General features: G+C 73.2%; 49 protein-coding genes (1 of these 49 cut by a window edge). 20 read left to right on the forward strand and 29 right to left on the reverse strand.

Annotation, left to right across the window (positions count from 1 at the left end):
* Window position 1: 1 nt before the first annotated feature.
* Complete coding sequence (gene pbpC, locus MOX02_RS07720; RefSeq protein ID WP_147025231.1) at window positions 2–2,218, forward strand: penicillin-binding protein 1C; 2,217 nt, start codon at window positions 2–4, stop codon at window positions 2,216–2,218.
* Window positions 2,219–2,228: 10 nt separating this feature from the next.
* Here pbpC and MOX02_RS07725 read toward each other — a convergent pair whose 3' ends face one another.
* The 5 genes from MOX02_RS07725 to MOX02_RS07740 form a co-directional block, all read right to left on the reverse strand.
* The gene (locus MOX02_RS07725; protein ID WP_373866721.1) at window positions 2,229–2,801 is read right to left on the reverse strand and encodes an NAD(P)H-dependent oxidoreductase; all 573 of its coding nucleotides are present in this window, start codon (window positions 2,799–2,801) and stop codon (window positions 2,229–2,231) included.
* 216 nt (window positions 2,802–3,017) lie between these two features.
* A complete protein-coding gene (locus tag MOX02_RS07730; protein WP_147025232.1) occupies window positions 3,018–3,320 on the reverse strand; it encodes a hypothetical protein in 303 nt (100 codons plus the stop codon).
* A gap of 85 nt (window positions 3,321–3,405) precedes the next feature.
* Window positions 3,406–3,582 (reverse strand): ribosome modulation factor, encoded by a 177-nt coding sequence (locus MOX02_RS31070; protein ID WP_170267722.1) that lies wholly within the window; start codon window positions 3,580–3,582, stop codon window positions 3,406–3,408.
* A 163-nt stretch (window positions 3,583–3,745) separates the two neighbouring features.
* Window positions 3,746–4,414, reverse strand: coding sequence for a class I SAM-dependent methyltransferase (locus MOX02_RS07735; RefSeq protein ID WP_147025233.1), 669 nt, complete (start codon window positions 4,412–4,414; stop codon window positions 3,746–3,748).
* Entirely contained in the window at window positions 4,411–5,046 is a 636-nt protein-coding gene (locus MOX02_RS07740; protein WP_147025234.1) for a glycosyltransferase, read from the reverse strand. The genes MOX02_RS07735 and MOX02_RS07740 overlap by 4 nt, the downstream gene beginning before the upstream one ends.
* A gap of 110 nt (window positions 5,047–5,156) precedes the next feature.
* On the opposite strand from MOX02_RS07740, the gene MOX02_RS07745 reads away from it, so the two are divergent.
* Together MOX02_RS07745 and MOX02_RS07750 are read left to right on the forward strand one after the other, a co-directional pair.
* Complete coding sequence (locus MOX02_RS07745) at window positions 5,157–6,422, forward strand: DNA topoisomerase IB (protein WP_147025235.1); 1,266 nt, start codon at window positions 5,157–5,159, stop codon at window positions 6,420–6,422.
* Window positions 6,423–6,576: 154 nt separating this feature from the next.
* Window positions 6,577–7,992, forward strand: a complete 1,416-nt coding sequence (locus MOX02_RS07750) for a cytochrome ubiquinol oxidase subunit I (protein ID WP_147025236.1) — start codon at window positions 6,577–6,579, stop codon at window positions 7,990–7,992.
* 38 nt (window positions 7,993–8,030) lie between these two features.
* Here MOX02_RS07750 and MOX02_RS07755 read toward each other — a convergent pair whose 3' ends face one another.
* Entirely contained in the window at window positions 8,031–8,711 is a 681-nt protein-coding gene (locus MOX02_RS07755; RefSeq protein WP_147025237.1) for a LuxR C-terminal-related transcriptional regulator, read from the reverse strand.
* A 253-nt stretch (window positions 8,712–8,964) separates the two neighbouring features.
* Window positions 8,965–9,861, reverse strand: coding sequence for a GGDEF domain-containing response regulator (locus MOX02_RS07760; RefSeq protein WP_147025238.1), 897 nt, complete (start codon window positions 9,859–9,861; stop codon window positions 8,965–8,967).
* 107 nt (window positions 9,862–9,968) lie between these two features.
* On the opposite strand from MOX02_RS07760, the gene MOX02_RS07765 reads away from it, so the two are divergent.
* Window positions 9,969–10,355 carry a hypothetical protein gene (locus MOX02_RS07765; RefSeq protein ID WP_174804891.1) on the forward strand — a complete coding sequence of 129 codons (387 nt, stop codon included), beginning with the start codon at window positions 9,969–9,971 and terminating at the stop codon, window positions 10,353–10,355.
* Here the strand turns inward: MOX02_RS07765 and MOX02_RS07770 are convergent.
* Together MOX02_RS07770 and MOX02_RS07775 are read right to left on the reverse strand one after the other, a co-directional pair.
* Window positions 10,330–10,806, reverse strand: a complete 477-nt coding sequence (locus MOX02_RS07770; RefSeq protein ID WP_147025239.1) for a hypothetical protein — start codon at window positions 10,804–10,806, stop codon at window positions 10,330–10,332. The two genes, MOX02_RS07765 and MOX02_RS07770, sit on opposite strands and share 26 nt — an antisense overlap.
* Window positions 10,807–10,973: 167 nt before the next feature.
* Window positions 10,974–11,225 (reverse strand): hypothetical protein, encoded by a 252-nt coding sequence (locus MOX02_RS07775; protein WP_174804892.1) that lies wholly within the window; start codon window positions 11,223–11,225, stop codon window positions 10,974–10,976.
* Window positions 11,226–11,620: 395 nt separating this feature from the next.
* Here MOX02_RS07775 and MOX02_RS07780 point away from each other — a divergent pair, with 395 nt between their 5' ends.
* Window positions 11,621–12,445 (forward strand): FTR1 family iron permease, encoded by an 825-nt coding sequence (locus MOX02_RS07780; protein ID WP_147025240.1) that lies wholly within the window; start codon window positions 11,621–11,623, stop codon window positions 12,443–12,445.
* Between the two features lie 84 nt (window positions 12,446–12,529).
* On the opposite strand, the gene MOX02_RS07785 is transcribed toward MOX02_RS07780, so the two are convergent.
* From MOX02_RS07785 to MOX02_RS07825, 10 genes are all read right to left on the reverse strand, one after another.
* Entirely contained in the window at window positions 12,530–12,727 is a 198-nt protein-coding gene (locus tag MOX02_RS07785) for a hypothetical protein (RefSeq protein WP_147025241.1), read from the reverse strand.
* A gap of 88 nt (window positions 12,728–12,815) precedes the next feature.
* Window positions 12,816–13,070, reverse strand: coding sequence for a hypothetical protein (locus tag MOX02_RS07790; RefSeq protein WP_238179781.1), 255 nt, complete (start codon window positions 13,068–13,070; stop codon window positions 12,816–12,818).
* 74 nt (window positions 13,071–13,144) lie between these two features.
* Window positions 13,145–13,318: a hypothetical protein gene (locus tag MOX02_RS31075; RefSeq protein WP_170267724.1), complete on the reverse strand. Its 174-nt coding sequence runs from the start codon at window positions 13,316–13,318 to the stop codon at window positions 13,145–13,147.
* A gap of 228 nt (window positions 13,319–13,546) precedes the next feature.
* Window positions 13,547–13,984, reverse strand: a complete 438-nt coding sequence (locus MOX02_RS07795) for an EamA family transporter (protein ID WP_147025242.1) — start codon at window positions 13,982–13,984, stop codon at window positions 13,547–13,549.
* A gap of 9 nt (window positions 13,985–13,993) precedes the next feature.
* The gene (gene crcB / locus MOX02_RS07800) at window positions 13,994–14,362 is read right to left on the reverse strand and encodes a fluoride efflux transporter CrcB (protein WP_147025243.1); all 369 of its coding nucleotides are present in this window, start codon (window positions 14,360–14,362) and stop codon (window positions 13,994–13,996) included.
* An 85-nt stretch (window positions 14,363–14,447) separates the two neighbouring features.
* Window positions 14,448–15,167 carry a metallophosphoesterase family protein gene (locus tag MOX02_RS07805; protein ID WP_147025244.1) on the reverse strand — a complete coding sequence of 240 codons (720 nt, stop codon included), beginning with the start codon at window positions 15,165–15,167 and terminating at the stop codon, window positions 14,448–14,450.
* A 35-nt stretch (window positions 15,168–15,202) separates the two neighbouring features.
* Complete coding sequence (locus MOX02_RS07810; RefSeq protein WP_147025245.1) at window positions 15,203–16,000, reverse strand: nucleotidyltransferase family protein; 798 nt, start codon at window positions 15,998–16,000, stop codon at window positions 15,203–15,205.
* Window positions 16,001–16,065: 65 nt separating this feature from the next.
* A complete protein-coding gene (locus MOX02_RS07815; protein WP_147025246.1) occupies window positions 16,066–18,303 on the reverse strand; it encodes a xanthine dehydrogenase family protein molybdopterin-binding subunit in 2,238 nt (745 codons plus the stop codon).
* A gap of 41 nt (window positions 18,304–18,344) precedes the next feature.
* Complete coding sequence (locus MOX02_RS07820; RefSeq protein ID WP_147025247.1) at window positions 18,345–19,358, reverse strand: FAD binding domain-containing protein; 1,014 nt, start codon at window positions 19,356–19,358, stop codon at window positions 18,345–18,347.
* Entirely contained in the window at window positions 19,355–19,873 is a 519-nt protein-coding gene (locus MOX02_RS07825) for a (2Fe-2S)-binding protein (RefSeq protein WP_147025248.1), read from the reverse strand. Before MOX02_RS07825 ends, MOX02_RS07820 begins: the two co-directional genes overlap by 4 nt.
* A gap of 291 nt (window positions 19,874–20,164) precedes the next feature.
* On the opposite strand from MOX02_RS07825, the gene MOX02_RS07830 reads away from it, so the two are divergent.
* From MOX02_RS07830 to MOX02_RS07840, 3 genes are all read left to right on the forward strand, one after another.
* Window positions 20,165–21,562 (forward strand): M20/M25/M40 family metallo-hydrolase, encoded by a 1,398-nt coding sequence (locus MOX02_RS07830; protein ID WP_147025249.1) that lies wholly within the window; start codon window positions 20,165–20,167, stop codon window positions 21,560–21,562.
* A gap of 141 nt (window positions 21,563–21,703) precedes the next feature.
* A complete protein-coding gene (locus MOX02_RS07835) occupies window positions 21,704–23,968 on the forward strand; it encodes a glycosyltransferase family 2 protein (protein WP_147025250.1) in 2,265 nt (754 codons plus the stop codon).
* A 2-nt stretch (window positions 23,969–23,970) separates the two neighbouring features.
* Window positions 23,971–25,857: an HAD family hydrolase gene (locus tag MOX02_RS07840; RefSeq protein ID WP_147025251.1), complete on the forward strand. Its 1,887-nt coding sequence runs from the start codon at window positions 23,971–23,973 to the stop codon at window positions 25,855–25,857.
* A 5-nt stretch (window positions 25,858–25,862) separates the two neighbouring features.
* Here MOX02_RS07840 and MOX02_RS07845 read toward each other — a convergent pair whose 3' ends face one another.
* The 5 genes from MOX02_RS07845 to MOX02_RS07865 all read right to left on the reverse strand — a co-directional run bounded on the left by MOX02_RS07845 (window position 25,863) and on the right by MOX02_RS07865 (window position 30,181).
* A complete protein-coding gene (locus MOX02_RS07845; protein WP_147025252.1) occupies window positions 25,863–26,267 on the reverse strand; it encodes a DoxX family protein in 405 nt (134 codons plus the stop codon).
* A gap of 107 nt (window positions 26,268–26,374) precedes the next feature.
* The gene (cynS, locus tag MOX02_RS07850) at window positions 26,375–26,863 is read right to left on the reverse strand and encodes a cyanase (protein WP_147025253.1); all 489 of its coding nucleotides are present in this window, start codon (window positions 26,861–26,863) and stop codon (window positions 26,375–26,377) included.
* A gap of 120 nt (window positions 26,864–26,983) precedes the next feature.
* Window positions 26,984–27,961 (reverse strand): ABC transporter ATP-binding protein, encoded by a 978-nt coding sequence (locus MOX02_RS07855; RefSeq protein ID WP_170267726.1) that lies wholly within the window; start codon window positions 27,959–27,961, stop codon window positions 26,984–26,986.
* A gap of 14 nt (window positions 27,962–27,975) precedes the next feature.
* On the reverse strand, window positions 27,976–28,815 hold the full coding sequence (ntrB, locus tag MOX02_RS07860; RefSeq protein WP_147025254.1) for a nitrate ABC transporter permease: 840 nt from the start codon (window positions 28,813–28,815) through the stop codon (window positions 27,976–27,978).
* 4 nt (window positions 28,816–28,819) lie between these two features.
* The gene (locus MOX02_RS07865; RefSeq protein ID WP_147025255.1) at window positions 28,820–30,181 is read right to left on the reverse strand and encodes a CmpA/NrtA family ABC transporter substrate-binding protein; all 1,362 of its coding nucleotides are present in this window, start codon (window positions 30,179–30,181) and stop codon (window positions 28,820–28,822) included.
* 169 nt (window positions 30,182–30,350) lie between these two features.
* Between MOX02_RS07865 and MOX02_RS07870 the strand changes: the two genes are divergently transcribed.
* From MOX02_RS07870 to addA, 7 genes are all read left to right on the forward strand, one after another.
* Complete coding sequence (locus MOX02_RS07870) at window positions 30,351–32,219, forward strand: sigma 54-interacting transcriptional regulator (RefSeq protein ID WP_147025256.1); 1,869 nt, start codon at window positions 30,351–30,353, stop codon at window positions 32,217–32,219.
* A gap of 193 nt (window positions 32,220–32,412) precedes the next feature.
* The gene (locus MOX02_RS07875) at window positions 32,413–32,796 is read left to right on the forward strand and encodes a DUF3307 domain-containing protein (RefSeq protein WP_238179393.1); all 384 of its coding nucleotides are present in this window, start codon (window positions 32,413–32,415) and stop codon (window positions 32,794–32,796) included.
* A 230-nt stretch (window positions 32,797–33,026) separates the two neighbouring features.
* Window positions 33,027–34,280 carry an EAL domain-containing protein gene (locus MOX02_RS07880; protein ID WP_147025257.1) on the forward strand — a complete coding sequence of 418 codons (1,254 nt, stop codon included), beginning with the start codon at window positions 33,027–33,029 and terminating at the stop codon, window positions 34,278–34,280.
* A gap of 158 nt (window positions 34,281–34,438) precedes the next feature.
* The gene (gene tsaE, locus MOX02_RS07885; RefSeq protein WP_147025258.1) at window positions 34,439–36,046 is read left to right on the forward strand and encodes a tRNA (adenosine(37)-N6)-threonylcarbamoyltransferase complex ATPase subunit type 1 TsaE; all 1,608 of its coding nucleotides are present in this window, start codon (window positions 34,439–34,441) and stop codon (window positions 36,044–36,046) included.
* A gap of 43 nt (window positions 36,047–36,089) precedes the next feature.
* A complete protein-coding gene (locus tag MOX02_RS07890; RefSeq protein WP_147025259.1) occupies window positions 36,090–36,869 on the forward strand; it encodes a nucleotidyltransferase family protein in 780 nt (259 codons plus the stop codon).
* A gap of 270 nt (window positions 36,870–37,139) precedes the next feature.
* Window positions 37,140–40,271, forward strand: a complete 3,132-nt coding sequence (gene addB, locus MOX02_RS07895) for a double-strand break repair protein AddB (RefSeq protein WP_147025278.1) — start codon at window positions 37,140–37,142, stop codon at window positions 40,269–40,271.
* Entirely contained in the window at window positions 40,271–43,747 is a 3,477-nt protein-coding gene (addA, locus tag MOX02_RS07900; RefSeq protein ID WP_147025260.1) for a double-strand break repair helicase AddA, read from the forward strand. The genes addB and addA overlap by 1 nt, the downstream gene beginning before the upstream one ends.
* Window positions 43,748–43,769: 22 nt before the next feature.
* Here the strand turns inward: addA and MOX02_RS07905 are convergent, their stop codons facing one another.
* Window positions 43,770–45,059, reverse strand: a complete 1,290-nt coding sequence (locus MOX02_RS07905) for a PQQ-dependent sugar dehydrogenase (protein WP_147025261.1) — start codon at window positions 45,057–45,059, stop codon at window positions 43,770–43,772.
* Window positions 45,060–45,427: 368 nt separating this feature from the next.
* On the opposite strand from MOX02_RS07905, the gene trxA reads away from it, so the two are divergent.
* Window positions 45,428–45,751, forward strand: a complete 324-nt coding sequence (gene trxA, locus MOX02_RS07910) for a thioredoxin (protein ID WP_147025262.1) — start codon at window positions 45,428–45,430, stop codon at window positions 45,749–45,751.
* Between the two features lie 208 nt (window positions 45,752–45,959).
* Here the strand turns inward: trxA and MOX02_RS07915 are convergent, their stop codons facing one another.
* The 4 genes from MOX02_RS07915 to trpA all read right to left on the reverse strand — a co-directional run bounded on the left by MOX02_RS07915 (window position 45,960) and on the right by trpA (window position 50,259).
* Window positions 45,960–46,859, reverse strand: a complete 900-nt coding sequence (locus tag MOX02_RS07915) for an outer membrane protein (protein ID WP_147025263.1) — start codon at window positions 46,857–46,859, stop codon at window positions 45,960–45,962.
* Window positions 46,860–47,081: 222 nt separating this feature from the next.
* Entirely contained in the window at window positions 47,082–48,407 is a 1,326-nt protein-coding gene (locus MOX02_RS07920; protein ID WP_147025264.1) for a bifunctional folylpolyglutamate synthase/dihydrofolate synthase, read from the reverse strand.
* 31 nt (window positions 48,408–48,438) lie between these two features.
* Window positions 48,439–49,359 carry an acetyl-CoA carboxylase, carboxyltransferase subunit beta gene (gene accD / locus MOX02_RS07925; protein WP_238179404.1) on the reverse strand — a complete coding sequence of 307 codons (921 nt, stop codon included), beginning with the start codon at window positions 49,357–49,359 and terminating at the stop codon, window positions 48,439–48,441.
* A 72-nt stretch (window positions 49,360–49,431) separates the two neighbouring features.
* Window positions 49,432–50,259, reverse strand: coding sequence for a tryptophan synthase subunit alpha (gene trpA / locus MOX02_RS07930; RefSeq protein ID WP_147025266.1), 828 nt, complete (start codon window positions 50,257–50,259; stop codon window positions 49,432–49,434).
* A 182-nt stretch (window positions 50,260–50,441) separates the two neighbouring features.
* On the opposite strand from trpA, the gene MOX02_RS07935 reads away from it, so the two are divergent.
* From MOX02_RS07935 to gluQRS, 4 genes are all read left to right on the forward strand, one after another.
* Window positions 50,442–53,114 carry an MGH1-like glycoside hydrolase domain-containing protein gene (locus tag MOX02_RS07935; protein WP_147025267.1) on the forward strand — a complete coding sequence of 891 codons (2,673 nt, stop codon included), beginning with the start codon at window positions 50,442–50,444 and terminating at the stop codon, window positions 53,112–53,114.
* 147 nt (window positions 53,115–53,261) lie between these two features.
* A complete protein-coding gene (locus MOX02_RS07940) occupies window positions 53,262–55,289 on the forward strand; it encodes an ATP-binding protein (RefSeq protein ID WP_147025268.1) in 2,028 nt (675 codons plus the stop codon).
* Window positions 55,290–55,333: 44 nt separating this feature from the next.
* Entirely contained in the window at window positions 55,334–55,621 is a 288-nt protein-coding gene (locus MOX02_RS07945) for a hypothetical protein (protein ID WP_147025269.1), read from the forward strand.
* On the forward strand, window positions 55,618–56,284 hold the 5' portion of the coding sequence (gluQRS, locus tag MOX02_RS07950) for a tRNA glutamyl-Q(34) synthetase GluQRS (RefSeq protein ID WP_147025270.1). 221 nt of this gene lie beyond the right edge of the window; the window shows 667 of its 888 coding nt (coding positions 1–667); it begins with the start codon at window positions 55,618–55,620; the stop codon falls past the right edge of the window. Before MOX02_RS07945 ends, gluQRS begins: the two co-directional genes overlap by 4 nt.

The raw sequence follows: 56,284 nt of genomic DNA on the forward strand, positions 1-56,284 counted from the left end.
GGTGAGGGGTGCGACCTCTCCGGACGAACCTGAACCCCTCACCCCAACCCTCTCCCGCTCGGGAGAGGGGACCCGCGCTGCGTCCGTCTCGGTCGAGAGGGGAGGGCGCCGTGCGGCCGGGCGGCGGGCGGGCCTCGCCGTCGCCCTCCTCCTGCCCCTCGTCCTCCTGCCTCTCGCGGGCGGCCTCGCCCTCTGGCGCTACGCCGCCGCGCTTCCGCCCCTCGACATGACGCAGGCCGCCCTGCGCTCGACCGTTGTCCTCGACCGCGAGGGCAGGCTCCTGCGCCCCTTCGCCACCGCGGACGGGCGCTGGCGGCTGCCGCTCACGGCCGCGGGCGTCGATCCGCGCATGCTCGCCATGCTGACGGCCTACGAGGACCGGCGCTTCGACCGGCATCCCGGCGTCGACCCCATCGCGAGCCTGCGGGCGGCCTGGCAGTGGCTGGCGCACGGGCGCATCGTCTCCGGCGGCTCCACCCTGTCGATGCAGGTGGCCCGCCTGATCGAGCCGCGCTCGGAGCGCTCGCTGTCTGCCAAGCTCCGCCAGATGGTGCGGGCCGTGGCGCTGGAGCGCAGCCTCGGCAAGGCGGGGGTGCTCGACCTCTACCTCGCGCTCGCGCCCTACGGCGGCTCGCTCGAGGGCCTGCGCGCGGCGAGCCTCGCCTATCTCGGGCGCGAGCCCGCCCGCCTCTCCTTCGCGGAGGCCGCGCTCCTCGTGGCCCTGCCGCAGGCGCCCGAGGCGCGACGGCCCGACCGGGCGCCCGAGGCCGCACGGCGCGCCCGCGACCGCGTGCTCGACATCGCGGCCGCCCGCGGCGTCGTCACGGCCGCCGAGGCCGCCGCCGCCAAGGCGGAGCCGGTGCCGGCCGGGCGGCGGCCCTTCCCGATGCTCGCCGCGCACGCGGCCGAGGCGGCGGTGGCGGCCGAGCCCGGGGCGCGGGTGCTGCGCCTCACCCTCGACGGGCGCCTGCAGGCGAGCCTGGAGGCGCTCGCGGCCGAGCGCGCGGCCTCCGCCGGGCCCGACCTGTCGGCGGCGATCCTCGCCATCGACAACCGCACCGGCGCCGTCCTCGCCCAGGTCGGCAGCGCCGGCTACCTCGACGCGGCCCGGCGCGGAGCCATCGACATGACGGCGGCCCTCCGCTCGCCGGGCTCGGCGCTCAAGCCCTTCATCTACGCGCTGGCCTTCGAGAACGGCATCGCCCACCCGGAGACGCTCCTCGACGACCGGCCCGCGCGCTTCGCCGCCACCTACGCGCCGGAGAATTTCGACCTGACCTTCCAGGGCACGGTGACGGCGCGCCGGGCGCTCCAGCTCTCCCTCAACGTGCCGGCCGTCGACCTGATGGAGGCCGTGGGGCCCGCCCGCTTCGTCGCCCGGCTGCGGGCGGCGGGCGCCGGAATCGTGCTGCCGCGGGACACCGCCCCCGGACTGCCCGTGGCGCTCGGCGGCCTCGGCATCACGCTCACCGACCTCGCCCGGCTCTACGCGGGCCTCGCGCGGGGCGGCGCCGTGCCGGACCTCGCCCGCCGTCTCGACCCGCAGGGATCGAGCCCGGTGCCGGCCGGCGCGGCCTCGGGGATGCCGGTCGCCGACCCCGTGGCGTCCTGGTACGTCGCCGACATCCTGCGCGGCGCCGCGCCCCCGGAGAACGCCCTGCCGAACCGCATCGCCTACAAGACCGGCACCTCCTACGGCTACCGCGACGCCTGGGCCGCGGGCTTCGACCGGCGGGTCACGATCGCCGTCTGGGTCGGGCGGCCGGACGGAGCGGCGGTGCCGGGCCTCGTCGGCCGGCTCGTGGCGGCGCCGGTCCTGTTCGACGCCTTCTCCCGCCTCGGCGGCGAGCCCGAGCCGGTGCCACAGCCCCGCGACGCCCTGGTGGCCACGAGCGCGGCCCTGCCGCCGCCGCTGCGCCACATCCGCCGGGACAGCCCGAAGACGCTCGGCGCGACGCTCAAGGCGCCGCTGCGGATCGCCTACCCGCCGGACGGCGCCCGGATCGATCTCGGCCTCTCGGAGGCGGGCGCCTCCGCCGCCCTCGCCCTGAAGGCGAACGGGGGCGTGCCGCCCCTCACCTGGCTCGTCGACAGCCTGCCGGTGGCCGCGGGCGCGCGCCGGCAATCCGAGTGGCGGCCGGAGGGCGCGGGCTTCGCGCGGATCTCGGTGATGGACGCACTGGGCGCCAGCGACAGCGTGGTGGTGCGGATCGAGTGAGGCGCCGGCCTCAGGCCGCGGGCGCCGCCCGGCGCTGCTTGGCGTCGAGGGAGGCCGCCTCGATCAGGAGGGCGAGCTCGCGGCCGGCCGCCGCGACGCGCTCGGCGACGCCCGCATCGGCGACCGCGCCGTCCTCCATCTCCGCCCCGCCCGCGTAGACCGAGGTCGGCGCGATGTGGGCGGCGAAGAAGCCGAACAGCGGCCGCAGCGCGTGCTCGACGATGAGGGCGTGGCGCAGGCCCCCGCCCGTGGCCGTGAGCACCACCGGCTTGCCGGCGATGCGCTCGGGCTCCACGAAGTCGAGGACGTGCTTGAACAGGCCCGAGTAGGAGCCCTTGTAGACGGGCGTGCCGACGATCAGGGCGTCGGACCCCTCGATCGCCTCGACGATGCGGGCGGCCGGCAGCGGCAGCGCGTCGCGCGTCGTCACGCCGAGGCCGGGGCCCGCGTCGAGCAGGTCGTAGACCCGCAGGTCGATCCGCTGGTGGCGGGCGAGCTCCGCGGCCACCGCCTCGACGAGGCCGCGGGTGCGCGAGGGCCGGTTGGAGCTTGCCGAGAAGGCGACGACGCGGGGCAGGGACACGGGGCTTCGTCTCCGGTCTTCGGTTCGCCGGCCCGGCCGGCCCGGGTGCGGGCTGGCCCGCGCGGGCGCCGGGCCGTCGGGTTCATACGGGAACCTAACGCCCGGATTGCAAGGGGCGGACCGGGACGGAATGTCCCAGAGCGGGAAAGCGGCGCGCTTTTCGAGCGGGATCCGGAACACGCGGCCCTGCGCCTGCCCCGGACAGGTGCACCCGCCTCAGGGCCGGTTCCGCCCGAGGCGGCTCCACCAGTAGCGCCACCAGAAGGTGATGAACCCGCCCGTCCGGATCTCGTCGTCGAGCCGGGACACCACGAGCCGCAGGACGGTCTCGAGGGCGGCGCAGGTGGCCAGGAACAGGGCCGGCAAGGTGGCGAAGTCGATCGCCCGGTCGCGCGGCATCCATCCGACGTGGCCGGCCAGGAGCAGGACCGGGCTCGCGAACACGAGCCACAGGAGGCAGATGCCGGCGACGACCGCCACCGGGACCCCGAAGACGAGGAGGATCGCGCGCCAGATCATGCGGTCCGGGCGAGCGCGCGCGGCGCGGCCTCCTCGGTCGGCGGGAGCGGGCCTCGCCGGGACACCGGCCGGGGCGTTCCCACCCTCAGCCCTCGTCCCCTTCGGGCCGGTCGACGTTCTGCTCGTCCTCGTCCAGCACGTATCCGGCGAGCCAGTCCGCGCTCTCCTGCGAGCCTGCCCTGTGCGGGTTGGCCGAGACCGGCCTGCCGGCCAGCTTCGCCGCCCTGCCGTCCTGCATGGCCTGGTTGAGATCGTCCGCCATGGCTCGCTCTCCGTCGTGCGACCGGGCACGCCGCGGCCGAAGCGGAGCCGCGGGATCCCGAATCCGCATCATGCCACCGACGGTCCCGGCTGACACGCGGCTCGGGTCGCCGCCCGTTTCATCCCCCTCGGTCCATCTCCCCCGCCATCTCCCCCGCGCGGGATCACGCCCGGAAGCGCCAGACGCTGGAGCGCTTGATCTCGGCATCTTCCAGCGTGCGGGTCACCGGCACCGCGTAGGTGGCCAGGGTCTCCAGCCGCTCCCGCGGCAGGTAGGAGCGGCCGGGGTCGCCGATCAGCACGGTGGCGCCGCCGGCCTCCAGCTCCGCGAGCCAGGGGGCGACGGCGGCGGCGAGGTCACGCTCGTAGAAGATGTCGGCGGCGAGCACGAGGTCGGCGCCGGGCCGCGTGCCGACGAGGTCGGCCCGCACGGCGGTGATCCGGTCGGCGACGCCGTTCGCGGCGGCGTTGAGGCCGATCGCGGGGATCGCGAAGGGGTCGAGGTCGGTCGCCGTCACGTGCGCGGCGCCGGCCTTCGCCGCCGCGATCGCGACGAGCCCCGAGCCCGAGGCGAAATCGAGCACCTCCCGCCCCGCCGCGATCCCCGGGTTGTCGAGCAGGTAGCGCGCGAGCGCCTGCCCGCCGGCCCAGGCGAAGGCCCAGAAGGGCGGCGGCAGGCCGATCTCGGCGAGCTCCTCCTCGGTCCGCTGCCAGAGGGCGGTCGCCTCGTCGGCGACGTGCAGGACGATCTCGGGGGCGTGCGGCACCGGGCGCACCCGCGTCTCGGCCCTGATGAAGGCGAGGGCCTCCTCGGGCCGGATCGCGGCGCTCATCCGGGCAGGAGGCCGGTGTAGAGCCGGGCGACGGCGCCCGCCTCCCCGGACAGGCCCTGCGTCAGCAGGGTCACGCCGGTGTCGAGGGGGTCGAGGCCGAGGGCCCGCGCCTCGGCCGGGTCCTCAAGGAGGAAGCGGGTCGTGCGCGTGGCGAGCGGCCCGCGGATCAGGCGGCCGAGGCCGGCGCGGGCGAGGCGGCCGGCCGCGTCGCGGCGGGCCCCGAGCGTCCCGAAGCCGGCGGGCGTGTAGACCCGCGCGGAGATTCCCGCCATTGCCGCCGCGGTGCCGCCGACGAGGATGCCGCGCGGGCCGATGCCGTGGACGATGTCGGCCCGCAGGCCCTTCAGGGTCGCGGCGAGCTGTCCCGCCGCGTAGCCCGCCCGCATCGGGTTGAGGCCCGCCTCGTCGCCGAGCGACACCACCCGCGCGCCCGTCTCCTCGATCGCGGCCCGGTGCGGGCCGGTGCTGCGCGTGGCCACGAAGACGGAGAACCCCGCCCCGGCGGCGATCCCGGCGAGCATGCGGTAGCGCTCGGCGAACAGCCCGTCGTCCGGCGCCACGAGGACGAGGCGGCGCATCGGCGCGGGGGCGGTGACGGGCTCGGGGGTCGGCGCGGTGGTCGGCTCGCTCATGCGGCGAGCCTTAGCACGGCCGGGGCGGCGGTGTGCGGCCGATCGCCGGGGCCGGAACAGGGACGCGGGGTGCCCGGTTGTCGCTCAACCAGTGTGGAGGGTTGGGTTCCATGGCCTCGGACCGGGACGAGTGCAGCGCGGTCGCCGATCCGCGGGAGGCCGCCGAGGAGGCGGGCCTGCGCTACGTCGACGACCGCATGCCGGGCCTCACCCGCAGGAAGAGCGGCACGGGCTTCCGCTACCTCGACGCCAAGGGCCAGCCGGTGCGCGACGCGGCCACGCTCGCCCGCATCCGCTCCCTCGCGATCCCGCCCGCCTACACCGAGGTCTGGATCTGCCCGCGCGCCAACGGCCACATCCAGGCCACGGGGCGCGACGCCAAGGGGCGCAAGCAGTACCGCTACCATCCCGAGTTCCGGGAGGCGCGGGAATCGAGCAAGTTCAGCCACATCATGGCCTTCGCCGACGCGCTGCCCAGCATCCGGGTGCGGATCGACGCGGACATGCGCCGGCCGGGGCTGCCGCGCGAGAAGGTGCTCGCCACCGTGGTGCACCTCCTGGAGAGCACCCTGATCCGGGTCGGCAACGACGATTACGCCCGCGCGAACAAGAGCTACGGCCTCACCACCCTGCGCGACCCGCACGTGCGGGTGCAGGGCGCGGAGCTCAGCTTCCGCTTCAAGGGCAAGAGCGGCAAGACCTGGAACCTGTCCGTGAAGGACCGGCGCGTCGCCCGCATCGTCAAGGCCTGCCAGGACCTGCCGGGGCAGGAGCTGTTCCAGTACGTCGACGAGGACGGCGAGCAGCGCGACGTGACCTCGGCCGACGTCAACGCCTACCTGCGCGAGATCACCGGCCAGGACATCACCGCCAAGGACTTCCGGACCTGGGCTGGCACGGTGCTGGCCGCGCTCGCGCTGCGGGAGTTCGAGGCGTTCGACAGCGAGGCCAAGGCCAAGAAGAACGTCCGCACGGCGATCGAGTCTGTGGCGGGGCGCCTCGGCAACACGCCGACCATCTGCCGCAAGTGCTACATCCACCCGCAGATCCTCGACGGCTACCTGGAGGGCGACCTCCTCGAGCAGGTGCAGGAGGCTGTCGAGACCGAATTGTGCGAGGACCTGAACCGGCTCAAGCCCGAGGAGGCCGCGGTGCTGAGCCTGCTGCGCACCCGGCTCGAGGCGGCGAAAGCCGAGCCGGAGCGGCCGGCGCCGCGCGAGAACCAGCGCAAGAGCCCCGCGAAGGCGTCCGCCCGGCCGAAGGGCGGCGCTCGTGCCGGGGGCAAGGCGAAGGCCGCGGCCCGCAAGGCCGGCAAGGCCGCGGCGGCCCGCGCCCGGCGGCCCGCGCCGGAGGGGGCCGGCGCCTCGGCGGCCTGAGGGCCTCCTCGATCCGCGCGGATCTCGTCCGAATCCCGGCCGTCCCGCCGGTCCGACGCGGTGCCGCGCCCCCGCGCCCTTGATGCGGACCCCGCAAACGTCGATGAGTAGGCGCGAGGGGCCGCCGCGCGGCCCGGGAGAGGGAACAGGCACCATGGAACTCGACGCGCTCATGCTCTCGCGCATCCAGTTCGGGTTCACCATGGCGTTCCACATCATCTTCCCGGCCTTCACGATCGGGCTCGCGAGCTTCCTGGCGCGGCTCGAGGCGCAGTGGCTGTGGACCGGCAACCCGATGTACCGGAACCTCTACCAGTTCTGGGTGAAGGCCTTCGCGGTGTCCTTCGGCCTCGGCGTCGTCTCCGGCATCGTGATGAGCTACCAGCTCGGCACCAACTGGTCGCGCTACTCCGACTTCACCGGCAACGTGCTCGGCCCGCTGATCCAGTACGAGGTCATCACCGCCTTCTTCCTGGAGGCGGGCTTCCTCGGGATCATGCTGTTCGGCTGGGAGCGGGTGGGCGACCGCCTGCACTTCCTCTCGACCTGCATGGTGGCGCTCGGCACCCTGATCTCCGCCTTCTGGATCCTGTCGGCCAATTCCTGGATGCAGACGCCCGCGGGCTTCGTCATCGAGAACGGGCGGGCGGTGGCCACCGACTGGCTGAAGGTGATCTTCAACCCCTCCTTCCCGATCCGCTACGCCCACATGGTGCTCGGCTGCTTCCTCACCACCGCCTTCGCGGTGGCGGGCATGTCGGCCTGGATGATCCTGCGCGCCCGCAAGGAGCCGCCGGCGAAGGTCGCGGGCGCCCGGCTCTCGCTCTCGATGGCGCTCTGGTTCGCGGTGATCTGCACACCGATCCAGATCTTCATCGGCGACGCGCACGGCCTCGCCGTGCTGAAGCTGCAGCCGACCAAGCTCGCCGCGATCGAGGCGAACTGGGAGACGCAGAAGGACATGCCGCTCCTGCTGTTCGCGATCCCGAACGAGAAGGAGGAGCGCAACGACTTCGAGATCGGCATCCCGAAGCTCGGCAGCTTCATCCTCACCCACGACTTCTCGGGCGTGGTGCCGGGCCTCAAGGACGTGAAGCCCGACGAGCGGCCTCCGGTCTGGCCGGTCTTCTATTCGTTCCGCATCATGGTCGCGATCGGCATGGCGATGCTGGGCCTGAGCCTGTGGAGCCTCTACCTGCGCTGGCACGGCACGCTCTACACGAACCGCACGTTCCTCACCTGCGCGATGCTGATGACGCCCTCCGGCTTCGGGGCGGTGCTGTTCGGCTGGTTCACGGCCGAGATCGGCCGCCAGCCCTACATCGTCTACGGCCACATGCGCACGGCGGACGCCCACTCGCCGCTCACCGCGCAATCCGTCACGACCTCCCTGGTCGCCTTCCTGATCGCCTACGCGATCATCTTCGGCTTCGGCAGCTACTACCTCGCCAAGCTCCTGCGCAAAGGGCCGGAGCCGCTGGAGGAGGCGATGCGCGGGGACGACGTCTCCCGCAAGCCCAAGCGCCCGCTCTCGGCCGTCGACGAGGACCTCAAGCCGAACCCGGCCTGAGGGCGGCGGGCGCGCCCGCCTCGGGGGAGGGGCCCGCCTCAGTGGCGGGCGGCGGCGTCCGGGCGATTGCTGCGCGCGCCGTCGCCCAGCCGGCGCGCGGTGTCGCTCTCGACGACCGGCGCGAGCCCGAGCTGGCGGGCGAGCGTGACGAGGTCCTTGAGGCGGCCGGTCTGGGTCTTGCGGCGCAGGTTGAGCCGGTGGGTCTCCACCGTCCGCACGCTGAGCGTGAGGCGGCGCGCCACCTCCTTGTTGCTGAAGCCGGCGCTGAGGAAGCGCAGCACCTCCGCCTCCCGCGGGGTCAGGCCGAGGCCGTCCGTGGACTCGGGCGAGGGCGCGCCCTCGGCGGAGACGAGGGAGGCGGCGCCATCGACGAGGGCGAGCAGCGCCGCGCAGATCGTCTCGGGCGAGGCGGTGCGGGCCACGAACCCGTCCGCGCCGGCCTCCAGGAGGCGGCCGAGCTCCGGGCCGGTCAGCGCCTGGAAGGCGACGAGGGTGCGAAGCGCCGGGAGGCGCTCCTTGAGCCCCATGACGCGGGCGACCGCGTCGGCGGGCTGGACGTCGTCCACGAAGACGAGGGCGACCGTGCTGCCGGTATCGGCCGTGGCGAGCTCGGCCTCGCCGATCGTCTGCACCGCCGGCATGTGCTCCAGCGTCGCCCGAAAGGTCGGACACACCTCCTGGGGTCCGTCCACCACCAGAACTCCCACTGCGCGACTCATGCCGATCAACCCCTCTGATCCCGGCTCGGAACAGGGCCGCCGGGTTAGGGGGGCTATTTCAAGAGTCGTTCCAGGGGTTTGGCAGGCTCCAGGACGGTAAAGATTGCCTGAAAACCGGATTCTGATTGCATGCGGCAAGATCCGTGTGCCGCATCGAAACAGATTCGTTAACGGTGCGTGTGCCGAATCATGCCGGATCGCGCGTGCCATCTTGAGGCGGCCGCGCCGTGACTCGGGCCGGCTCTCCCGGGATTCAACCAGCGCGGGCGAGCACGAGCTCGGTCTCGGCGGAGACCACGCGGTCGCGGCCCGAGGACTTCGCCTCGTAGAGGGCGATGTCGGCCCGCTTGAGCAGGCCCGCCACCGTCTCGCCCTCCGTCCAGGCGCTGACGCCGAAGCTGCAGGTGAGCCGCACCGGCCCGCGGCTGCCGCGGATGCGCAGGTCGCGGGCCAGGAGGCGCAGGCGCCCGGCCTGGGCCTCGCCCTCCTCCAGCGAGCGGTGCGGCAGCGCGAGGGCGAACTCCTCGCCGCCGAGCCGCCCCGCGATGCCCTCGCCGCCGAGGAGGCGGGCCACGGCCTGGATCGCGGCGTCGCCGACATCGTGGCCGTGCTCGTCGTTGATCCGCTTGAAATGGTCGATGTCCACGAGGATCGCGGCCATCCGGCCGTGGTTGCCGACCCGGTCGGCCGCCGCCTGCACCCGCCCGAAGAAGGCGCGGCGGTTCAGGAGCCCGGTGAGCGGGTCCGTCTCCGCGAGGCGGATCAGCTCGTCCTGCAGGGTGGTGAGGCGCTCGGCGGCGCGCAGGCGCGCGTGCAGCTCCTCGGCGCCCGGCGGCTTCTCGATGAAGTCGTCGGCGCCGCTGTCGAGGGCCTCCGCGAGGTTGCGGGCGTTCCGGGCCGAGGACATCGTGATGACGTAGAGGGGGCGCCGCGCCTCTGCGAGCAGGCGGGCGGACCAGCACAGCTCGAGCCCGCTCAGCGGCCGCACCTCCAGGCTGGTGATCAGCACCCGCACCGTGGCCGTGTGGGTGAGGAAGTTCAGGGCCTCCTCGGAATCCGTGAAGGCGTCGACCTGATGCCCGCGCGGTTCGAGCAGCCCCGCGACGATCTTCAGCACCACGCGGCTCGAATCGACGATGACGATGTGCATGGGGCGAGCTCAGATGACCGACTGTGACGATCCTCGGTCCAAGATCTTAATTTGTGGCGAAGGCCCGGTTTTCGCGGCCCCATTTTGCAACTCGGACGTGCAGGGACATGAACGAGCCTGAGACACCGCCCGTGACGCCCGACGGCCGCTACATCGTGGTGCGCGGCCGCCTCTGGCGGCGTGCCGACCCGGCCCTCGACGAGGCGCGCCGCGCGGCGCTGGTGCGGGACCTGATGGCGGCGCGCCGGGCCGTCCGGGATGCCGGGGCGGCGCTGAAGCGGGGCGAGGCGGGCGCGCCGGACAGGCTCGCCGCGGCGCGCAGCGCGGTCGACGCCGCGAAGGTCGGGCTCGGCGAGCGCGGCCCGGTCTGGTGGCAGGACGGGGCGCCGGACGAGAACCGGCGCCTCGCGCGCAACACGGCCTACGCCGCGTGGTACGCGAGCCTCGATGCGGCGGAGGAAGGCCCGGTCAGCGGCGGGGGACGGAGACGGTGATCACCCGTGCGCCGCCCGCCGAGGCCGGGGCCGGCTCGAACCGGGACCACTGCCCGTCGCGCCCGCGCGAGAGGACGCGCGACTTCGCGGGGGCGCGGGAGCGGGCGGCCGGGGCGTCGATCACGTAGAGGGTCGGCTCGCCGGCCGGGGCCTGGCGCTTGCCCGAGAAGGTCGGCACGCCGTAGGTGCCGTAGGTCCAGGGCGCCGGCACGAGTTCGCTCGGGCGGGGCACCTTGGTGAGCGGCGCGCCGATGTAGGAGCCGCCGACGAGGCCGTCCGCGAAGCCGTAGCCGCCGTAACCTGGCGTTCCGTAACCTGGCGTGCCGTAGCCGAGGACGACGCCGTCCCGGTATGGGTCGGCCAGGGCCGGCCCCGCCGCGGCGGTCGCGAGCGCGAGGACGGAGCCCGCCAGGGCACGGGCGAGGGGACTCGCGAGGGGATTCGTGGACATGCGGCAACGCTCCGACGCGACGACTGGAACCCGGAAAACCCGTCCGGCCCAGCCTCGTTCCGCCGCCCCGCACCGACCAGCCGCGCAGAGTGCGTAGGGGGGTGCGCCGGCGCATCAAAAAACCCCGCGGGGGGACACGGGGTTCGCGACGAGAGCGGCGTCCCGGCTCAGCGGCAGGTGGTGACGCGCCGGACGATCCAGCCCTCGCCCTCGACCCAGAGGCGGCGCCGGGAGCGGCTGCAATTGGCCGTGTCGTCCTCGTTCTCGCTGACGGAGGCCACGGGGCGCACGGTCTGGCTCGCGTCGGCGAGCCGGGTCGGACTCCGGTCGGCCGCCGGGGCCGCGAGCGCCGCGGACGCGCCGGCGAGCAGAAGAGAGGCGGTCAACAGCGCGGGCGCGACGGATTTCGTCAGAATCATCGTTCTGCTCACACGCCGATGAGGGCGCGTCCTACGTTTCTGGATTGTACAGCGACGTACTGCTGCATGTCTGGATCGGTAATTCACGACGGGGCGGTTCGGTTGCAGCGCGGAGCCGCTTTCGTTCACGCCGATGTGAAGCACCGAGCCGGCCAGCCGCCGCCCCGGGCGCGGGCGCCGCGCCCGTGACGCGCGGCTGCCGCGCCCCTGCGCCGCGCCGGACCGCCTTGCCGCGGCGCCCGCACGGTTATAGGCAGGGGCGCGGGAAGCAGATCCTCGATCTTCCTCAGATCTGGCTCAGGAATCGTCCTTCTTCAGAACGCTTCTAAGCTTGGACAGGGCAAGTTTCGGCGCGTCCGGATAACATTCGAACATTTCTAAACTGGAGTCGCATCATGACGGACGGATCGACGTTCGTTCAGGCCTTCACGATCCTGTTCCGCGAGGGATTGGAGGCCCTTCTGGTGATCTCGGCGCTCGCCGCCTTCCTGCGGCGCGCGGGCGCGCCGGAGAAGATCACCCCGCTCTACGCCGGTGCGGCCGCGGCGGCGCTGGCGAGCCTCGGGATGGCCTGGATCTTCGAGACCTACTTCGACGGCAACCACAACGACCTCATCGAGGCGGCCGTCATGCTCTTCGCCGCCGCGCTGATGTTCTACATGAGCGGCTGGCTGTTCCTGCGGCAGGACCCGAAGGCCTGGCAGGCGGACCTGAACCGGATGGCCGAGCGGGCGCTCGGCGCCGGAACCGTGCTGTCGCTCGCCGGCATCGCCTTCCTCGCCGTGTTCCGCGAGGGCGCCGAGACCGTGCTGTTCCTGCACGCCCTCGCCCGCACCGCCAACGGCTTCGACGGCTCGCTCCTCGGCGGTCTCGCCGTCGCGGCCGTGGCGCTCGCGGCGATGTTCGTCGCCATGCAGTGGCTGGCGCTGCGCCTGCCGCTGCGGCCGATGTTCCTGATCACCTCCGCCTTCCTGTTCGTGATGGGCCTGCGGCTCGTCGGCCAGGCCATCCAGGAGATGCAGGAGCAGACGATCGTGTCCGTGCACAACGACGGCGTGCCGGAGATCGTGACCGACCTCGGCTTCAACGGGAGCTGGGAGGCGCTCGGCGTGCAGGGCGCGCTGGTGCTCGCCGCCATCGCCTGCCTGACGCTGCTCTCGCTGCGCAGGTCGGGCCGGGACGCGGACACCAAGGCGAAGGCGGCGCAGGCCCTGTCCTGACCCCGCGGCATCGTTCCGGGGCGCCCTGCGGTGCCCCGGGGCGGGACGGGGCGACGCGCCGGCGCCGGCGGCGACGGCCGGCGCTCAGCGCGCGGAGGGTGCGTCCGCCGTCACGGTGAGCATCGGCAGGGTGACGGAGACCTGTGTCGGAGAGACCTGCGCCAGGGAGGCGTGCGCCGGCTCGGGCGGGCGCTCCCGCGGCTGGACGGCGAGGGCCCCGATGCCGAGGGCGAGGCCGAGGGCGAGGAGCGACGTCTCGACGCCGCGATAGAAGCCGTCCATCCGAGATCTCCGGGGCGGTCCTGCAACCGCCCCATCATCGCCCCGAAGGGATGAGCAAATCGTGTAGCGCCGCCCTCGGGGGCCGGCCTCAGGCGCGGCCGGCCGCCGGCATCCGCGCGAGGTCGGGCCCGCGCTCGGGCGCGAGGAGCGCCGCGGCGAGGTTCGCCTCCAGCACGATCAGGTCCCCGTCCGGGTCGGGCTCCCAGCCGCAGCGGCAGGCATTCGGCCCCTCGTGGGCGCGGGCCACCTGCGCGTAGAGGGTGCCGACGATCCGCGCCGCGGCCTCGAGCGCCGCCATCGGCGGCAGCGGGTCGTCGCCGAGGCTCTGCCAGAAGGCCCGCATCAGCGTCTGCTCCAGCTTGGACAGCCGCCGCTCCTCCTCCGCGCAGCAGGGCGCGGCCGCTCGCGCCACGATCGTCACCGGAGAACCTCCCGGCGGATCTCGCGACGGATCTCCCGGCGCACCGGCTCGGGGCTCGCGGCGACGAAGTCGATCAGGTCGGTGAGGCGGTGCAGCCGCAAGTCGACGCAGCTTCCGTCCCACCACGCGAGCCGCGCGCAGCCTCGTATCAGGTTCAGGGCCCGTGCCATCCTGGTCTCCTTCGCGCCGCCGCCGCGCCGCACCGCCAGATGAACCCTATTCACCCGAGTAATCAAGCGATCAAGAAAAGATTAGAAGACGTTTAATCTCGCGGCATGCTGCAGTTTACAGTCGTTTCAGACTGGATCCATTCCATGCGGCGCGGATTCGTCAGGTTTTCGGGCGGCTTGGAGCGGCGCGCACGGGTACGGATGCCTGCGCGGGTGCCTGAGCGCGGCTCAGCCGGCATAGGCGACGAGCATCGCGCCCGCGGCGATGAGGCCGACGCCGGTCCAGGCCAGCGGCGAGAGCGATTCGCCGAGGAGGAGCGCGCCGAACAGGGCCACCAGCACGACGCTGAGCTTGTCGAGGGGCGCCACCCGGGCGGCATCGCCGAGGGAGAGCGCCCGGAAGTAGCACAGCCACGAGGCGCCCGTGGCGAGCCCCGACAGGACGAGGAAGAGGAGGCTGCGGCCGGAGAGCGAGGCGAGGTCCTGGACCTGCCCGGTGAAAGCCAGGATCGCGCCCGCGAGGAGGAGCACCACGGCGGTCCGCACGAAGGTGGCGGCGTCCGCGCCGACGCCGGAGACGCCGACCTTCGCCAGGATCGCGGTGGCGGCGGCGAAGACGGCCGCCAGCAGGGCCCAGAAGCGCCAGGATTCGACGAGCGGGCCCACGGCGCGGCCCTACAGGATCGCCCGCATGGCGACGAGCCCGAGGAAGAGGCCGCCGAGGCCGAGCAGGACCGAGCCGAGCGTGTAGAGGAAGGCCGCCCCGACCGCGCCCCGCTCCAGCAGGGTGACGGCCTCCAGGGAGTAGGTGGAGAAGGTGGTGAAGCCGCCGAGGACGCCGGTCGCCAGGAACAGGCGCGCGCCCGCGGCGCCCCCGCGCAGGGCGAACCAGCCCGTCAGCACGCCCATCAGCACCGAGCCGAGGACGTTGATGGCGAGGGTGCCGACGGGAAAGTCCGAGCCGAGCCGGAGCGCGGCGAGGTTCACCCCGTGGCGGGCCACTCCGCCGAGGCCGGCGCCGAGGAACACGAGGAGGAAGTTCATCCGGTCGAAGCCCCTGCCGCCCGCCTCGGCCGCGCTAAAGCAGGGCCGCGCCCGCGGATCAAGCCCGCGGGGGCGGGCCGCGCGGTCAAATCTCCAGGATCGCGTAGGGGCGCCCGCCCGGCTTCTCGATGTGCATGGCGACGTTGTAGACCGGCGCGCCGCCCGGCGTGCGGCCCTCGTAGGCGCCGCGATGGGCGTGGCCGTGAACGACCGCGCTGACGCGGAAGCGGTCGATGGTCTCGGCGAGGCGGGAGCTGCCGAGGAAGGGGAAGATCTCCGGCGGCTCGCCCGCCACCGTCTCGGGGATCGGCGCGTAGTGCAGCACCACCAGGGCGCGCTCGCTGCGCACCTGCCGCATGGCGTTCTCCAGGCGGATCGTCTCGCTGACGCTCTCGGCCACGATCGCCTTGATGGCCGGCTCGCCGAAGGAGCCGAGCATGCGCCGCCCGAAGCCGCCGACGAAGCCCTTCACGCCGACGAAGCCGACGCCCTCGATCTCGGTGGCCTGTCCGTCGAGGATGCGCATGCCGCCCTGGCGCAGGATGCGGATGACCTCCTCGGCGCAGTCGCTCTCGTAATCGTGGTTGCCGAGCACCGCCACGACCGGGATCGCGCAGGCGCGCAGGTCCTCGGCCAGGAGTTCCGCCTCGCGGGGCTTGCCGAGATCGGTGAGGTCGCCCGCGATCACCAGCACGTCCGCCTCGCGGGAGATCTCGCCGAACAGGTCGCGGTAGGACGCCACGGCATCCTCCTTGACGTGGAGGTCGCCGATCGCCGCCACGCGCAGGCGGTCCGTATCCGTCATGCCCTCTCTCCCATGCCGTCTCTCCTCTCCTGTCGTCAGCGCCAGTCGCCCTCGCCGCCCACGTCGGCGAAGCCCCACTCCCTCACGTCGATCTCGTAGTCGACGCGCGACAGCATGCGCCCGCGGCAGATCTTCATCTGGGGCGGGGGCAGGGCGCGCTGCTTGGCGAGCCGGTCGAGCAGCTCGTCGAGGAGCCAGGCCGGGACGTGGTCGCGCTCGGTCGGGTAGATCCAGCGGAAGCCGAGGAGGTGCACGAGCAGCAGCTCCCAGTGCACCTCGAGGTAGGCGAGCAGCCGCTTCCAGTCGATCTCGGCGTGGGTCTTGAGCAGGACGTGCGCCACGTCCGCGCCGTCGTAGCGGTGGCGCAGCTGGATGAAGGACTTGGAGAAGACGAGCTCGGTCGGCCCGACGATGCGGATCGGCAGGCCGAACGCCTCGGTCTGGCGGGCGTGCTCCAGCCAGGCTTCCGTCACCGGCGTCGAGCCGCTCGGGGAGGCGAAGATCACGTCGAAGAAGTGGTCGTCCTTGAAGACCTTGCCGAGCCAGCGCTCGTCCTCGATCTCGACGCGGTAGCCCTGCTCCTGGAAGTAGGCGAGGATGCGCGGCCAGTCCCCCGCCTTGCAGAAGATGTCGAGATCCTTCGTCTCGCGCACGATGCCCGTGTAGGCGCTCACCGCGAAGGTGCCGGCGAGCAGGAACGGGATGCCCGACGCGGTCAGGCTGCGCAGGGCCTCGGCGTAGAAGCCTTCGGCCTCCGGATGTGCGAGGATCGGCTCGGCCTTGGCATCGACGATGGGAAGGCTGTCCGGGCCCGGCGCGTCGGTGGGGAGCATGGGTCCGGAACGCGGGACGGCGGATGTTTGATCCCCGGGGACCGCGCGGCCCCCGGGGGCGGGTGCTAGCCGATGATCTTGTCGACCGTGATCGGCAGCTCGCGGATGCGCTTGCCGGTGGCGTGGAAGACGGCGTTGGCCACCGCCGCCATGGTGCCGACGATGCCGATCTCGCCGAGACCCTTCACGCCCATCGGGTTCGCCTTGTCCACCTCGTCGACGAAGATCACGTCGATGTCGTGGATGTCGGCGTGGACCGGCACGTGATACTCGCCGAGATTGTGGTTCATCACGCGGCCGAGGCGGTGGTCGAGCATGCCCTCCTCCTCCAGCGCGCCGCCGATGCCCATCACGACGCCGCCGAGGATCTGGCTGCGGGCGGTCTTGGGATTGATGACCCGGCCCGCCGCGACGGCGCTGACGACGCGGGTGACGCGCACCTGCCCGAGCTCCTCGTCGATCTTCACCTCGGCGAAGATGGCCGAGTGGGTGTAGGCCGAGAACTCCTTCTGGTGGCTCGAATCCGGCCCCGCCGACTCGGTCGCCTCGAGCTTGTCGACGCCGCCGGCCCGCATCGCCTCGGCGAGCGAGACGCTGCGGGAGGGGTCGTCCGCTACCGCGATGCGCCCGTCGCGGAACACCACGCGGTCGAAATCGACGTTGGCGAGCGGCGAGTGGTCCATCCGCCGGGCCATGGTGAAGAGCTGGTTTGCGATGGTGCGGCACGCCTTCATCACGGCGGTGCCGGAGGAGGCCGCCGTCCACGAGCCGCCCGCCACCGGCGCCTCGGCGAGCGCGGTGTCGCCGAGCTTCGTCGTCACGTCCTCCATGCGCAGGCCGAGCGCGTCGGCGGCGATCTGGGTCAGGATCGTGTAGGTGCCGGTGCCGATGTCGCCGGTGGAGTTGCCCACCACGAGCTTGCCGTCGGCGGTGAGCGTCGCCTGGGCGCTCGACTTCTGCATCAGCGATTCCCAGACGCCCGTGGCCATGCCCCAGCCGACGAGCTCCTTGCCGTCGCGCATGGAGCGGGGCTCGGGCGAGCGCTGGGACCAGCCGAAGCGCTCGGCCCCCTGCTCGTAGCAGGCGCGCAGCGCCTTCGAGCCGAAGGGCTTGCCCTCCGTCTGGTCCCGCTCGCTGTAGTTCTTGAGGCGCAGCGCGATCGGGTCCTGGCCCGTCGCGTAGGCGAGCTCGTCCATCGCGATCTCGAGGGCGAAGACGCCGGTGACCGCGCCCGGCGCCCGCATGTCGCCCGGCGTCGGCAGGTCGAGATGGGCGAGCTTGTAGGTGAGGGCGACGTTCTCGCACCGGTAGAGGATCGCCGACCAGTTGACGACGACCTCCTGGTAATCCTCGTAGCGCGAGGTGCCCGAGACCGCGTCGTGCCGCAGGGCCTGCAGGGTCCCGTCGGGCCCCGCGCCGAGGGAGACGGTCTGCAGCACGTCGGGGCGGTGCGTGAAGCTGAACATCTGGTCGCGGGTCAGCGTCACCCGCACCGAGCGCTCCAATTCCCGCGCCGCCATGACGGCGAGGAAGAGCTGGTACTGGGGCCGCAGCCCCGAGCCGAAGCCGCCGCCGAGATAGGGGTTGAGCACCCGCACCTCGTCCTTCTTCAGGCCGAACACGCCGGTGAGGTAGCCCTGGCTGTTCGAGACGCCCTGGATCTTGTCGTAGACGGTGAGGCGGCCGTCGCCCTCCCAGACCACGGTGGAGGCATGCGGCTCCATCGGATTGTGGTACTCGATGGCGTGGCGGTACGCGTGCCGCACCTTGACCGGGGCGCCGTCGAAGGCCGCATCCGCGTCGCCCCACGGCTCCGGCGGCGGCTTGATGCCCGCCCGCTTCATCGGCGGCGTGTAGGAGAGGTCGCGCACCCGGGTCACGTCGGTCTCGGGCTCCTCCGCCGCGTAGGCGAGCTTGACGAGGGAGGCGGCGTAGCGGGCCGTCTCGAAATCCTCGGCCACGACGAGGGCGACCGGCTGGCCGCTGAACTGGATCTTCTCGTCGTAGAGCGCCCGGAACGGCGAGCCGGGGGGCGCCACCGCGTCCTGGTAATTGTAGTCGAGCCAGGCCGTGCGCGGCCGGTTCTCGTGGGTGAACACCTTGATCACGCCGGGCACGGCCTCGGCCTCGGCGGTGTCGATCCGGCTGATCGCGCCGCGGGCGATCGCGCTCGACACGACGTAGCCGTGGGCGAGGTCGGGGGCCTCGAACTCGCCGGCGTACTTCGCCTGTCCGGTGACCTTGGCGGGGCCGTCGACGCGGCTGCGGGCGGTGCCGAAATAGGTCTCGGGGCTGCTGGCCATGTCTCTCGAACCTTGTCTCTCGAACCGTGTCTCTCGAACCGTCAGGCGATGCGCTTGTCGGACTGAGACTGGGGCGTGCCGGCGGCGGCCTGCTCCAGGGCGCGCACGATGGCGCGGCGGGCGAGCTCGACCTTGAACCCGTTCTCGGACTGGGCCTGCGCCTTGGAGACGACCCGGTCGGCGGCCGCCGCGAAGGTCTCGCGGGTGGCGGGCTTGCCGACGAGCATCCCCTCGGCCTCGGCGTTGCGCCAGGGCTTGTGGGCGACGCCGCCGAGCGCGAAGCGGGCGGTCTTGATGGTCTGCCCGTCGAGCTCCATCACCGCCGCCACCGAGACGAGGGCGAAGGCGTAGGAGAGGCGGTCGCGCAGCTTCAGGTAGGTGTGGTGGCCGGCAAACCCCTCCGCCGGCAGGTCGACCGAGAGGACGATCTCGTCGGACTTCAGGGTCGTGTCGCGCTCCGGCTCGTCGCCCGGCAGCCGGTGGAACTCGGCCATCGGGATGGTGCGCTCGCCGGACGGGCCGGCGACCCGCACCTCCGCTTCCAGGGCGGCCAGCGCCACGCACATGTCGGATGGGTGCGTGGCGATGCACTTGTCGCTGGTGCCGAAGATCGCGTGGATGCGGTTCACGCCGCCGATGGCGCCGCAGCCCGAGCCCGGCAGGCGTTTGTTGCAGGGCGTGCCCTCGTCGTAGAAGTAGTAGCAGCGGGTCCGCTGCAGCAGGTTGCCGCCCGTGGTGGCGGCGTTGCGCAACTGCCCGGTGGCGCCGGCCAGGATGGCGCTCGACAGGACGGGGTAGCGGCTCTTCACCCGCTCGTCGTAGGCGACCGTGCTGTTCGTCACGAGGGCGCCGATGCTCAGGGCCCCGTCCCGCTCCTCGATCCGGTCGAGGGGCAGGCGCGTGATGTCGACGAGGCGGCCGGGCCGCTCGACGTTGTACTTCATCAGGTCGACGAGGTTGGTGCCGCCCGCGATGAAGCGCGCGTTGGCGCCCGCGGCGATCGCCTTGACCGCCTCCTCGACGGTGCCGGCGCGGACGTAATCGAAGCGGTTCATCCCTGAGCTCCCGACTGCATCACGTCCTCGATGGCGTCGACGATGTTGGTGTAGGCGCCGCAGCGGCAGATGTTGCCGCTCATCGCCTCGCGGATCTCGTCGCGGGTCCTGGCGTGGCCCTCGGCCAGCATGCCGGCGGCCGAGCAGAGCTGGCCCGGCGTGCAGTAGCCGCACTGGAAGGCGTCATGCTCCACGAACGCCTCCTGCAGCGGGTGCAGGCCGTTGCCGCCGCCCATCCGGGCGAGGCCCTCGACGGTGGTGATCTCGGCGCCGTCCTTCATCACGGCGAGCGCGAGGCAGGAATTCAGGCGGGTGCCGTTCACCAGCACCGTGCAGGCGCCGCACTGGCCGTGGTCGCAGCCCTTCTTGGTGCCGGTGAGGTCGAGCCGCTCGCGCAGCAGGTCGAGCAGGGTGGTCCAGGGCGCGACCTGGAGGGTGCGGGCCTCGCCGTTGATGGTGAGGCTGATCTCGACCCTCGTGTCCGCGGCGACGGGCGAACCGCTTTCGATGAGCATGGGGCGTCCCACAGAGTTTGAGCCCGGTCGCGCCGGATTGCGAGGCCGGAGGGGATTCGGGTGCCGCGCGCCGCGGGGGCGGGCAGGGCCTCGCAGGCGCGCGCGGTCGCGCCCTGCCCGAGGCCACTCGATAACCGTTCCAGGGTGGACCTGTTCCAAGGTTGCGCCGCGCGGGCTGCGCAACGTCCGGTTATCGACGCCGCGGTTTCCGTTCCGGCCGGCCTCGGCTAACGCTAGCACGACGCCCTCCCGCGGTGGGCCGGACGGCCTGGACGGACGAAGGATGGATGGATGGCTGCGCTCGACCCGATCCTTAACGACATCGACCGCGACCTCGACAACGCGCTCGACCGCCTGTTCGAGTTCCTGAAAATCCCCTCGATCTCGACGGACCCGGCCTACGCGGGCGAGTGCCGCCGCGCCGCCCGGTGGCTCGCCGGCACCCTCGACGCGCTCGGCTTCGAGACCACGGTCGAGGAGACCTCGCTGCACCCCGTCGTGCTCGCCCACGCGCCGAAGCCCGGCGCCCCGCACGTCCTGTTCTACGGCCATTACGACGTGCAGCCGGTCGATCCCCTCGACCTCTGGGAGACGCCTCCCTTCGAGCCGCGCCTCGCCGAGGGGCCGGACGGGACGAAGCGGATCGTCGCCCGCGGCGCCTCCGACGACAAGGGACAGGTGATGACCTTCGTGGAAGCCTGCCGGGCCTGGAAGGCGATGGCGGGCGCGCTGCCCTGCGGCGTCACCATCCTCGTCGAGGGTGCCGAGGAGAACGGCTCGCAGGGGCTGCCCGAATGGGTCGCGGCGAACCGCGACCGGCTCGGGGCCGACATCGTGCTCGTCTGCGACACCAGCATGTGGAACGCCTCCACGCCCGCCATCACCACCTCGCTGCGCGGGCTCGCCTATTTCGAGGTGCGGGTGCGCTGCGCCGACCGCGACCTGCACTCGGGCTTTTTCGGAGGCGCGGCGGCCAACCCCATCCACGTGCTCGCCCGCATCATCGCGGGGCTGCACGACGCGGACGGGCGCATCACCCTGCCGGGCTTCTACGAGGGTGTGCGCGAGACCCCGCCCGAGATCCTGGAGCAGTGGCGCGGCCTCGACCTGAGCCCGGAGTCGTTCCTCGGCCCGATCGGGCTCAAGGAGCCCGCGGGCGAGCGCGGGCGGATGCTGATCGAGCAGATCCAGTCGCGGCCGGCCTGCGACGTCAACGGCATCATCGGCGGCTACACGGGGGAGGGCACCAAGACGGTGATCGCCGGCGAGGCGAGCGCCAAGGTCTCCTTCCGCCTCGTGGACGACCAGGACCCGGAGGCGCTGGCCCGGACCTTCGAGGCCTACGTGCGCGAGCGCGTGCCCGCCGACTGCTCGGTGGAGGTGATCTGCTACAAGGGCTCGCGGGCGATCAGCCTGCCCTTCGACATGCCGGAACTGGAGACGGCGCGGGCCGCGCTCGAGGCCGAGTGGGGCGTCGCGCCGGTGACGGTCGGGGCGGGCGGCTCGATCCCGATCGTCGGCGACTTCAAGCGCATCCTCGACCGCAACACCCTGCTGATCGGGTTCGGCCTCGACGACGACCGCATCCACTCGCCGAACGAGAAGTACGAGCTGCGCAGCTTCCACAAGGGCACCCGCTCCTGGGCGCGCATCCTCGCCGCGCTCGGCGAGGCGGGGCATCGCGGCTAGCGGCGCCGGAACCGGGCCCGGGTTGGCGCGCCCGCCCGCCATCGTGTATCGGGCGGGCCGCGAGACCCCGCCCGCCGCGCCCCGCGGCGCCTCCCGATACCGGCCGGCGCAGGCCTGCGCCGGCCCCGAGGATGACCCGCCTTGTCCCTGCTGCGCGCCGCGATCTCCCTCCTCACCGGCCGCACCGCCCGCCGCCGCGCCGCGGCCGAGGCGAAGATCCGCGCCTCCGGGCTGTTCGACGCGGGCTGGTACGCCGCCCAGCCCGGCGGCTCGGCGCGGGCGCCGCTGCGCCACTTCCTCGCCCGCGCCTTCCGCGAGGGCTCGGCCTGGCCGAACCCGCTCTTCGACACGGGCCACTACCTCGAGGGCCATCCCGACCTGCGGCGCATGCGCTTCAACCCGCTCCTGCACTACGTCGAGTACGGCGAGGCGGAGGGGCGGCGCCCGAACCTGTTCTTCGACCCGGTCTGGTACGCCAACGAGCACGGGCTCGACGGGCCGGCGGGCGCGCTCCGCCACTACCTGACGCAAGGAGCGGCCGGCGGCCTGCGCCCGGCGCGGGACTTCGACCCGGAGGTCTATCTCGAGGCCCATCCCGATCTCGGCCTCAAGGCGGCGGAGGCCTTCGCCCACCACGTCCGGACGATTGCGGCGGCGAGCGCGGGCGCCAAGGGGCAGATCTACAACGGCCTCGCCTTCCGGGGCGCCCCGGGCGAGCGCCCGCGCTACCGCTTCGAGAAGAGCGTCCAGCCCTACTGCTACCTGCCGCCGCGGCGGCCCGACGACCTTGATGCCCGGCTCGCGGGCCTGCGCGCGCGCCCGCTCTTCTCGATCCTGACGCCGGTCTACAACGTCGACCGGCGCTTCCTGGAGGCGGCCGTCGCCTCCGTCACGGCCCAGTGGTACCCGCACTGGGAGCTCGTGCTCGTGGACGATTGCAGCACCAGGGCCGAGACGCGGGCGGCGCTGGAGGCGATCGACGACCCGCGCATCAAGGTCCGCTTCAGCCCGGAGAACCGGGGCATCGCGCGGACCACCAACGCGGCGCTGGCCGAGGCCGCGGGCGAGTACGTCGTCTTCCTCGACAACGACGACGAGCTGACCCCGGACTGCCTCTACGAGCTCGCCCTCTGCCTCGACCGGACGGGGGCGGACTTCGTCTACAGCGACGAGGACAAGATCGACGGGGAGGGCCTGTTCTCGATGCCCTTCTTCAAGCCGGACTGGTCGCCCGACGCCCTGATGAGCATCATGTACACCTGCCACGTCTCCTGCATGCGCCGCAGCCTGATCGAGGCGGCGGGCGGCCTGCGGCAGGGCTTCGAGGGCGCGCAGGATTACGACCTCGCCCTGCGGGTGACCGAGCGGACGCGGGCCGTCGCCCACATCCCGAAGGTGCTCTACCACTGGCGCACCCTGCCGAGCTCGCTCGCCTCCGACATGGCGGCCAAGCCCCACGCCCACGAGTCGGTGCGCCGCCTCAAGGAGGAGGCGCTCACGCGCCGCGGCCTGCCCGGCACGGTCGAGCCGGTGGCGGCGATGCCGGGCCAGTTCCGCGTCAACTACCACCCGCGCGGCAACCCGACGGTCTCGATCGTGATCCCGTCGAAGGACAATCCGGCGATGCTGCGCCGCTGCGTCGACTCGATCCTGGGCAGGAGCAGTTACCGCGCGGTCGAGATCGTCGTCATCGACAACGGCAGCACGCAGCGCCCGGCCCTGAAGGCGCTCGACGAGCTGCGCAAGCTCGATCCCGTCACGGTCCTGTCGGACCCGAGCCCCTTCAACTACTCGGCGATCAACAATCTCGGCGCGTCCCGCGCCCGCGGCGAGATCCTCGTCTTCCTCAACGACGACACCGAGGTCATCTCCCCGGACTGGCTGGAGCGGATGGTCGGCTACGCGCAGCTCGACCACGTCGGCGCCGTCGGCGCGCGCCTCCTCTTCCCGGACGGGAAGATCCAGCATTGCGGCATCGTCAACCTCTACGAGGGGCCGGGCCACGCCTTCTACCGGCGCAAGGACGAGCAGGTCGCCGATTTCGGCCGCAACACCCTGGAATTCGACTGGGTCGCCGTCACGGGCGCCTGCCTCGCCATCGAGCGGCGCACATTCGAGGCGGTGGGCGGCTTCGACGAGGCGCTGCCGGTCGCCTACAACGACGTGGAACTGTGCTTCCGGCTCGTCGAGGCCGGCTACTTCAACGTGGTCTGCCAAGCCGCCCGGCTGACCCACCACGAATCCGTGACCCGCGGCGCCGACCAGGCGAGCCGCGAGAAGCGGGCGCGCCTGCGGCGGGACATGATGCGGCTCTACGCGCGCCACCCCCGCTTCCTCGCGCGCGACCCGTTCCACAGCCGCAACCTCAACCCCCTGAGCGGCCTCTTCCTGCCGAACCCCGTCTGAGCATGACCTCCGCCCCCACACTCGCGGCGCCCGTGGACGCGCCGGCCCCCCCTCCGGGCAGCCTCGCCGAGCGCCTGCGCGCGGAGATCGCCGCCGCCGAGGCCGTCTCCTTCGACGTGTTCGACACCCTGTTCGTGCGGCTTCTGGCGAGCCCGGAGGACGTGTTCGACCTCGTCGGCGCCCGCCACGGCATCCCCGACTTCCGCCGCCACCGCACGGCCGCGCAGACCCGCGCCTTCCAGGTGATGCACGAGCGCGGGCGCCACGAGATCGACCTCGACGGCATCTACGCGTGCCTGCCCGACCTCGGGGTGCCGGCCGAGACCCTGAAGCGCTCGGAATGGGAGATCGAGCTCGCGGTGCTGCGGCTCAACCCCGAGATGGGGGCGGTGGTGCGGCTCGCCCGGGATCTCGGCAAGCGCTGCGTCCTGAACTCGGACATGTACCTGCCGCGCCCCTTCTTCGAGGCGCTGTGCGCCCGCGAGGACGTCGCGGTCGACGCCGTCTACGTCTCCTCGGAGCGGCAGGCGACGAAGCGCGACCACGGCGCCCTCTTCACCCTGGTGGCGCAGGATCTCGGGCTGGCGCCCGCCCGGATCCTGCACATCGGCGACAACCCGGCCTCGGACATCCGGCGCGGGCAGGAGATGGGCTTCGCGACGTTCCACTACGTCGCGGCCCTGCCCGAGCGCGACCCCGCCCCCGACCCGGCCCATTCGCTGGCCACCGGCGTCTCGCGCTTCTCCGCCTACCGGACGGAGCGCTCGCCCTGGTGGCGGGCCGGCTACGCGGCCGGCGGGCCGGCGCACCTCGCCCTGCTCGGCTGGCTGGAGGAGAGGACGCGGGCGGACCGGATCGACCTGCTGCTGTTCCTGTCGCGGGACGGGTTCACGCTGCACCGGCTCTGGCCGGAGACGGGCGTGCCGAGCCTCTACTTCAAGTGCTCGCGGGTCCTGCTCGTCCTCGCCTCGATCACCGCCCGCAACTTCGAGGAGAACATCCCCTTCCTGCTGTCGGGCGCCGAGGGCCTGTGCCTCGCCGACATCGCGGCGCGGATCGGCGTGGAGCTGCCCGACGAGGGCGTCCTGGCCGATCTCGGCCTCGGGGCCGGCACGGTCTACGGGCGCGGCAACCGCAAGCTGTTCGAGTCGTACCTGCGGGTGACGCGCTGGCGCATCCTGCAGGTCTGCACCGAGTGCCGGCGCGGCCTCTACGCCGCCTGCCTGGAGGCGGGCCTGCGCGACGGGCTGCGGATCGGCCTCGTCGACGTCGGCTGGAAGGGCAGCACGCAGGAGGCGTTCGTGCGCTTCGCCGAGTCCGTCTTCGAGGTCGCGGTGAAGGGCTACTACGTCTGCCTGCACCGCGACGCCCGCCGCGAGCGGCCCGGCCTCGACATGGAGGCGATGATCTCGGAGCGCACACATTCCGCGGAGGCGATCCAGGACCTCTACGCGAACCGGGTGGTGGCGGAGCTGTGCTTCTCGGCGCCGCACGGCTCCGTCGTCGGCGCCACCCTGCGGGAGGATGGCGGCGTCGCCTACGCCGAGGATCCGGGCCGCGGCGCGGACCCGCGCCTGCCGGAGATCGCCGCCGAGGTCGATGCCGGGATCCGGGCCGCGGTGGCGGACTTCCGGACCCTCCTGGCCGACCTGCGGGACCTGCCCGTGGAGATGACGGTCCCCGCGCTGACCGCGCCGCTGCTGCGGCTCGCCCGCGCGCCGGCGCCGGAGGAGGCGCGGGCGATCGGGTCGATCCACAATTTCGACAGCTGGGGCAGCAGCGTGCTCTTCACGAACTATGCCGCCTCCCTGGAGGGCAGGGGCGTAGCCCGCGGCGATTCCTGGCCGGCGGGCCTAGCCGTCCTGAAGGCGGCCCGCGCGACCGGGTAGGGCGCTCAGATCCGGTGGCGCCGCCGCTCGTCGAGGCTGAAGGCGCCGGGGCCGGCCGCCACGAGGTAGAGGAAGACGAAGCAGAACAGGATCGCCGCGTCGCCCCCGTTCAGGGTCGGGAAGGGGCTGCGCGGCGCGTGGAACATGAAGTAGGCCACCGCCATCTCGCCGCTGAGCAGGAAGGCCACGGGCCGGGTGAACAGCCCGAGCACGATGAGGATGCCGCCGACGAGCTCCATCAGGCCGCCGATGCCGAACAGCGACAGCAGCTCCGGGGCGGGCTTCTCCCGCGGCGGGAAGCCGAGGAGCTTCTGCGAGCCGTGCGCCAGGAACAGCAGGCCCGCCATGATCCGGAGGGCGGCGAGCGCGAAGGGCGCGTAGCCCGTGAGGCGGGTGGTCAGGGCGGCCATGTCGGTTGTCGTCTCCGGGGGAAGGAGCCCGCATCGCGGCCCCGATAGGACCGCGATGTCAAGCCGAGCCCGACCCCGCCCGTGCGGCGACGCACGGGGCCGCGGGATCAGGCCTCCTTGAAGCCGTACTCGGGCACGCCCTCCTCGTTGCCGTAATACTTGTAGGGAAGGAACTTGCCCGACATGGCGAGCTTCACCCGGTCGCCCTTGTTGTTGGCCTCGCGCTCCATCGTCATGTTGAAGTCGATCGCCGACATGATGCCGTCGCCGAACTCCTCCTGGATCAGCTCCTTCCAGGTGGTGCCGTAGACCATGACGAGCTCGTAGAAGCGGTAGATCAGCGGGTCGGTCGGCGGCATCTGGGGGATCGAGCCGCGGTAGGGCGCCTCGTTCAGCATCCGCTCCTCGGCCTGGCTGAGGCCGAACAGCTCGGCGGCACGGGCGGCCTGCGCCTTCGGCAGCTTCATCTGGCCCATGCAGGCGGCGGTGATCAGGATCGGCGAGATCCCGCCGATCTCCTCCTGGATGTACTTCCAGGTCCAGCCCTTCTCGCGCTTGATGTCGAGGAGCTTCTCGGTGAGGTCTTCGCGCTTCATGGATGTCTCCGGGGTGGAGGGTGGGCAGTCCCGGGGCCGGGACCGGGGGAAGGGGTGTCGCGGGCTCACGCCCGCAGAGGTGTGCCGCGGGCTCACAGCCCGCCGCGATGTGCCGCGGGCTCACGCCCGCATGGCCGAGGCTTCGGTGCCGGCCACGATGGCCTCGGCGTCGGACGTGCCGGGCGCGGGGCGCACCACCGGCGGGTGGCGCGGGTCGTAGCCCGCCGGCATCGCGTCCCGCAGCGTCTTCGAGCGGGTCACGAGGAAGTCCATCAGGTGGTTGCGCAGGGCGTAGTAGCCCGGCGCGTGGTGGAGCGCGGCGCGCGCGCGCGCCTTCGGCAGCGGGTTCTCGACGATCTCGGCCACCTTCGCCTCGGGGCCGTTCGTCATCAGCACGATCCGGTCGGCGAGGTAGATCGCCTCGTCCACGTCGTGGGTGATCATGAAGACGGTCTGCCCGGTCTCGATGCAGATGCGGCGCACCTCGTCCTGCAGCGTGCCGCGGGTGAGGGCGTCCAGCGCCGAGAAGGGTTCGTCCATCAGGAGGATCTTGGGCTCGATCGCCAGCGCCCGGGCGATGCCGACGCGCTGCTTCATGCCGCCGGAGAGCTCGGACGGGCGCTTGTGCTCCGAGCCGGCGAGCCCCACCGTGGCGATGGCCCGGCGCGCCCGCTCCTCGACCTCGGCGCGCCGGGCCCCCCGCCAGCGCGAGGAGACCGCGTAGGCGACGTTGCCGAGCACGGTCCGCCAGGGCAGCAGGGCGTGGCCCTGGAAGATCACGGCCCGGTCGAGGCTCGTGCCCTCGATGGCCTGCCCGTCCACGATCACGACGCCCTCGCTCGGCGCCTCGAGCCCGGCCAGGATGTTCAGCACCGTGGTCTTGCCGCAGCCCGAGTGGCCGATCATGCAGACGAACTCGCCGCGCCGCACCGGCAGCCACAGGTTCTCGAACACCGTGGAGGTCCGGCCCCCCGGCGCCGGGTAGCGCCGGGCGATGCCCTCGATCGAGATGAACTTGTCGGACATGCGGGCACCCCCGGCAGCGGCGTCGGGGGCGGCGCGCTGCGGGCGCCGCCGGAAGGGGAGAAGCGTGCTCATCGCGGGCCTCGCGCTCACTCGGGGAAGGTCACGAGGCGCTGGGCGCGGGCGAGCACTTGGTCGAGGATCATCCCGACGAGGCCGATCACCAGGATCGAGGTGATCACGTTGGTGATCGAGAGGTTGTTCCACTCGTTCCAGACGAAGTAGCCGATGCCGGTGCCGCCCACGAGCATCTCGGCCGCGACGATCACGAGCCACGCGATGCCGATCGAGATGCGCATGCCGGTGAGGATCGTGGGCGCGGCGGCCGGCAGGATCACCGTGAAGGCGCGGCGGATCGGGCCGACCTCCAGGGTGCGGGCGACGTTGAGCCACTCGCGCCGCGTGCCCGCCACGCCGAAGGCCGTGTTGATCAGCATCGGCCAGAGCGAGCAGATGAAGATCACGAAGATCGCCGAGAGGCCCGAATCCCGGATCGTGTAGAGGGCGAGCGGCATCCAGGCGAGCGGCGAGACCGGCTTCAGGATCTGGATGTACGGGTCGAGCGCCCGGCTCATCAGCGGCGACATGCCGATCAGGAAGCCGACCGGGATGGCGACGATGACGGCGAGCCCGTAGCCGAGGGCGACGCGCCCGATCGAGTAGGCGAGCTGGATGCCGAGCCCCTTGTCGTTCGGGCCCCGGTCGTAGAACGGGTCCTTGAGGTGGCGCCAGATGTTGGCGGCGACGTCGAGGGGGCCCGGCATCGCGGACTTGCCGGTGGTGGCCGACGCCCCCATCAGGGCGGCGTATTCCGGGTCCATGGCCTCGGTCCGGGCGGTGCCGCCGACCGAGACCTGCCAGACGAGCAGGAAGGCGGCCAGCAGCGCCACCGAGAGGATGCCGGCGCGAAAGCGCAGGGAGGCGCGCATGGTCTCAGCTCCCGCGCCGGATCTTGAAGGAGGCGAGATACTCCTCGGGCTTGGCCGGATCGAAGGTCTTGCCCATCACCGCGAAGGTCTTGGTGGTGCTCTCGGGCGGGACGAGGCCGTCCTGGCGCATCAGCTTGGCGGCGTCGGTGGCGAGGTAGACCTTCTTCGCCACCGCGGCGTAGTCGACGTCGCCCTTGATCTGGCCCCAGCGCTTCATCTGGGTCAGGATCCAGACCGCGAAGGACTGCCAGGGGAAGGGGTCGAAATCGACCCGGTCGGGCACCTTGCGCACGTTGCCGAGCCCGTCCGCGAAGGTGCCGGTGAGCACCTGCTCCACCACCGTGACCGGCTGGTTGAGGTAGTTCGCCGGGGCGATCTGCGCGGCGATCTCCTTCCGGTGCTCGGGCTTCGAGGCGTAGGCGGTGGCCTCGATGACGGCGCGCAGCAGCGCCGCGTAGGTGTTCGGCGTCTCCCGCACGAAAGTCTCGGAGGCCGCGAAGGCGCAGCACGGGTGCCGGTCCCAGATCTCCTTCGAGAGGATGTGGATGAAGCCGACGCCGTCGTAGACCGCGCGCTGGTTCACCGGGTCCGGCGCCAGGAAGCCGTCGATGTTGTCGGCCCGCAGGTTGGCGACCATCTCGGGCGGCGGCACCGCGCGGATCTGCACGTCCGCGTCCGGGTCGAGGCCGGCCTCCGCGAGGTAGTAGCGCAGCAGGTAATTGTGCATCGAGTAGTCGAAGGGCACCGCGAACTTGAAGCCCTTCCAGTCCTTCGGGTCGCGCCGGTCCCGGTGCTTCATGGCGAGCGTGATCGCCTGCCCGTTCACGTTCTCCACCGCCGGCATCGTGTAGGGCTGCGGGTTCGAGCCGACCCCGAGGGTTATGGCGATCGGCATCGGCGCCAGCATGTGGGCGGCGTCGTATTCCCGGTTCAGGGTCTTGTCGCGGATCACCGCCCAGCCGGCTGTCTTGACCACGTCCACGTTCAGGCCCTGCCGGGCGTAGAAGCCCATCGGCGCGGCCATGATGATCGGCGTCGCGCAGGTGATCGGGATGAAGCCGACCTTGAGGTCGGTCTTCTCCGGCTTGCCCGCCTCGGCGAAGGCCTCGGCGGCGAACCGCGTCGGCAGGAACTGGCTCAAGGCCGCCGCGGCGGCGGCCGCGCCGACGCTCCGGAGGAAGGCGCGCCGCTCGGCGTCGCGCGGGAAGAGCGCCCGCATCACCGCGCCCTCGACGAGCCGCTGGGCGGCGGCCTCGCCGGTGGGCAGGGCCGCGTCGTGCTCGGCCTGGCTGCGGTGCTCGCCGCAGGAGCAGCCCCCGCGCCGCAGGCGGGTCTCGGGATCGAAGGGGTTGTCGAACAGCGCCATCGGTGGCCTCGCGTTGCCGGCAGAGCTCGGGAACGGAGATGGCAAACGGCGTGCCAAGGCCGTGCGGACCTGAAACGCGAGGGCGGCGAGACGGTTAGCAAGGCGTGGCCGAGCTACGAGATCTCGTGTAATACGAGATCTCGTCGGCAAATCACGAAAGTTCGTCGCGATGGGCGCAGCCGCGGGTCTCGGACCGGTCTTCGAGGAGAGCCGCGAGCCGATGCTCGTGATCGAGCCCGCGAGCGACCGCATCCTCGACGTCAACGCGGCCGCCGCCGAGATGCTGGGCTTCCCCCGCGCGGCCCTGCGGGCCATGAGCGCCAGCGCGCTGCATCCCGATCAGGTTCCCGCCCTGATCGTCTTCACACAGGCCGTGCAGGCCAAGGGCCGCTGGTGGACGCAGGCGCTCACCCCCCGCCACGGGTCGGGCCGGGCCCTCAACCTCGAATACGCGGCCTCGCTCCTGTCCGGCGACCCGCCGCGCCTCCTCGTGACGCTCTCCGACCTCGACGAGCGCCGCCGCCGCCTGATCGACCACGAGGCCGAGGCGCATATGCGGGCGGGCCTGCCCGAGTGGCAGCGCATGGAGCGGATCTTCCGCGACATCGAGCGGGAGAACCGGCTCATCCTGCGCGCGGCCGGGGAGGGGATCTACGGCGTCAACGCGGACGGGGTGACGACCTTCATCAACCCGGCCGCCGAGCGCATGCTCGGCTGGGCGGCCTCCGACCTCGTCGGGCGCGACATGCACGCCACCGTCCATCACACCCATCCGGACGGGGCTCACTACCCGCACCGCGACTGCCCGATCTACGCCGCCTTCCGGGACGGCGCCGTGCACCAGGTGGACAGCGAGGTGTTCTGGCGGAAGGACGGCACCGCCTTTCCCGTCGAGTACACCTCGACGCCGATCCGCGACCGGGGCCGGCTCCTCGGCGCGGTGATCGTGTTCCGCGACATCAGCCAGCGCCGGGAGGCGGACGAGCGCCTGCGCCGGGCGCTGGCCGAGGTCGATTCGCTGCGCGAGCGGCTGGAGCTCGAGAACGCCTACCTGAAGGAGGAGATCCGCCTCGAGAGCCACCACCAGGGCATCATCGGCCGCAGCCCGGCGATCGAGGCGACGCTGCGCCAGATCGACCTCGTGGCGGGCACCGACGCCACCGTCCTCGTCACCGGCGAGTCTGGCACCGGCAAGGAGCTGATCGCCCGCGCGATCCACGAGGCGAGCCGCCGCCGCGAGCGCCCCCTGATCCGGGTGAACTGCGCCGCCGTGCCCCGCGAGCTGTTCGAGAGCGAGTTCTTCGGCCATGCCCGGGGCGCCTTCACGGGGGCCCTGCGCGACCGCGTCGGCCGGTTCGAGCTCGCCGACGGCGGCACCCTGTTCCTCGACGAGGTCGGCGAGATCCCCCTCGACCTCCAGGGCAAGCTCTTGCGGGTGCTGCAGGAGCGCTCCTTCGAGCGGGTCGGCGAGGAGCGCACCCGCGCCGTCGACATCCGCCTGATCGCGGCGACGAACCGGGACCTGCGGGCGGAGGTGCGCCGCGGGCGCTTCCGCGAGGACCTCTACTTCCGGCTGAACGTCTTCCCCATCGGCGCCGTCCCCCTGCGGGAGCGGCCGGAGGACATCCCGCTCATCGCCCAGCACTGCCTCGCGGGGGCGGCGCGCCGGCTCAACATCCCAGAGCCGCGCCTCACCGAGGGCGACGTCCGGCGCCTCCAGCGCTACGCCTGGCCCGGCAACGTGCGCGAGCTGGAGAACGTCATCGAGCGGGCCGCGATCCTGGGCGCCCGCGGGCGCCTGCGCTTCGACCTGCCGGAGGCGGACGCCCCGGAGGCCGGGGCCGCGCCGGGCTCCGCCCCCGCGGCGGCGCCGCCGAACGAGGCCGAGCGCCGGGCGCGGGACCGGGCCGAGATCGTGGCGGCCCTGAAGCTCGCGGGCGGCAAGGTGTTCGGCCCCGGCGGGGCGGCCGAGATCCTGGGCCTCAAGCCGACGACGCTCGCCTCCCGCATCCGCGCCCACGGCATCGAGCGCCCCTGAGCGGGTGGCCGGTTGCGCGCAACGCGGTTAATGGAAAACGAACGCGTTTGCCGTAGGGCCGCTGTCGTCCGATCTCCGCCCGGTCCCGCTGGGATGCCGGAGGTCGGGGGTCCCGTCGCGCAGCGCGGCGGTTACGGCACAGGCGCCGCGCGGGCATGCCGGACGCGCGGGCCGCGCGGCATGCGGGGGTCTGATGGCGCTGGTCCCGGTCTGGACGATGGCGGTGCTCGCCGGCACCATGATCGTCAAGCATTACATCGCCGATTTCGTGCTCCAGACCGACTGGATGGCGCGGGGCAAGGAGCAGGAGCACGGCTGGTTCCTGCCGCTGGCCGCGCACGTCTCCTGCCACGCCCTCGCCACGCTCGGCGTCGCCCTCGTCGTGGCGCCGCGGCTCTGGTGGCTCGCCCTGGTGGATTTGGCGATCCATTTCTGCGTCGACCGGGCCAAGAGCGTGGTCTCCCGGCGCACCCGCTGGAACCCGGGCCAGGTCCAGTTCTGGTGGCTCCTCGGCTTCGACCAGATGCTGCACGCGCTCACCGACCTCGGTCTGGCGGCCTGCTTCCTGAGCCTGTGACCGGACCTCGATCGGCCTTCGGGCCGCATCGCGCACCGTCTCGGCCGCCCGCGCCGAAGACCTTCCGAAGATTCATCTTCAAATTGTATTTATCTCTCCCTGTCATTGTGCGCGCGAGAACCGGTCGATGCGCGGGTCGCAGCGTCGAGATGCGGCCCCTTGAGGTTTGCTTAACGCGGGCGTGCCAAGAGGAATGCTGTCGCCTGGAGGCGGGCGAGGCACAAAACCTCATGCACGACCCCTACGCTCACGTCACGCTGGAGGCCGGGACCATCCTCTTCGAGGAGGAGGAGCCGGGCGCCTACGCCTACCTGATCACGCGCGGACGCATCGAGATCTTCCTGCGCCGCGATGGAGCTGAGATCCAGCTCGCCGTGCGCGGGCCGGGCGAGATCTTCGGCGAGATGGCGATCCTCGATTCCGATCCGCGCTCGGCCTCGGCGCGCGCCCTCGACGACTGCGAACTCGTGCCCGTGAGCGAGGCGCAGATCCGCCACCGCCTCTCCGAGACCGACCCGATCCTGCGCCTCTGCCTCACCGTCGTGATGGCGCGCTACCGCGAGACGGCCGCCCTCCTCCGGGAGCGCGGCGTCGTCGCCCGCGGCGACCCGGCGGCCGCGCCCTCCCCGGCCGCCCGCGCCGATTTCGACGCGGCGATCACCGCCGTCGTGCTGGAGCGCGAGCTGCGCCGCGCCCTCGACCGGCAGGAATTCGAGCTGTTCTTCCAGCCGATCGTCCGGCTCGGCAGCGAGATGCTGGCGGGCTTCGAGGCGCTGATCCGCTGGCGCCACCCCGAGCGCGGCCTCGTCGCGCCCGCCGCCTTCATCCCCGTGGCGGAGGAGAGCGGGCTCATCGTGGACATCACGGCCTGGGTCGTCGCCGAGATCGGCCGCGTCCTGCCCGGGATCATGCGGGCGGGCCTGCGCAACGTCGCCGCGATCGAGGGCTCGCTGTTCGTGAGCGTCAACGTCTCCGGCCACGACCTCGCCCGGGCGAGCTTCCCCGGCATGGTCTGCGAGATGCTGCGCGCCGCCGGCATCGCGCCGGGCAGCCTCAAGCTGGAGATCACCGAGAGCACCCTGATGCGCGATCCCGCGAGCGCCACCGACGCGCTCACGCTCTGCCGCGCGAGCGGGATGGGCATCGCCATCGACGATTTCGGCACCGGCTACTCCTCGCTGAGCTATCTCAGCACGCTGCCGATCACGACCCTGAAGGTCGATCGCGCCTTCGTGCGGGCGATGCTCTCGGAGCCGCGCGACCACAAGATCGTCCAGACCATCCTGCGGCTCGCCGACGAGATCGGCATCCCGGCCGTCGCCGAGGGCATCGAGGAGCCGGCCGAGGCGCGCGCGCTCGCCGCGATGGGCTGCGCCTACGGCCAGGGCTACCTGTTCGGCCGCCCGGCGCCGCTCGCCGAGACCCTCGACCGGATCCGCTCCTGGCACGCCGACCCCGCCGCACGCCGCGCCCCGGCCGCCTGACCTGCGCCGAGCTCCACCCGCGCACGAGGGAGAAGGCGGTGCCCGCCCGGCGGGACCGGCTTAAGCCGCCGCGCGATTTTGGTTAAGGATCCTCCGCTAAGAACGGTTGCATCCGCGTTCTCTCAGGCGAGGGCGCCCGCTGCAGGGTTCGGAGGGGTATGGCGGTGAGTGAGGACGGTCCGGACACTGAAGCGCGCGGCGCGCACGGCCCCGCGACCGCCGAGGCCGCGCCGCCCCCTTGGGAGATCGTGCTGCCCGAGGAGAGCGCGACGGAGGATCTCGGCCGCTTCCTCGCCGAACTCCTCGAGCCCGGCGACCTCGTCGCCCTCTCCGGCGGGCTCGGCGGCGGCAAGACGACGCTGGCCCGCGCCCTGATCCGGGAGCTGACCGGCGAACCGGACCTCGACGTTCCGAGCCCGACCTTCACCCTGGTCCAGCCCTACGAGGGCCGGCGCGGGCGCGCCATCGTCCACGCCGACCTCTACCGCCTGCGCGGGCCCGACGAGCTCGTGGAGCTCGGCTTCGACGAGATGACGGAGAGCGCCATCACCCTCGTCGAGTGGCCCGAGCGCCTGCCGCCCCGCGAGGGGCCGGTGCTCTCGGTCGACCTGTCGCTGCGGCGGGAGTTCGGCGAGGGCTCGCGCTTCGCCAGCATCGACGGCAGCGGCGGCATGCGCGCCCGCCTCGACCGGGCGCGGGGCCTGCGCGGCCTCCTCGTGCGCGCCGGCTGGGACGAGGCCGAGCGGATCCCGATGCAGGGCGACGCCTCGACCCGCGCCTACGAGCGCCTGCGCAAGCCCGACGGGTCGACCGCCATCCTGGTCATCTCGCCGCCCCGCGCGGACGGGCCGCCCGTGCGCGACGGCAAGCCCTACAGCGCCATCGTGAAGCTCGCCGAGAGCGTGCACGCCTTCGTGGCCGTCGACCGCGGCCTGCGGGCGCTCGGCTTCTCGGCGCCGCGCATCTACGGGGAGGATCTCGGCGCGGGCCTGCTGATCCTGGAGGATCTCGGGGCCGAGCCCGTCGTGGACGCGAGCGGGCCGCGGCCCGAGCGCTACGCGGAGGCCGTGCGGCTGCTCGCCAAGCTCCACGCCACGGAATTGCCGAACGCGCTGCCGGTGGCGGACGGGATCGAACACGTGCTGCCGCCCTACGACACCGAGGCGCTGCTGTTCGAGGCCGAGCTGCTGCCCGAGTGGTACGCGCCGGCGATCCGCGGCGTCACGCTCCCGGACGCGGCGCGGGCCGACTTCCTCGCCCTCTGGGCGGAGGCCCTGCGCGGCGCCATCCCCGAGCGCCCGACCTGGACGCTGCGGGACTACCACTCGCCGAACCTGATCTGGCTGCCCGAGCGCGACGGGCTGGAGCGGATCGGCCTCATCGACTTCCAGGACGCGGTGCTCGGCCACCCGGCCTACGACGTCGCCTCGCTGCTGCAGGACGCCCGCGCCGACGCGAGCGCCGAGTTCGAGCTGCGCCTGCTCGGGCTCTACGTGCGCGAGCGCCGCGCCCGCGAGCCCGAGTTCGACATGCAGGGCTTCGCCCGGGCCTACGCGCTGCTCGCCGCGCAGCGCGCCACCAAGATCCTCGGCATCTTCGCCCGGCTCGACCGGCGCGACGGCAAGCCGGGCTACCTCGCCCACCTGCCGCGCATCGAGGGCTACCTCGCCCGCAACCTCGCCCACCCGGCGCTGGCCCGCCTGCGCCTGTGGCACGAGGAGCACCTGCCGGACCTCGCCGCGCGCGTCGCCCGGCCCGAGTCCTGAGCGCCCCGCATTCCCGCCCGCCCGACAGTCCCGCGAGCCCCGCATGAGCGCCCCCGAGACGAACCCGCCCGCGACGCTCCCGCCGGGAGGCGACCCGCCCGGCATCACCCGCGCCTTCGTGCTCGCGGCCGGCCTCGGCAAGCGCATGCGCCCCGTCACGGCGACGCTGCCGAAGCCGCTCGTCCCCGTCGCCGGCAAGACGCTGCTCGACCACGCCCTCGACCGGGCGGCGGAGGGCGGCATCACCCACGCCGTCGTCAACGTCCACTGGCTGCCCGACCTGATCGAGGCGCACCTCGCCAGGCGGTCGGGCGCTCCCGAGATCGCGGTCTCGGACGAGCGCGCCGCGCTCCTCGAGACGGGCGGGGGCGTGAGGAAGGCCCTCGACCGGATCGGGCCCGACCCGTTCGTGGTGTTCAACGCCGATTCCTTCTGGCTCGAAGGGCCCGTCCCGAACCTGCCGCGCCTGATCGCCCGGTGGGATCCGGCCGCGATGGACATCCTGCTCCTCGTGGCGCCGGCCGCGACCAGCCTCGGCTACGAGGGCAAGGGCGACTTCGTGATGGACCCGGACGGCCGCCTGGAGCGGCGCGGCGAGCGCGAGGTCGCGCCCTTCATCTACGCGGGCGTCGCGATCCTGAAGCCCGAGCTCTTCGCGGACACGCCGGAGGGCTCGTTCTCGCTCAACCTGCTGTTCGACCGGGCGATCGCCCGCGAGCGCCTGCACGGCTTGCGCCTCGACGGCCAGTGGCTCCACGTGGGCACGCCCGAGGCGATCCAGGCCGCCGAGGAGCGGGTGCGGCTGAGCGCGCAGGCCCCGTGAGGCGGCGCTTCGTTGCGGAACGAAGAGCGAACGGGTACGTGTAGGCCGGCATCGGCGACGGCGATCGGAAGGCGGTTCGAGGACGTGGTGGTGTTACCGGCCGACAGCGATCTCTGCGCTCCCGAAGCGGACTCGACGCCCCACCTCTCCCGTCCGGGAGAGGTCGAGTCCGCGGCACGCGGACCGGGTGAGGGATGCGACCCTTCCGGACACGGCGAACCCCTCACCCCGTCCCTCTCCCGGACGGGAGAGGTGGCCCGCGCCCGGTCCGTGCCCGACGCCCGCGTCTTCACCGTCCCGCCCGGCGCGCCGTTCCTGCCGGCGCTGGCGGAGGCCCTGATCGACGGTCGGCTCGTCGGCGACCTCGGGGCCGACCCGATGGCGCTCGCCGCCGTCACGGTCTACCTGCCGACCCGCCGCGCCGCGCGGGCGCTCGGCACGGTCCTGGCCGAGCGCCTCGGCGAGGCCGCGCTGCTGCCGCGCATGATCCCCCTCGGCGAGGCGGACGAGGCGGAGCTCGATCTCGCCGCCAACCCGCTCCTCGAGAACGGGCCGGACGCGCTCAATCCCTCGATGCCGCCGCTGGAGCGGCGCCTCATCCTCGCCCGCCTCGTCCAGGCCTGGGCCGAGACCGTCGACCGCAAGCTCCTGCCCATCGACGACGACGTGCCCTTCCTCGTCCCCTCCTCGCCCTCGGACGCGGTCGGCCTCGCGGGCGACCTCGAGCGGCTCATGGACGCGCTCACCGTCGAGGGGCTGCCCTGGTCCGAGATCGGCAGCGCCGTCGAGGCCGAGTACTCGCAGTATTTCGGCCTGACCCTCGATTTCGTGCGCATCGCCGCCGAGAACTGGCCGCGGATCCTGGCCGAGCGGGGCCTGAGCGATCCCGTCTCCCGGGCGCGCCGGCTGGTGCTCGCGGAGGCCGAGCGGCTGGTCCGCGAGCGCCCGGCCGATCCGGTCGTGGTGGCGGGCTCCACCGGCTCGGTCCCGGCGACCGCCCGGCTGATCGCGGCGGTGGCCGCTCTCCCCCGCGGGGCGGTGGTGCTGCCCGGCCTCGACCGCGACCTCGAGGCCGGCGGCTGGGACGCGATCGAGACCGGCGAGGGCTTCGAGCGGCAGATCGCCCACGGCCACCCGCAGGCGGTGCTGCACCGCCTGCTCGGCCCCGGCGGGCTGCGGCTCCCGCGGGAGGCCGTGGCGCCCCTCGGCGCGCCCGCTCCCGACCTCGCGGCGCGCGCCCGCCTCCTCTCCGAGGCCCTGCGGCCGGCCGAGACCACCGACGCCTGGGCCCGGATCGATGCGGATCTTCGCGTCGACATCGCGGCCCGCGGCCTCGCGGACGTCGCGGTCGCCGAGGCGGCGGACGAGCGCGAGGAGGCGCTGGTCGCCGCGATCGCCCTGCGCGAGACCCTGGAGAGCCCCGGCGCCACCGCGGCCCTCGTCACCCCGGACCGCGGGCTCGCGACCCGGGTCGCGGCGGAACTCGCCCGCTGGGGCATCGTGGCCGAGGACTCGGCCGGCCTGGCGCTCGCGCAGAGCCCGGCCGGGCGCCTCGCGCGGCTCGCGGCGGAGCTCGCCGCCGAGCTGCACCCGGCGCGCCTGATCGCGCTCCTCGCCCACCCGCTCGTGCGGCTCGGGCTCGACCGCGCGGAGGTGGTGCGGGGCGCCGCCGCCCTGGAGATCGGCGTGCTGCGCGGCCCCGCCCCGGCGCCGGGGTTCGCGGGCCTGCGCCGCGCCCTCGCCGAGGCGCGTGCGCCCCGGGAGGGCGAGCGGCGCCCGCGCGCCAAGCGCCGCCTGAAGCCCGTCGACTGGGACCTCGCCGAGGCGCTGGTGGAGCGGCTGACGCTGGCCTTCGCGGGTTTCCCCGGCGAGGACGCCCGCGGCGTCTGCGACCTCGTCGCCGTGGCGGCCCGCCACCGGGAGACCTGCGACTGGCTGATCCTCGGGCCGGACGACGCGCCCGAGGCCGAGCCCGACCCCTCGCTCGCCTGCCTCGACAGCCTGTTCGACGATCTCGAACTCGCCGATTCCGGCCTGCTGCCCGGCCGCTTCGGCGACTACCCGGCCTTCTTCACGGCGCTCGCCCGCGAGCGCGTGGTGCCCTGCGCCGTCGCCGCGCCGCACCCGCGCCTGCGCATCCTCGGCCTCCTGGAGGCACGCCTCCTCAGCGTCGACCGGGTGGTGCTCGGCGGCCTCGACGAGGGCGTCTGGCCGATGAAGACGGTCACGGACGCCTTCCTCAACCGGCCGATGCGCGAGCGCGTCGGCCTCAACCCGCCGGAGAGGCGCATCGGCCAGAGCGCGCACGACTTCGTGCAGGCTCTGGGCACCCGCGACGCGGTGATCACCCGCTCGGCCAAGCGCGAGGGCGCGCCGACCGTGCCCTCGCGATTCCTGCAGCGGATGCGCGCCTTCGTGGGCGAGGAGGCCTGGCAGGGCGCGCTCGGGCGCGGCCGGCGCTTCTCGGCCTACGCCGCCGCCCTCGACGGCGCCGCCGAGCCGCCGCAGCCGCGCCTGACCCAGCCGAAGCCGAAGGCCGACCCGGCCCTGTTCCCGCGCACCCTCAGCGTCACCGAGATCGAGACCCTGGTGCGCGACCCCTACACGATCTTCGCCCGCCACGTGCTCGGCCTCGACCCGCTGGAGCCGGTGGCGGCCCTGCCCGGCGCTAGCGAGCGCGGCACGCTGATCCACGCGATCCTCGGCGCCTTCGCGCAGGCCCATCCCGAGGGCCTGCCGGAGCGGGCGGAGGAGCAGCTCTTCGCCCTCGCGCTCAACGCCTTCGGCCCGATCCAGGACGTCTACCCCGAGCTCTACGCGGAGTGGTGGCCCCGCTACGAGCGGATGGCGGCGGCCTACCTGCCCTGGGAGGCGCAGCGCCGGTCGGGGCTCGCCCGCGTGCACCCGGAGATCTCGGGCCGCTGGGTCATCCCGATGGGGTCCGAGACCTTCACCCTGCGCGCCCGGGCCGACCGGATCGAGCGGCGGCGCGACGGGGGCGCCTGCATCGTCGACTTCAAGACGGGCGCGCCGCCGAGCGCCCGCGAGGTCTTCGCGGGCTTCTCGCCCCAGCTCACGCTGGAGGCGGCCATGCTGATGGCCGGCGCCTTCGACGGCGTGCCGCCGGCGAAGGACACGCCCGACCTCCTCTACCTCTACGCGTCCGGCGGCCGGAAGCCGTTCCAGCCCGTCCCCGTGAAGCCGCCGCGGGGCGACGCGCGCCCGGTCGAGGCCATCGTCGCCGAGCACGCCGAGCGCCTGCGCGGCCTGATCGCCCGATTCCTCACCGGCGAGGCGGCCTACGTCTCGCGGCCCTACCCGAAATACGCCCGCGCCTACGGCGACTACGACCACCTCGCGCGCGTGCTCGAATGGTCGCTCGGCGGCGAGGAGGAGGGCTGATGTCCGGCCGCAGCACGCCCTTCCTCGTCGACGCGCTGACGCTCGACGCGCAGCGCCGGGCGGCCGACCCGCGCGCCTCCGCCTGGGTCTCGGCCAACGCCGGCGCCGGCAAGACCAAGGTGCTCACCGACCGGGTGGTCCGCCTCCTCCTCGACGGGGCGGCCCCGGGGCGCATCCTCTGCCTCACCTTCACCAAGGCGGCGGCCGCCAACATGTCGATCCGCGTCTTCCAGCGCCTCGGCCGCTGGGTGACCCTCGACGACGCGGCGCTCGCCGGGGAACTGACGGAGCTCACCGGCGAGCGGCCGACGCGCCGCAGGCTGGAGGCGGCCCGGCGCCTGTTCGCCCGCGCTGTCGAGACGCCGGGCGGCCTCAAGATCGAGACGCTGCACGCCCTGTGCGAGCGGCTCTTGCACATGTTCCCCTTCGAGGCGAACGTGCCGGCCCGCTTCGTCGTCCTCGACGAGAACCAGTCCCGCGAGGCTTTCGCGGTCGAGACCGACAACGTGCTGGCCGACGCGATCGGCGGCCTCCACCCGCACCTGAGCGAGGCGCACGCCCTGGTGGCGCCGGAGGCGGCGGGCGACGCGCTGCGCAAGGCGATCCGCTCCGCCATCCAGGCCCGCCACATCCTCGGCCACCGGGACGGCCTCGACCCGCTCTTCTCGGCGCTCTCGGCCTCCCTCGGGCTTGCGGCCGAGGAGAACGCGCGGGACATCGAGGCCCGCATCCTCGACGGGCTGTCCGACCTCGCCGGTCAGGCGGAGGCCCTGCGCACCGGCAAGAGCACGGACGAGGGCCTCGCCGACGCCCTCCTCGAGGCGAGCCGGGCGCTCGGGGCGGACGACCCGGTCGGCGCGATCGAGACCTACCGCTCGGTCTTCTTCACGCAGAAGGACGAGCCGAAAGCGGCCAAGAGCCTCGGCACCAAGGCGGTGCCGGAGGCGCTGCGCGAGGCGCTCGTCGCCGAGCGCGACCGCCTGGAGGCCCTGTTCGAGCGCCTGCGGGCGGCCCGCGCCCACGCCCGCACCCGGGCGCTGTTCACCCTCGCGGCCGAGATCCACCGCCGCGTCGAGGCGCAGAAGGCCCGGCTCGGGGCGCTCGACTTCGACGACCTCATCCACAAGACCCTCGACCTGCTCTCGCGAGTCGGCGCCTCCTGGGTGCTGTACAAGCTCGACCGCGGCGTCGACCACGTCCTCATCGACGAGGCGCAGGACACCAACCCGCACCAATGGGAGATCCTGCGCCGGATCACGGCCGAGTTCGCGGCGGGCGCGGGCGCCCGCCCGGTCCTGCGCACCCGCTTCGCGGTGGGCGACCCCAAGCAGTCGATCTACAGCTTCCAAGGCGCCGAGCCCCGCGAGTTCGAGGTGACCCGGCGCGCCTGGGCGCGGGAATCGCGCGAGGCCGAGCACGCCTTCGCCGATGTCGGGCTGACCCTCTCGTTCCGCTCGGCCAGCGGCGTGCTGCGGGCGGTGGACGCCACCTTCGCGCTGCCCGACCATTACCGCGGCCTCTCCTTCGACGACGCGGCCACCGGCACGGTCCACGCCTCCGCCCGCGGGCAGGAGGCCGGCGCCGTCGAGCTCTGGTGCGTCGAGGAGCCCGCCGACGAGGTGGAGCCCGACGCCTGGGCCGCCCCCGTCGACGCGCCGGAGACGAACGCCCCGGCGATCCGCACGGCCCGCCGCATCGCCCGCGCCGTGAAGACCTGGATCACGAGCGGGGACGAGCGCGGGCGCCGCCGCTCGCCCGGCGAGATCCTGATCCTCGTGCGCAAGCGCGGCACCGCCTTCGAGGAGGTGATCCGCTCGCTCAAGGGCCTCGGCGTGCCCGTGGCCGGCCAGGACCGGCTCGATGTCGCCGCCCACATCGCGGTCAACGACCTCGTGGCCGCGGGCCGGGCCGGGCTCCTGCCCGCCGACGACCTGACCCTCGCCACCGCCCTCAAGACGCCCCTCGTCGGGCTGACCGACGAGGACCTGGTGCGGATCGCGGCCCGCCGCGACCTCTCCGAGACGCTGGAGGACGCGCTCCACCGCCACGCGGAGGCCGGCGATCCGGCCGCGATCCGCGGCCGGGAGGCCCTCGCCGGCTGGATCCGGCTCGCCGCCGCGCACGGGCCGTTCGGCTTCTACGCCGCGCTCCTCGGGCCGATGAGCGGGCGCGCCGCCCTCGTCTCGCGCCTCGGTGGCGAGGCGGGCGACGCCATCGACGTGTTCCTGGCGGCCGCGGCGCAGGCCGAGCAGGGCAGCGACGCCCCTTCCCTCGGCGGCTTCCTCGCACGCTACGTGGGGCTCGCCGCGCGGGACGGCGGCCACACGGTCAAGCGCGACCTCGAGGCGGGCCGCGACGAGGTGCGGGTGATGACCGTGCACGGCGCCAAGGGCCTGGAGGCGCCCGTCGTCGTGGTGATCGACGGCTGCGAGCCCCTCGGCCGGAACGACCCGCCGCTCATCGCCATGCCGTCGGCCGAGGGCGCGCGCCCGCTGCCGCCGGTCTGGTCGAGCGCCCGGGCCTACGATTGCGCGGCGACCGCGGCGGCCCGGACCGAGATCCAGGCGCGGGCCCGCGAGGAGCACAACCGCCTGCTCTACGTCGCCATGACGCGCGCCGCCGACCGCCTCGTCATCGCGCCCTATCGCGGGCGCACCGAGGCCGGCGAGACCGCGTGGTGCCGGATGGTGCAGGCCGGCCTCGAGCGCCAGCTCGGTCCCGGCGAGACGGTCGAGACCGCCTACGGCTCCGTGACCCTGTGGCGGGACGGCGAGGACGCCGCCCTGAGCCTCGCCGCCGCCGCGAACCCGGCCGCGCCGCCGCCGCTGCCGGCGTGGCTGCGCAAGCCGGTCCGCCCCGAGACGGACGCCGCGCCGCCGCTCAGCCCGTCCGGCAGCCTGCGGGCCGCGGACGGGCAGCGCGGGGGCGAGCGCCGCCTCGCGGACGCCGAGGCGCGCCGCCGCGGCGTGCTGATCCACGCGCTCCTGGAGCACCTGCCGCGGCTCGACCCGGCGCGCCGGGCGGAAGCCGCCGCCACCTTCGTGCGGGCGCGCGCGCCGGGCCTGCCCGAGCCGAAGCGCCGCGCCATCGCGCAGGCGGCGCTGCGCCTCATCGACGAGCCCGACCTCGCGCCGCTCTTCGCCCGCGAGGCGCGGGCCGAGGTGACGCTGTCGGGGCGGGTGCTGGCGGAGGGCGCCGAGCGCCCCGTCTACGGCCGGGTCGACCGGCTCGCCGTCCGGGACGGGACGGTCTGGCTCGCCGACTTCAAGACCGGCCGCCCGCCCGAGGCGGACGGGCCGCTGCCGCGGGCCGAGGCCGCCCAGATCGCCCTCTACGCGGCCCTGCTCGGCCGGGTCTACCCGGATCACCGCATCGTGCCGATGCTGGTCTGGACCTCGGGCCCCGCGATCCGGCGCCTCGGCGAGGCCGAGATCGCCGAGGCGCTCCGGGGTATCGCGGTCAGCCCTCGCGGTTAGCCCTCGCGGTCAGCCTTCGCGGTCAGCCTTCGCGGTTCTTGGGCGTGAGCTTCAGGATCTTGCCGTCCGGCCCGTCCGTGACCGCGTAGATCGCCCCGTCCGGGCCGACCTTCACGTCGCGGATGCGGTCGCCGAGCTCGATGCGCTCCTCGGTGACGACCTTGTCGCCGTCGAGCTTGAGCACCACGAGGCCGGGATAGATCAGCCCGCCCGCCAGGAAGTTGCCCTTGAAGGCCGGGAACAGGGAGCCGTCGTAGTAGGCGAGGCTGGAGGGCGCGATCACCGGGTCCCAGTAGTAGACGGGCTGCGCGGTGCCGCCGGCCTGCGTGATGCCCTCGCCGATCTTCTCGCCCGAGTACTCGATGCCGTAGGTCACGGTCGGCCAGCCGTAGTTCACGCCGGGGCGGGGCCGGTTCAGCTCGTCGCCGCCGCGGGGTCCGTGCTCGATCGTCCAGAGCCGGCCCTGGCCGTCGAGGGTCGCGCCCTGCACGTTCCGGTGCCCGTAGGACCAGATCTCCGGCAGCGCCTTCTCGCTGCCGACATAGGGGTTGTCCTTGGGCGCATTGCCGTCCGTGTCGAGGCGGAAGACCTTGCCGAGCCCGCTCGACAGGTCCTGGGCCTGGACGCGGGGCTGCTTGTCCGAGCGCTCGCCCACCGTGAGGAACAGCTTGCCGTCCGGCGTGAAGACGATCCGCGAGCCGAAGTGCTTGTCGCCGTCGTAGGTCGGCATCTGCCGGAAGATGACCTTGACGTTCTCGAGCTTGCCGCCGTCGCCGCTCTCGGTGAGCACCGCCTTGGCCAGCGTCGTGCCGTTGCCCTTCTCGCGGGGCTCCGAGTAGCTGACATAGACCGTGCGGTCGTTCCGGAATCCGGGGCTCAGAGCGATGTCGAGGAGGCCGCCCTGGCCACGGGAATCGACCTTCGGCACGTTGGCGACGGGCGCCCCGATCTTGCCGTCCTTGCCCACGATGCGGATCTTGCCCGCCTTCTCGGTGACGATCATCCGCCCGTCCGGCAGGAACTCCATCGCCCAGGCGCTGGCCAGCCCCTTGGCCACGGTCGCGACGTCCACGCGCGCCGCCTCGGCGGGCTTCGGGGCGCGGGTCTGGTTCGGCAGGAGCGGCTTGTAGCCCGTGTTCGGCTCCGCGGTCTCCGCGGGCACGGAGCCGGCCGATTCGGCGCTCGGCGCCGTGAAGGCCTCGCCCTCCACCCGGGAGGGGCGCGCCTCGGGGGCGGCGTTCTGGGCGAGGGCCGGCAGGCTGAGGCTCAGCGCGGCGACGGTGGCGAGCAGGGTGGGATGGATGCGCGTCACGTGCGGTGTTCCTCCATGCGGTCCGCCTCTGTCGTGGGGCGTTGCCGGCCGCGTCGAAGCGCGGTCGGTCCGGCCTCGAGGCTGAGGACGGGCGCCGCCCGGCGGCGGCCGATGGGCGGGGAGATGGGGCGCGACGCTCCCGACGGCGAGGCCTGAGGGCGCGGACCGAGACGATTCGGCCCAGGTTGCCGGGCCGGGCTGCGCGGCGCGGCCGGACTGGGCGGCGCTTCATGAGCGCGGCGCGTCCCTGGCCTGCCCGCGCCGCACGGTGCCTTGACCATGCGCGGGGCCGTCGCCAATTCTGCCGCAGTCGCGGCGAGGGTCCCTTCGGAGACGTCCTCCGGCCGCGAAACCGGAAAGGGTTAGTGATGGCGACGGTGAAAGTGACCGACGCGAGCTTCGAGCAGGACGTGCTTCAGTCCGCCGAGCCGGTCGTCGTGGATTTCTGGGCGGAGTGGTGCGGCCCCTGTCGGCAGATCGGCCCCGCGCTGGAGGAGATCTCCGCGGACCTTCAGGGCCGCGTGAAGATCGCCAAGGTGAACGTCGACGAGAACCCGGGCATCGCCTCGCAGTACGGCATCCGCTCGATCCCGACGCTGCTGCTGTTCAAGAACGGCCAGCGCGTCGACCAGAAGGTCGGTGCGGCGCCGAAGGGCGACCTCTCCCGCTGGATCCAGACCGCCTCGGCTTGACGGCGCGCGGCTCCTGCGCGCGCACCGCTCGAACGCGAGAAGCCCGGCCGCGAGGCCGGGCTTTTTCATGTCCGGGACACGGTTTCCGAATCGCGGCGGGCCGCCGTGACGGGCCTATGTGACGGATTGGGAGCGCCGCAGGGCCGCCCAAACGGAAAAGCCCGGCCTCGCGGCCGGGCTTCCCTGGTTTCAAGACCCGATGTTCGGCTTAGTAGGTGCCGAACTTGTAGTTGAGGCCGGCGCGGACGACGGCGAACTCGCTGTCGCGACGGACGGTGCCGAGGGTGTTGTAGACCGGGACGAGGCCGCCGACCGTGTTGAGGCCGCCGACGATCGGGAGGTTGGTGGCCCGACCCTGGTCGAGGTTCACGTACAGACCTTCGACCTTGAGCGTCACCGCCGAGGAGCGGAAGAAGTTCAGGAACGAGTCGGTCGGGAGCGCGTACTCGACGCCGCCACCGACGGTCCAGCCGGTGAGGAAGTCGTCGCCGCGGGCGACGTTCGCGAACTGGTTCAGGCGGCTGTCGCCCGAAGCGTAGGCGAAACCGCCGGTGCCGTAGAACAGGACGCGGTCGAAGGCGTAACCGATGCGGCCGCGAACGGTGCCGAAGAAGTCGAGCGTGCTGAGCACGCCGTTCACCGGGACGAAGTTCGGGTTGATCGTGCCGATGGGCGCGTTCGTGGTGAAGCGGTTGTTCCGGCGAGCGCCGAAGTCGAGGTACTGGGCGTCAGCCTCGATACCGACGACCACACCGGAGCCCGGCGTGAACTGGTAGTTGTAGCCGATCTGACCACCGCCCGAGAAACCGTCACGGTCCGCGTTGCGGTAGGCAAGCGTGGCGCCGAGCGGCAGGATGGAGGTGGCGACCGGCGCGCCGCCGGGGCCCGTCAGCGTGACCGGGTTGGTCAGCGTCTGGGTGAAGCCGTTGGCAGCGTTGCTGCTGACGTCGAACGCGTAACCGGCGTTGAAACCGGCGTAGAAGCCCGTCCAGGTGAAGACCGGAACCGGCGTGAAGACCGGCGGCGCAGCGCGGCGCGGCAGGTCGGCGGCCGAAGCCGCCGCGGTGAGCGCCGTGAAGGCGGCGAGTGTCGAGAGAAGCTTTTTCACTTTTTGATCCCCAGCATTATGCCCGATCGGTGGCGAAACTACGGGATTTTCCACAGTTAAGATGTAGCGCTGAGGCCACACCGATCGGCACTCGACAACTTGCGCGCGGGGGCGGTGGAGAACGGGGATCGCGGCACCACGGTCGTCGCGGGAGGTCGAGGACGGCACATCCGCGCCGCCCCGCGGCACCTGCACTTCACGGTTGAAGTCTCGCGCCTCCGGTCAGACCGGAGGCGTGCCGTTGGCGGTCAGCACCGCGCCCGCGAGGTAGAGCGAGCCGCAGATCAGGATGCGCGGCGGCTGCTCGAAGGCGATGTCGCCGATGAGCGACAGGGCCGCCTCGACGCTCGGGGCGGTTCGGGCGTTGAGCCCGACTCCGGCCGCGATCCCGGCGACTTCCTCGGCCGGGCGCGCCGCCATCTGGCCGGCGATCGGCACGGCGATGAGGGCCCGCGACAGGCCCACGAAGTTGCGCAGGAAGCCTTCCGCGTCCTTGGTGCCGAGGAGGCCCACGATCAGGACGAGGGGCACGTCGCTGCGCTCGCCGAGATCGGCCGCCGCCGCCGCGAGGATGCGTCCGCCGTCGATGTTGTGGCCGCCGTCGAGCCAGAGCTCGGCGCCCGCCGGGACGAGCGCGGCGAGGCGGCCCCGGCTCAGCCGCTGCAGGCGGCCCGGCCAGTCGACCTGGCGCAGGCCCGTCTCGAGCGCCGCCGTGCCGATGTCGCCGAAGCCCGCCGCCCGCAGGGCCGCGATGGCGGTGCCCGCGTTGGTGAGCTGGTGGCGACCGATCAGCCGGGGCTTGGGCAGGTCGAACAGGTCGGTCTCGTCCTGGAAGACGAGGCGCCCGCGCTCCTCGTGCACCGAGAAGTCCTGGTTGCCGACGAGGACGGGCGTGGCGCCGACGCGCGCGGCGTGGCGGCAGAGCACCGCGTCGGCCTCGGCGTAGTCCTGCGCGGCGATCACCGCCGGGCAGCCGCGCTTGAAGATGCCGGCCTTCTCCCCCGCCACGGCCTCGACCGTGTCGCCGAGATACTCGGCGTGGTCGCGCCCGATCGGGGTGACGACCGCGGCGGCCGGCCGGTCGATGACGTTCGTGGCGTCGACGCGGCCGCCGAGGCCGACCTCGAGCAGGAGCACGTCGGCGGGCGATTCGGAGAAGAGCAGCAGGGCCGCGGCCGTGGTGATCTCGAAGACCGTGATCGGGTCGCCGCCGTTGGCGGCCTCGCAGCGGGCGAAGGCGTCGGCGAGGCGGTCCTCGCCGACGAACTGGCCGCCGCCGATGGCGCCGAGCCGGATGCGCTCGTGGAAGCGCACGAGGTGGGGCGAGGTGTAGACGTGGGCGGCCAAGCCCCCCGCCTCCAGGATCGCCCGCATGAAGGCGATGGTCGAGCCCTTCCCGTTGGTGCCGGCCACGTGGATCACCGGCGGCAGGCGCCGCTCGGGATGGTTCAGCTTGGCGAGCAGTCCCTCGATTCGCCCGAGCGACAGGTCGATCGTGCGCGGATGCAGGGCGAGGAAGCGCGCCATCAGCGCGTCGGAGGAGTCCATGGCTCGTGTCGCGGTCTCGTGTCGCGTGCTGTCAGGCCGGCTCGGGCTGCGCGGCCGGCGCCTGCGCGGGCGCCGCCGCGCGGGCGGCGTCCGGGCCCATGTTCATCAGGAGGCCGCAGAGGCGGGCCACCGTCTCCTTGAGGGCGTGGCGGTGCACCACCTGGTCGACCATGCCGTGCTCGCGCAGGTACTCGGCCCGCTGGAAGCCGTCCGGCAGCTTCTCGCGGATCGTCTGCTCGATGACGCGGGGCCCGGCGAAGCAGATCAGGGCGCCGGGCTCGGCGAGGTGCACGTCGCCCAGCATGGCGTAGGAGGCGGTGACGCCGCCGGTGGTCGGGTTCGTCAGCACCACGATGTAGGGGAGCTTGGCCGCGTTGAGGCGGCGCAGGGCGACCGTCGTCCGCGGCATCTGCATCAGCGAGAGGATGCCCTCCTGCATGCGGGCGCCGCCCGAGGCCGAGAACAGGACGTAGGGCGTGCGCTTGTCGAGCGCCGTCTCGGCGCCGCGGATGAAGGCCTCCCCCGCCGCCATGCCGAGCGAGCCCGCCATGAAGCCGAATTCCTGCACGGCGAGCGTCATCGGGATGCCGCCGACTCGGCCGAAGCCGATCTTGAAGGCGTCGGCCATGCCGGTCTTGGTGCGCGCCTCCTTGAGGCGGTCGACGTAGCGCTTCTCGTCGCGGAACTTGAGCGGGTCCGGCGCGACCTCCGGCAGCGGCACGTCGATCCAGGTGCCCTCGTCGAACATCATCTTCAGGCGCGCCTGGGCGCTCATCTTCAGATGGTGCTCGGAGCCGGGGATCACCCAGTGGTTCCCCTCCACCTCCTTGTGGAACACCATCTGGCCCGTGTCCGGGCACTTGATCCAGAGGTTCTCCGGGGTCTCGCGCTTGAACAGGGTCTTGATCTTGGGGCGCACGACCTCCGAGATCCAGTTCATCGGTTCCACCATCATGAAGCGCCGTTCGCTCTGAGCCGAAGATGATATCGGTGGCGCGCCCCTAGCCCGCCAGTGTGGCCGTCCTCAGGCGGCGGCCGAGCGCACGCCGTCCGCGAGTTCGCGCACCAGCCTCGAGACCGCCTCGACGCTGCCGCCCTGCGCCTCGCCCTCGGCGTCGAGGGAGCGGAACAGCGCGTCGACGAGGGCCGAGCCGACGACGACGCCGTCCGCGCCCCTGGCGATCGCGGCCGCGTGCGCGCCCGTCTTCACGCCGAACCCCACCACCACCGGCAGGTCGGTGTGGCGGCGGATGCGGGCGACCGCGTCCGAGACCTTCCCGAAATCCGGCGTCGCCGTGCCGGTGATGCCGGTGATCGAGACGTAGTAGACGAAGCCCGCCGTGTTCGCGAGCACGGCCGGCAGGCGGCGCTCGTCGGTGGTCGGCGTGGCCAGCCGGATGAAGGCGAGGCCCTTGCCGAGCGCCGGCAGGCAGAGCTCGTCGTCCTCCTCCGGCGGCAGGTCGACGACGATGAGCCCGTCGATGCCGGCCTCCAGGGCGTCCGCGAGGAAGCGGTCGACGCCGTAGGCGTAGATCGGGTTGTAGTAGCCCATCAGGATCACGGGCGTCTCGCCGTTGCCGCTCCGGAAGCGGCGCACGAGGTCGAGGGTCCGCGCGACGTTCTGGCCCGCCTTCAGTGCGCGCAGGGCCGCCGCCTGGATCGCCGGCCCGTCCGCCATCGGGTCCGTGAAGGGCAGGCCGAACTCCACGATGTCGGCGCCGGAGCGGGGCAGGGCCTCCAGCACCTTCAGGGAGGTCTCGGGGTCGGGGTCGCCCGCCATCACGTAGGTCACGAGGGCGGCGCGGCCTTCCGCGCGGCAGCGGGCGAAGGTGGCTTCGATGCGGCTCGTCATCGCTTGCGGTCTCGGGCGTCCGGCCCGGGGCCGGGACGGGATCAAGCCGCCGCGCCTACACCATCGGGACGCGCCCGTGAAGCGCGCCCGCGCGCTACCCGACCCTCGCGGCCGGCGCGTGGGCGCGGGCCGCGCGCGGCCCATATGGCCCGGCATCGGCCGAAGCGAGACCGGACCCGCCCATGCCCGACCCGAGATCCGACGCCTGCGAGGCGCCCCGCATCTTCGACACGGCGGAGGGCGCCCGCCTCGCGCTCGCCCGCACCGATCCCGCGTGGCGGCGCTGGGGGCCCTACCTCAGCGAGCGCCAGTGGGGCACCGTGCGGGAGGATTACAGCGCGGGCGGCGACGCCTGGGACTACCTGCCCCACGACCACGCCCGCTCGCGCGCCTACCGCTGGGGCGAGGACGGGATCGGCGGCTTCGGCGACACCCACCTCGACTGGTGCCTGTCGCTCGCCCTCTGGAACGGGCGCGACCCGATCCTGAAGGAGCGCCTGTTCGGCCTCACCAACCAGGAGGGCAACCACGGCGAGGACGTCAAGGAACTCTACTACTACCTCGACGGTGTCCCGACCCACGCCTTCATGCGGATGCTCTACAAGTACCCGCACGCCGCCTACCCCTACGAGCGGCTGCTCGCCGAGAACCGGGCGCGCGGTCTCGACGACCCGGAATTCGAGCTCCTCGACACGGGGCTCTTCGCGGAGGGCCGCTACTGCGACGTGGAGATCGCCTACGCCAAGGCCGAGCCGGACGACATCCTGATGCGGGTCACCGTGTCGAACCGCGGCCCCGACCCGGTCCGGCTCGACGTGCTGCCGCAGCTCTTCGCCCGCAACGTCTGGTCCTGGCGGGAGGGCGCGCTGCGGCCGGAGCTCTCCGCCGAGGGCGCGGGCACGGTGAGCGCCCTGCACCCGGTGCTGCCTCCGATGCGCCTCTGCGTCGAGGGGCCGGCCGAACTCCTCTTCACCGAGAACGACACCAACGAGCCCCGCCTCTTCGGCGTCGGCGACCCCCGGGGCTTCTACAAGGACGGGATCGGGCGCCGGGTCGTGGAGGGCGAGGCGGCGGCCGTGAACCCGGCCCGTCGCGGCACCAAGTGCGCCGCGCTCCACCGGCTCGATCTCGGCCCGGGCGAGAGCCGGACCCTGCGCCTGCGCTTCCGCCCGGCCGGCGCGGCGGACGATCCCTTCGCGGATTTCGACGCGGTCTTCTCCGAGCGCGCGGCGGAGGCCGACGCCTTCTACGCCGCGCTCCAGACGGGCATCGCCGATCCGGACCTGCGCGCCGTGCAGCGGCAGGCGCTCGCCGGCATGCTCTGGTCGAAGCAGCTCTACCATTACGACGTGCGCGAGTGGCTCGCCGGCGACCCGGCCCAGCCGGCCCCCCCTGAGTCCCGCAAGGCCGGCCGCAACAGCGACTGGGCGCACGTGCGCGCCAACGACATCGTCTCGATGCCGGACGCCTGGGAATATCCCTGGTTCGCCTCCTGGGACCTCGCCCTGCAGAGCCTCGTGCTGGCGATGATCGACCCCGACTTCGCCAAGGGCCAGATCCTCCTCCTGATCGACGAGGCCTACACGCACCCGAACGCCGCTTTGCCGGCTTACGAATGGGGCTTCTCCGACGCCAACCCGCCGCTCCACGCCTGGGCGGCCTGGCGGGTGTTCGAGCTCGACCGGGCGCTCACCGGCGTGCCCGACCACGCCTTCCTGAAGCGCGCCTTCAACAAGCTCGCCCTGAACTTCACCTGGTGGGTCAACCGCAAGGACGCGGCCGGGCGCAACCTGTTCCAGGGCGGCTTCCTCGGCCTCGACAACATCGGCATCTTCGACCGCTCGAAGCCGCTCGCGAACGGCGACACGCTCACGCAGTCCGACGCCACCGCCTGGATGGCGATGTTCGCGCTCAACATGCTGCGCATCGCCATCGAGATCGCCCCCGATGATCCGCCCTACGAGGACATGGCCCAGAAGTTCTTCGAGCACTTCCTGCTGATCGCGGCGGCGACCGGCGAGGGGGTGTGGGACGAGGAGGACGGATTCTTCTACGACGTGATCGAGACGGCGGAGGGCGAGCGCCGGCCGATCCGGGCCCGCACCATGGTCGGGCTCATCCCGATCTTCGCGGTCGCCGTGCTCTCGGAGGCGGATCTGGAGCGCCTGCCGGGGCTCCTCGAGCGCCTGCGCTTCTTCCTCGTGAACCGGCCCGACCTCGCCCGCCTCGTCTCGCGCTGGAACGAGCCCGGCCAGGGCCGCACGGCCCTGCTCTCGCTTCTGCGCGGGCACCGCCTCAAGGCGCTCCTGCGCCGGATGCTCGACCCGGACGAGTTCCTCTCGGAGCACGGCGTGCGCGCGGTCTCGCGGGTCTACGCCGCCGCGCCCTTCTGCTTCCCCTACGCGGGGCGCGACCTCGGCCTCGCTTACGAGCCGGCCGAGTCGCGCTCGCGGCTGTTCGGGGGCAACTCGAACTGGCGCGGCCCGGTCTGGATGCCGGTCAACTACCTGCTCATCGAGAGCCTGCACCGGTTCCACCGCTACTACGGGCCGGACTTCCGGGTGGAGGCGCCGACCGGGTCGGGGCGGACCCTCTCGCTGCAGGAGATCGCCGACGACCTGTCGCGGCGCCTCGTCGGCCTCTCGACCCGCGGCCCCGCCGGCCGCCCGGTCTACGGCGACAGCCGCATCGAGCAGGACGACCCGCATTTCCGCGACCACGTCCTGTTCTACGAGTACTATCACGGGGACACGGGCCGCGGCCTCGGCGCCTCCCACCAGACCGGCTGGTCGGGCCTCGTGGCGCTCCTGATCCAGCAATGCGCGATCGGCCCGGCCGACCGGATGCGGCGCTGAAGGGCGCCCGTCCGCGGCTCTCCCGAGTTCGGGAAAATCCTCCGCACAGCGGCAACTCTTCCCTAAGCACCTTTCCCAACCGCTCCTTCAGGCGGGCCTGCGATCCTCCGTCTCTGACCGTCGCGACCCGCGCCGGAAGAGACCGCCATGGACCTCAAGGACATCGCCCTCGTCCTCGCCCTCCTCGCCGCCGGCTTCAGCCTCGCGGCCCTGGTCTGGCGCGGGCGGCCGTCGTGCCGGGAGGAGCCGGGCCTCGAGGACCTGCACGACCGGATCTGGCGGATCTCGGAGAGCGAGGAGCGCTACCGGGCCCTCGTCGAGGCGACCATGGAGGTCATCGTCCAGCGCGACGCGCTCGGGCGCGTCACCTTCGCCAACGACGGCTTCGCGCGCCTGCTCGGGCGCGCGCCCCTGGACCTCATCGGCGCCACCCTCGACCTGGAGCTCCTGGAGCAGGGGCCGGTCGGCCGCGGGCCGGACGGCGTGCGCCGCCTGGAGGCGCGGGTGCTGCCCGTCGACGGGCAGCCGCGCTGGTTCTCCTTCGTGGAGATGCCGGTCGCCCGCGCGGACGGGCCGGTGCAGTGGCTGCGCGCGGGCTACGACATCACCGCCCGCGTCGAGGCCGCGCGCTCCCTCGACGGGGCGCTCGCCAGGGCCGAGGCGGCCAACGTCGCCAAGTCCCGCTTCCTCGCCACCGTCAGCCACGAGTTCCGCACGCCGCTCAACGGCATCCTCGGCATGGCCGACCTCGTCCTCGACACCGGGCTCGACCCGGAGCAGCGCACCTACGTCGAGTCGGTGCGCACGAGCGGCAAGGCGCTGCTGACGCTGATCGACGGCATCCTCGACTTCTCGCGCATCGAGGCGGGCCGGCTCGACCTCGCCGCCGAGCCCTTCGACATCGCCGCCCTCACCGAGGGCGTGGTCGAGCTGCTCGCCCCCCGCGCCCAGGACAAGGGGATCGAGATCGCCCTCGACGTCGCCGACGATCTCAACCCCCGCGTGATCGGCGACGCCGACCGCGTCCGCCAGATCCTGATCAACCTCGCCGGCAACGCCATCAAGTTCACCGAGCGCGGCGGCGTCGGCGTCACGCTCACCCGCGCCGGCGAGGGGCTGGCGCTCGCCATCGCCGATACCGGCCCGGGCATCCCGGAGGACCGCATCCCGCTCCTGTTCGAGGAATTCGAGCAGGGCGACGGCAGCGCGAGCCGCCCGCACGAGGGCACCGGCCTCGGCCTCGCCATCACCCGGCGCCTCGTGGCGCGGATGGGCGGGCGGATCGAGACGGTCTCGAAGGTCGGGCGCGGCTCGACCTTCCGGGTCGTGCTGCCGCTGCCCGAGGCGGAGGAGGCCGAGCCGCCCGCGGGCGTCATCCTCGACGACCGCCGCATCCTGATCGTGGCCGATTCCCCCTTCCAGGCGCCCTACCTCGCCCGGCGCCTCTCGCGCTCCGGCGCCGCGGCCGTGACGGTGGCGAGCGTCGAGGCGGGCCTCGACGCGCTGGCGGGCGCGGGCTTCGACGCGCTCATCGCCGACCGGGCCCTCGGGGACGCGGCCGTGCGGCGGCTCGCCGACGAGGCGCGGCGCTGCGGGGTCCGCTGCAGCCTGATCCTGCTCTCGCCCTTCGACCGGCGCGAGTTCGGCGCGCCCCACGCGGCGGGCTTCGACAGCTACCTGATCAAGCCCGTGCGGGCCCGCTCCCTGTTCGACCGCCTGCTCGCGCCCGCGCCGCCGATCGACGCCGGCCCGAACGCGGCCCCGCGGGAGGCGGCGGGCCCGCGCTGCGGCGCCCGCGTGCTGCTGGCCGAGGACAACCCGATCAACGCGCTGCTCGCCGGCAAGGCCCTGGAGCGCCTCGGCGCCAGCGTCGTCCTGGCCCGCGACGGGGTGGAGGCGCTGGCGCGGCTCGCCGAGGCGGGGGAGACCCGCGCCCCGTTCGACCTCGCCCTCATCGACATCCGCATGCCCGGCCTCGACGGGCTGGAGACCGCCCGGCGCATCCGCGCCGCCGAGGCCGCCTCCGGCGGGCCGCCGCTCCACCTCGTGGCGCTGACGGCCAATGCCGGGCGCGAGGACGAGCGGGCCGCACGCGCGGCCGGCTTCGACGGCTTCCTCGCCAAGCCCCTCAACCTCAAGGCGCTCCCCGGCCTCCTCGAGCGGCGGGCGGCCTGAGGCTCGCGTTGACAGGCGGGGCCGGTCTGCGCGAACAGGGCCGCATGGCGGACCCGACGAACCCGGATTCGAAGGCGGCATCGCGGGACGGCCTCGTCGTCGCCGCGCTCGCGGGGCTCGTCGCCGCCACCGTCCTCGTCGGCGCGCTGGTGCCCGGCCGCACGGCGCACGGTCCGGTATCCGGGCCCGAGCCCGCCGGCGACATGGCCTGCCTCGAGTGGAGCGACGGCTGCCGGGTCTGCCAGCGCCTGCCCGAGGGCCCGGCCTGCTCGCTGCCCGGCATCGCCTGCACGCCGGACGTGCCGCGCTGCCTGCGCCGCGCCGGCGGGTGAGCGCGCCGCTCCTCCGCTTCGCGCCGAGCCCGAACGGCCGGCTCCATCTCGGCCACGCCTACTCGGCCCTCCTCAACGCCGCGATCGCGCGCCGCCTCGGCGGGCGCCTGCTGCTGCGCATCGAGGACATCGACCCGGTCCGCTCGCGGCCGGAGCTCGTGGCGGGACTCGTCGACGACCTCGCCTGGCTCGGCCTGCGCTTCCCCGAGCCCCCGCGCCGGCAATCCGAGCACATGGCGACCTACCGCGACGCCCTCGGCGGGCTTGCCCGGCGCGGCCTCGCCTACCCGTGCTTCTGCTCGCGCGGGGCCGTCTCGGCCCGCGTGGCGGCGCTCGCCGCCGCCGGGCGGCCCGTGGCGGCGGACCCCGACGGCGTGCCGCTCTATCCCGGCACCTGCCGCCAGCTGCTCCCGGGCGAGGTGGACGCCCGCCGCGCCGCCGGCGAGCCGCACGCCTGGCGCCTCGACATGGCCCGCGCGCTCGAGGCCGAGCCCGGCCCGCACGCCTTCGCCGCCTTCGATCCGGAGGGCGGCGAGCGCCGGGTCGCGGCCAATCCCGCCCGCTGGGGCGACGCGCTGATCGGCCGCCGCGACGTGCCGACGAGCTACCACCTCTCGGTCGTCCTCGACGACGCGGACCAGGGCATCACGCACGTGGTGCGGG

Origin of the sequence: Methylobacterium oxalidis, assembly GCF_007992195.1 — a bacterium.
In the GTDB taxonomy this organism is placed as follows: Bacteria; Pseudomonadota; Alphaproteobacteria; order Rhizobiales; family Beijerinckiaceae; genus Methylobacterium; species Methylobacterium oxalidis.

Excerpts from the sequence above, each read along its gene's own strand:
- MOX02_RS07730 (WP_147025232.1), bottom strand. The coding sequence starts at position 3,320 with ATGATCTGGCGCGCGATCCTCCTCGTCTTCGGGGTCCCGGTGGCGGTC.
- MOX02_RS31070 (WP_170267722.1), bottom strand. The coding sequence starts at position 3,582 with ATGGCGGACGATCTCAACCAGGCCATGCAGGACGGCAGGGCGGCGAAG.
- MOX02_RS07735 (WP_147025233.1), bottom strand. The coding sequence starts at position 4,414 with ATGAGCGCCGCGATCCGGCCCGAGGAGGCCCTCGCCTTCATCAGGGCC.
- MOX02_RS07740 (WP_147025234.1), bottom strand. The coding sequence starts at position 5,046 with ATGAGCGAGCCGACCACCGCGCCGACCCCCGAGCCCGTCACCGCCCCC.
- MOX02_RS07745 (WP_147025235.1), top strand. The coding sequence starts at position 5,157 with ATGGCCTCGGACCGGGACGAGTGCAGCGCGGTCGCCGATCCGCGGGAG.
- MOX02_RS07750 (WP_147025236.1), top strand. The coding sequence starts at position 6,577 with ATGGAACTCGACGCGCTCATGCTCTCGCGCATCCAGTTCGGGTTCACC.
- MOX02_RS07755 (WP_147025237.1), bottom strand. The coding sequence starts at position 8,711 with ATGAGTCGCGCAGTGGGAGTTCTGGTGGTGGACGGACCCCAGGAGGTG.
- MOX02_RS07760 (WP_147025238.1), bottom strand. The coding sequence starts at position 9,861 with ATGCACATCGTCATCGTCGATTCGAGCCGCGTGGTGCTGAAGATCGTC.
- MOX02_RS07765 (WP_174804891.1), top strand. The coding sequence starts at position 9,969 with ATGAACGAGCCTGAGACACCGCCCGTGACGCCCGACGGCCGCTACATC.
- MOX02_RS07770 (WP_147025239.1), bottom strand. The coding sequence starts at position 10,806 with ATGTCCACGAATCCCCTCGCGAGTCCCCTCGCCCGTGCCCTGGCGGGC.
- MOX02_RS07775 (WP_174804892.1), bottom strand. The coding sequence starts at position 11,225 with ATGATTCTGACGAAATCCGTCGCGCCCGCGCTGTTGACCGCCTCTCTT.
- MOX02_RS07780 (WP_147025240.1), top strand. The coding sequence starts at position 11,621 with ATGACGGACGGATCGACGTTCGTTCAGGCCTTCACGATCCTGTTCCGC.
- MOX02_RS07785 (WP_147025241.1), bottom strand. The coding sequence starts at position 12,727 with ATGGACGGCTTCTATCGCGGCGTCGAGACGTCGCTCCTCGCCCTCGGC.
- MOX02_RS07790 (WP_238179781.1), bottom strand. The coding sequence starts at position 13,070 with ATGCGGGCCTTCTGGCAGAGCCTCGGCGACGACCCGCTGCCGCCGATG.
- MOX02_RS31075 (WP_170267724.1), bottom strand. The coding sequence starts at position 13,318 with ATGGCACGGGCCCTGAACCTGATACGAGGCTGCGCGCGGCTCGCGTGG.
- crcB (WP_147025243.1), bottom strand. The coding sequence starts at position 14,362 with ATGAACTTCCTCCTCGTGTTCCTCGGCGCCGGCCTCGGCGGAGTGGCC.
- MOX02_RS07805 (WP_147025244.1), bottom strand. The coding sequence starts at position 15,167 with ATGACGGATACGGACCGCCTGCGCGTGGCGGCGATCGGCGACCTCCAC.
- MOX02_RS07810 (WP_147025245.1), bottom strand. The coding sequence starts at position 16,000 with ATGCTCCCCACCGACGCGCCGGGCCCGGACAGCCTTCCCATCGTCGAT.
- MOX02_RS07815 (WP_147025246.1), bottom strand. The coding sequence starts at position 18,303 with ATGGCCAGCAGCCCCGAGACCTATTTCGGCACCGCCCGCAGCCGCGTC.
- MOX02_RS07820 (WP_147025247.1), bottom strand. The coding sequence starts at position 19,358 with ATGAACCGCTTCGATTACGTCCGCGCCGGCACCGTCGAGGAGGCGGTC.
- MOX02_RS07825 (WP_147025248.1), bottom strand. The coding sequence starts at position 19,873 with ATGCTCATCGAAAGCGGTTCGCCCGTCGCCGCGGACACGAGGGTCGAG.
- MOX02_RS07830 (WP_147025249.1), top strand. The coding sequence starts at position 20,165 with ATGGCTGCGCTCGACCCGATCCTTAACGACATCGACCGCGACCTCGAC.
- MOX02_RS07840 (WP_147025251.1), top strand. The coding sequence starts at position 23,971 with ATGACCTCCGCCCCCACACTCGCGGCGCCCGTGGACGCGCCGGCCCCC.
- MOX02_RS07845 (WP_147025252.1), bottom strand. The coding sequence starts at position 26,267 with ATGGCCGCCCTGACCACCCGCCTCACGGGCTACGCGCCCTTCGCGCTC.
- cynS (WP_147025253.1), bottom strand. The coding sequence starts at position 26,863 with ATGAAGCGCGAAGACCTCACCGAGAAGCTCCTCGACATCAAGCGCGAG.
- MOX02_RS07855 (WP_170267726.1), bottom strand. The coding sequence starts at position 27,961 with ATGAGCACGCTTCTCCCCTTCCGGCGGCGCCCGCAGCGCGCCGCCCCC.
- ntrB (WP_147025254.1), bottom strand. The coding sequence starts at position 28,815 with ATGCGCGCCTCCCTGCGCTTTCGCGCCGGCATCCTCTCGGTGGCGCTG.
- MOX02_RS07865 (WP_147025255.1), bottom strand. The coding sequence starts at position 30,181 with ATGGCGCTGTTCGACAACCCCTTCGATCCCGAGACCCGCCTGCGGCGC.
- MOX02_RS07870 (WP_147025256.1), top strand. The coding sequence starts at position 30,351 with ATGGGCGCAGCCGCGGGTCTCGGACCGGTCTTCGAGGAGAGCCGCGAG.
- MOX02_RS07875 (WP_238179393.1), top strand. The coding sequence starts at position 32,413 with ATGGCGCTGGTCCCGGTCTGGACGATGGCGGTGCTCGCCGGCACCATG.
- MOX02_RS07880 (WP_147025257.1), top strand. The coding sequence starts at position 33,027 with ATGCACGACCCCTACGCTCACGTCACGCTGGAGGCCGGGACCATCCTC.
- tsaE (WP_147025258.1), top strand. The coding sequence starts at position 34,439 with ATGGCGGTGAGTGAGGACGGTCCGGACACTGAAGCGCGCGGCGCGCAC.
- MOX02_RS07890 (WP_147025259.1), top strand. The coding sequence starts at position 36,090 with ATGAGCGCCCCCGAGACGAACCCGCCCGCGACGCTCCCGCCGGGAGGC.
- addA (WP_147025260.1), top strand. The coding sequence starts at position 40,271 with ATGTCCGGCCGCAGCACGCCCTTCCTCGTCGACGCGCTGACGCTCGAC.
- trxA (WP_147025262.1), top strand. The coding sequence starts at position 45,428 with ATGGCGACGGTGAAAGTGACCGACGCGAGCTTCGAGCAGGACGTGCTT.
- MOX02_RS07920 (WP_147025264.1), bottom strand. The coding sequence starts at position 48,407 with ATGGACTCCTCCGACGCGCTGATGGCGCGCTTCCTCGCCCTGCATCCG.
- accD (WP_238179404.1), bottom strand. The coding sequence starts at position 49,359 with ATGGTGGAACCGATGAACTGGATCTCGGAGGTCGTGCGCCCCAAGATC.
- trpA (WP_147025266.1), bottom strand. The coding sequence starts at position 50,259 with ATGACGAGCCGCATCGAAGCCACCTTCGCCCGCTGCCGCGCGGAAGGC.
- MOX02_RS07935 (WP_147025267.1), top strand. The coding sequence starts at position 50,442 with ATGCCCGACCCGAGATCCGACGCCTGCGAGGCGCCCCGCATCTTCGAC.
- MOX02_RS07940 (WP_147025268.1), top strand. The coding sequence starts at position 53,262 with ATGGACCTCAAGGACATCGCCCTCGTCCTCGCCCTCCTCGCCGCCGGC.
- MOX02_RS07945 (WP_147025269.1), top strand. The coding sequence starts at position 55,334 with ATGGCGGACCCGACGAACCCGGATTCGAAGGCGGCATCGCGGGACGGC.